The 55,790-nt window shown below is 70.4% G+C and carries 54 protein-coding genes (1 of these 54 running past the window's edge); 22 read left to right on the forward strand and 32 right to left on the reverse strand.

The window, feature by feature from the left end; genetic code table 11:
- Window positions 1-657: 657 nt before the first annotated feature.
- Entirely contained in the window at window positions 658-1,653 is a 996-nt protein-coding gene (trpS, locus tag ACI2LP_RS30085) for a tryptophan--tRNA ligase (RefSeq protein ID WP_404727687.1), read from the forward strand.
- Window positions 1,654-1,706: 53 nt separating this feature from the next.
- Here the strand turns inward: trpS and proC are convergent, their stop codons facing one another.
- Window positions 1,707-2,516 (reverse strand): pyrroline-5-carboxylate reductase, encoded by an 810-nt coding sequence (gene proC, locus ACI2LP_RS30090; RefSeq protein ID WP_404727688.1) that lies wholly within the window; start codon window positions 2,514-2,516, stop codon window positions 1,707-1,709.
- A gap of 157 nt (window positions 2,517-2,673) precedes the next feature.
- Window positions 2,674-3,609 carry a L,D-transpeptidase gene (locus tag ACI2LP_RS30095; protein ID WP_404727689.1) on the reverse strand — a complete coding sequence of 312 codons (936 nt, stop codon included), beginning with the start codon at window positions 3,607-3,609 and terminating at the stop codon, window positions 2,674-2,676.
- A gap of 139 nt (window positions 3,610-3,748) precedes the next feature.
- Between ACI2LP_RS30095 and ACI2LP_RS30100 the strand changes: the two genes are divergently transcribed.
- Window positions 3,749-4,255 (forward strand): SigE family RNA polymerase sigma factor, encoded by a 507-nt coding sequence (locus tag ACI2LP_RS30100; protein WP_404727690.1) that lies wholly within the window; start codon window positions 3,749-3,751, stop codon window positions 4,253-4,255.
- The gene (locus tag ACI2LP_RS30105; RefSeq protein WP_404727691.1) at window positions 4,248-4,880 is read left to right on the forward strand and encodes a hypothetical protein; all 633 of its coding nucleotides are present in this window, start codon (window positions 4,248-4,250) and stop codon (window positions 4,878-4,880) included. Before ACI2LP_RS30100 ends, ACI2LP_RS30105 begins: the two co-directional genes overlap by 8 nt.
- Window positions 4,881-4,885: 5 nt before the next feature.
- Here the strand turns inward: ACI2LP_RS30105 and ACI2LP_RS30110 are convergent, their stop codons facing one another.
- Together ACI2LP_RS30110 and ACI2LP_RS30115 are read right to left on the reverse strand one after the other, a co-directional pair.
- A complete protein-coding gene (locus tag ACI2LP_RS30110; RefSeq protein WP_404727692.1) occupies window positions 4,886-5,623 on the reverse strand; it encodes an ABC transporter permease in 738 nt (245 codons plus the stop codon).
- Window positions 5,620-6,420 carry an ABC transporter ATP-binding protein gene (locus ACI2LP_RS30115; RefSeq protein WP_404727693.1) on the reverse strand — a complete coding sequence of 267 codons (801 nt, stop codon included), beginning with the start codon at window positions 6,418-6,420 and terminating at the stop codon, window positions 5,620-5,622. The genes ACI2LP_RS30110 and ACI2LP_RS30115 overlap by 4 nt, the downstream gene beginning before the upstream one ends.
- Before the next feature lie 104 nt (window positions 6,421-6,524).
- Between ACI2LP_RS30115 and ACI2LP_RS30120 the strand changes: the two genes are divergently transcribed.
- Window positions 6,525-6,986 carry a hypothetical protein gene (locus ACI2LP_RS30120; RefSeq protein ID WP_404727694.1) on the forward strand — a complete coding sequence of 154 codons (462 nt, stop codon included), beginning with the start codon at window positions 6,525-6,527 and terminating at the stop codon, window positions 6,984-6,986.
- 172 nt (window positions 6,987-7,158) lie between these two features.
- On the opposite strand, the gene ACI2LP_RS30125 is transcribed toward ACI2LP_RS30120, so the two are convergent.
- The 3 genes from ACI2LP_RS30125 to ACI2LP_RS30135 are packed head-to-tail and all read right to left on the reverse strand — an operon-like array spanning window position 7,159 to window position 8,845.
- The gene (locus ACI2LP_RS30125) at window positions 7,159-7,920 is read right to left on the reverse strand and encodes a class I SAM-dependent methyltransferase (protein ID WP_404727695.1); all 762 of its coding nucleotides are present in this window, start codon (window positions 7,918-7,920) and stop codon (window positions 7,159-7,161) included.
- 25 nt (window positions 7,921-7,945) lie between these two features.
- The gene (locus ACI2LP_RS30130) at window positions 7,946-8,497 is read right to left on the reverse strand and encodes a hypothetical protein (protein WP_404727696.1); all 552 of its coding nucleotides are present in this window, start codon (window positions 8,495-8,497) and stop codon (window positions 7,946-7,948) included.
- Between the two features lie 36 nt (window positions 8,498-8,533).
- A complete protein-coding gene (locus tag ACI2LP_RS30135) occupies window positions 8,534-8,845 on the reverse strand; it encodes a peptidase (RefSeq protein ID WP_404727697.1) in 312 nt (103 codons plus the stop codon).
- Window positions 8,846-9,007: 162 nt separating this feature from the next.
- On the opposite strand from ACI2LP_RS30135, the gene ACI2LP_RS30140 reads away from it, so the two are divergent.
- Complete coding sequence (locus tag ACI2LP_RS30140) at window positions 9,008-11,137, forward strand: PQQ-binding-like beta-propeller repeat protein (RefSeq protein ID WP_404727698.1); 2,130 nt, start codon at window positions 9,008-9,010, stop codon at window positions 11,135-11,137.
- Window positions 11,138-11,218: 81 nt separating this feature from the next.
- Here the strand turns inward: ACI2LP_RS30140 and ilvD are convergent, their stop codons facing one another.
- The 4 genes from ilvD to ACI2LP_RS30160 all read right to left on the reverse strand — a co-directional run bounded on the left by ilvD (window position 11,219) and on the right by ACI2LP_RS30160 (window position 15,695).
- Window positions 11,219-13,069, reverse strand: coding sequence for a dihydroxy-acid dehydratase (ilvD, locus tag ACI2LP_RS30145; protein ID WP_404727699.1), 1,851 nt, complete (start codon window positions 13,067-13,069; stop codon window positions 11,219-11,221).
- A 234-nt stretch (window positions 13,070-13,303) separates the two neighbouring features.
- Window positions 13,304-13,915 (reverse strand): TetR family transcriptional regulator, encoded by a 612-nt coding sequence (locus ACI2LP_RS30150; protein ID WP_404727700.1) that lies wholly within the window; start codon window positions 13,913-13,915, stop codon window positions 13,304-13,306.
- Window positions 13,912-14,739, reverse strand: a complete 828-nt coding sequence (locus ACI2LP_RS30155; protein ID WP_404727701.1) for a sugar phosphate isomerase/epimerase family protein — start codon at window positions 14,737-14,739, stop codon at window positions 13,912-13,914. Before ACI2LP_RS30155 ends, ACI2LP_RS30150 begins: the two co-directional genes overlap by 4 nt.
- Window positions 14,740-14,762: 23 nt before the next feature.
- Entirely contained in the window at window positions 14,763-15,695 is a 933-nt protein-coding gene (locus ACI2LP_RS30160) for a Ppx/GppA family phosphatase (RefSeq protein WP_404727702.1), read from the reverse strand.
- A 40-nt stretch (window positions 15,696-15,735) separates the two neighbouring features.
- Between ACI2LP_RS30160 and ACI2LP_RS30165 the strand changes: the two genes are divergently transcribed.
- Window positions 15,736-16,575, forward strand: coding sequence for a hypothetical protein (locus tag ACI2LP_RS30165; protein ID WP_404727703.1), 840 nt, complete (start codon window positions 15,736-15,738; stop codon window positions 16,573-16,575).
- 51 nt (window positions 16,576-16,626) lie between these two features.
- On the opposite strand, the gene ACI2LP_RS30170 is transcribed toward ACI2LP_RS30165, so the two are convergent.
- Window positions 16,627-18,312 carry a hypothetical protein gene (locus ACI2LP_RS30170; RefSeq protein ID WP_404727704.1) on the reverse strand — a complete coding sequence of 562 codons (1,686 nt, stop codon included), beginning with the start codon at window positions 18,310-18,312 and terminating at the stop codon, window positions 16,627-16,629.
- A gap of 396 nt (window positions 18,313-18,708) precedes the next feature.
- On the opposite strand from ACI2LP_RS30170, the gene radA reads away from it, so the two are divergent.
- Window positions 18,709-20,163 (forward strand): DNA repair protein RadA, encoded by a 1,455-nt coding sequence (radA, locus tag ACI2LP_RS30175; protein ID WP_404727705.1) that lies wholly within the window; start codon window positions 18,709-18,711, stop codon window positions 20,161-20,163.
- Window positions 20,164-20,207: 44 nt separating this feature from the next.
- A complete protein-coding gene (disA, locus tag ACI2LP_RS30180; protein ID WP_404727706.1) occupies window positions 20,208-21,332 on the forward strand; it encodes a DNA integrity scanning diadenylate cyclase DisA in 1,125 nt (374 codons plus the stop codon).
- Between the two features lie 73 nt (window positions 21,333-21,405).
- Here the strand turns inward: disA and ACI2LP_RS30185 are convergent, their stop codons facing one another.
- Entirely contained in the window at window positions 21,406-22,212 is an 807-nt protein-coding gene (locus tag ACI2LP_RS30185; protein WP_404727707.1) for a hypothetical protein, read from the reverse strand.
- 347 nt (window positions 22,213-22,559) lie between these two features.
- On the opposite strand from ACI2LP_RS30185, the gene ACI2LP_RS30190 reads away from it, so the two are divergent.
- The 5 genes from ACI2LP_RS30190 (at window position 22,560) to cseC (ending at window position 26,986) form a co-directional block, all read left to right on the forward strand.
- A complete protein-coding gene (locus ACI2LP_RS30190; RefSeq protein ID WP_404727708.1) occupies window positions 22,560-23,486 on the forward strand; it encodes an A/G-specific adenine glycosylase in 927 nt (308 codons plus the stop codon).
- 207 nt (window positions 23,487-23,693) lie between these two features.
- A complete protein-coding gene (locus tag ACI2LP_RS30195) occupies window positions 23,694-24,299 on the forward strand; it encodes a SigE family RNA polymerase sigma factor (protein WP_360871407.1) in 606 nt (201 codons plus the stop codon).
- Window positions 24,287-24,955 (forward strand): hypothetical protein, encoded by a 669-nt coding sequence (locus tag ACI2LP_RS30200; protein ID WP_404727709.1) that lies wholly within the window; start codon window positions 24,287-24,289, stop codon window positions 24,953-24,955. Before ACI2LP_RS30195 ends, ACI2LP_RS30200 begins: the two co-directional genes overlap by 13 nt.
- Window positions 24,956-24,965: 10 nt before the next feature.
- Window positions 24,966-25,670, forward strand: a complete 705-nt coding sequence (gene cseB / locus ACI2LP_RS30205) for a two-component system response regulator CseB (RefSeq protein ID WP_404727710.1) — start codon at window positions 24,966-24,968, stop codon at window positions 25,668-25,670.
- On the forward strand, window positions 25,667-26,986 hold the full coding sequence (cseC, locus tag ACI2LP_RS30210; protein ID WP_404727711.1) for a two-component system sensor histidine kinase CseC: 1,320 nt from the start codon (window positions 25,667-25,669) through the stop codon (window positions 26,984-26,986). The genes cseB and cseC overlap by 4 nt, the downstream gene beginning before the upstream one ends.
- Before the next feature lie 60 nt (window positions 26,987-27,046).
- Here cseC and ACI2LP_RS30215 read toward each other — a convergent pair whose 3' ends face one another.
- Entirely contained in the window at window positions 27,047-28,639 is a 1,593-nt protein-coding gene (locus ACI2LP_RS30215) for an MDR family MFS transporter (RefSeq protein WP_404727712.1), read from the reverse strand.
- 106 nt (window positions 28,640-28,745) lie between these two features.
- Here ACI2LP_RS30215 and ACI2LP_RS30220 point away from each other — a divergent pair, with 106 nt between their 5' ends.
- Window positions 28,746-29,306: a TetR/AcrR family transcriptional regulator gene (locus tag ACI2LP_RS30220; protein WP_404727713.1), complete on the forward strand. Its 561-nt coding sequence runs from the start codon at window positions 28,746-28,748 to the stop codon at window positions 29,304-29,306.
- Window positions 29,307-29,360: 54 nt separating this feature from the next.
- On the opposite strand, the gene ACI2LP_RS30225 is transcribed toward ACI2LP_RS30220, so the two are convergent.
- Window positions 29,361-30,134 carry a M23 family metallopeptidase gene (locus ACI2LP_RS30225; RefSeq protein ID WP_404727714.1) on the reverse strand — a complete coding sequence of 258 codons (774 nt, stop codon included), beginning with the start codon at window positions 30,132-30,134 and terminating at the stop codon, window positions 29,361-29,363.
- 522 nt (window positions 30,135-30,656) lie between these two features.
- Here ACI2LP_RS30225 and dacB point away from each other — a divergent pair.
- From dacB to ACI2LP_RS30240, 3 genes are read left to right on the forward strand one after another with little or no spacing between them, the layout of a single operon-like run.
- Window positions 30,657-32,255 carry a D-alanyl-D-alanine carboxypeptidase/D-alanyl-D-alanine-endopeptidase gene (gene dacB, locus ACI2LP_RS30230; protein WP_404727715.1) on the forward strand — a complete coding sequence of 533 codons (1,599 nt, stop codon included), beginning with the start codon at window positions 30,657-30,659 and terminating at the stop codon, window positions 32,253-32,255.
- Window positions 32,256-32,296: 41 nt separating this feature from the next.
- Window positions 32,297-32,626, forward strand: a complete 330-nt coding sequence (locus tag ACI2LP_RS30235) for a trypco2 family protein (protein ID WP_404727716.1) — start codon at window positions 32,297-32,299, stop codon at window positions 32,624-32,626.
- Window positions 32,626-35,583, forward strand: a complete 2,958-nt coding sequence (locus ACI2LP_RS30240) for an NACHT domain-containing protein (RefSeq protein WP_404727717.1) — start codon at window positions 32,626-32,628, stop codon at window positions 35,581-35,583. Before ACI2LP_RS30235 ends, ACI2LP_RS30240 begins: the two co-directional genes overlap by 1 nt.
- 69 nt (window positions 35,584-35,652) lie before the next feature.
- On the opposite strand, the gene ACI2LP_RS30245 is transcribed toward ACI2LP_RS30240, so the two are convergent.
- On the reverse strand, window positions 35,653-38,178 hold the full coding sequence (locus tag ACI2LP_RS30245; RefSeq protein ID WP_266479644.1) for an ATP-dependent Clp protease ATP-binding subunit: 2,526 nt from the start codon (window positions 38,176-38,178) through the stop codon (window positions 35,653-35,655).
- A gap of 432 nt (window positions 38,179-38,610) precedes the next feature.
- Between ACI2LP_RS30245 and ACI2LP_RS30250 the strand changes: the two genes are divergently transcribed.
- On the forward strand, window positions 38,611-39,198 hold the full coding sequence (locus ACI2LP_RS30250) for an SCO3374 family protein (RefSeq protein ID WP_404727718.1): 588 nt from the start codon (window positions 38,611-38,613) through the stop codon (window positions 39,196-39,198).
- On the opposite strand, the gene ACI2LP_RS30255 is transcribed toward ACI2LP_RS30250, so the two are convergent.
- The 11 genes from ACI2LP_RS30255 to ACI2LP_RS30305 form a co-directional block, all read right to left on the reverse strand.
- Entirely contained in the window at window positions 39,177-39,512 is a 336-nt protein-coding gene (locus ACI2LP_RS30255) for an Lsr2 family protein (protein ID WP_404727719.1), read from the reverse strand. The genes ACI2LP_RS30250 and ACI2LP_RS30255 overlap by 22 nt on opposite strands.
- Before the next feature lie 143 nt (window positions 39,513-39,655).
- Complete coding sequence (locus tag ACI2LP_RS30260) at window positions 39,656-40,177, reverse strand: amino-acid N-acetyltransferase (RefSeq protein WP_404727720.1); 522 nt, start codon at window positions 40,175-40,177, stop codon at window positions 39,656-39,658.
- 9 nt (window positions 40,178-40,186) lie between these two features.
- Window positions 40,187-40,582, reverse strand: coding sequence for a BlaI/MecI/CopY family transcriptional regulator (locus ACI2LP_RS30265; RefSeq protein ID WP_404727721.1), 396 nt, complete (start codon window positions 40,580-40,582; stop codon window positions 40,187-40,189).
- Between the two features lie 120 nt (window positions 40,583-40,702).
- Window positions 40,703-40,876, reverse strand: coding sequence for a hypothetical protein (locus ACI2LP_RS30270; RefSeq protein ID WP_404727722.1), 174 nt, complete (start codon window positions 40,874-40,876; stop codon window positions 40,703-40,705).
- 13 nt (window positions 40,877-40,889) lie between these two features.
- The gene (locus ACI2LP_RS30275) at window positions 40,890-41,504 is read right to left on the reverse strand and encodes a hypothetical protein (RefSeq protein ID WP_404727797.1); all 615 of its coding nucleotides are present in this window, start codon (window positions 41,502-41,504) and stop codon (window positions 40,890-40,892) included.
- 323 nt (window positions 41,505-41,827) lie between these two features.
- Window positions 41,828-42,625, reverse strand: a complete 798-nt coding sequence (locus tag ACI2LP_RS30280; protein ID WP_404727723.1) for a type III pantothenate kinase — start codon at window positions 42,623-42,625, stop codon at window positions 41,828-41,830.
- Complete coding sequence (gene nadC / locus ACI2LP_RS30285; protein WP_404727724.1) at window positions 42,625-43,650, reverse strand: carboxylating nicotinate-nucleotide diphosphorylase; 1,026 nt, start codon at window positions 43,648-43,650, stop codon at window positions 42,625-42,627. Before nadC ends, ACI2LP_RS30280 begins: the two co-directional genes overlap by 1 nt.
- A 2-nt stretch (window positions 43,651-43,652) precedes the next feature.
- Window positions 43,653-45,416, reverse strand: a complete 1,764-nt coding sequence (locus ACI2LP_RS30290) for an L-aspartate oxidase (RefSeq protein WP_404727725.1) — start codon at window positions 45,414-45,416, stop codon at window positions 43,653-43,655.
- Window positions 45,413-46,426 carry a pantoate--beta-alanine ligase gene (panC, locus tag ACI2LP_RS30295; RefSeq protein WP_404727726.1) on the reverse strand — a complete coding sequence of 338 codons (1,014 nt, stop codon included), beginning with the start codon at window positions 46,424-46,426 and terminating at the stop codon, window positions 45,413-45,415. The genes ACI2LP_RS30290 and panC overlap by 4 nt, the downstream gene beginning before the upstream one ends.
- A complete protein-coding gene (locus tag ACI2LP_RS30300) occupies window positions 46,423-47,343 on the reverse strand; it encodes a Rossmann-like and DUF2520 domain-containing protein (protein WP_404727727.1) in 921 nt (306 codons plus the stop codon). Before ACI2LP_RS30300 ends, panC begins: the two co-directional genes overlap by 4 nt.
- Before the next feature lie 407 nt (window positions 47,344-47,750).
- Window positions 47,751-47,942 carry a hypothetical protein gene (locus ACI2LP_RS30305; RefSeq protein ID WP_404727728.1) on the reverse strand — a complete coding sequence of 64 codons (192 nt, stop codon included), beginning with the start codon at window positions 47,940-47,942 and terminating at the stop codon, window positions 47,751-47,753.
- Window positions 47,943-48,047: 105 nt separating this feature from the next.
- On the opposite strand from ACI2LP_RS30305, the gene ACI2LP_RS30310 reads away from it, so the two are divergent.
- Window positions 48,048-49,160, forward strand: a complete 1,113-nt coding sequence (locus tag ACI2LP_RS30310) for a DUF5937 family protein (protein WP_404727798.1) — start codon at window positions 48,048-48,050, stop codon at window positions 49,158-49,160.
- 7 nt (window positions 49,161-49,167) lie between these two features.
- On the opposite strand, the gene ACI2LP_RS30315 is transcribed toward ACI2LP_RS30310, so the two are convergent.
- A complete protein-coding gene (locus ACI2LP_RS30315; protein ID WP_404727729.1) occupies window positions 49,168-50,148 on the reverse strand; it encodes a zinc-binding alcohol dehydrogenase family protein in 981 nt (326 codons plus the stop codon).
- Window positions 50,149-50,251: 103 nt separating this feature from the next.
- On the opposite strand from ACI2LP_RS30315, the gene ACI2LP_RS30320 reads away from it, so the two are divergent.
- Window positions 50,252-50,578 carry an ArsR/SmtB family transcription factor gene (locus ACI2LP_RS30320; protein ID WP_404727730.1) on the forward strand — a complete coding sequence of 109 codons (327 nt, stop codon included), beginning with the start codon at window positions 50,252-50,254 and terminating at the stop codon, window positions 50,576-50,578.
- Between the two features lie 37 nt (window positions 50,579-50,615).
- On the opposite strand, the gene ACI2LP_RS30325 is transcribed toward ACI2LP_RS30320, so the two are convergent.
- Genes ACI2LP_RS30325 through ACI2LP_RS30335 form a run of 3 tightly spaced genes read right to left on the reverse strand, consistent with a single transcriptional unit; the run spans window position 50,616 to window position 53,142 of the window.
- A complete protein-coding gene (locus tag ACI2LP_RS30325; protein WP_404727731.1) occupies window positions 50,616-51,218 on the reverse strand; it encodes an AAA family ATPase in 603 nt (200 codons plus the stop codon).
- A 3-nt stretch (window positions 51,219-51,221) separates the two neighbouring features.
- Entirely contained in the window at window positions 51,222-51,896 is a 675-nt protein-coding gene (locus tag ACI2LP_RS30330) for a response regulator transcription factor (protein ID WP_360871338.1), read from the reverse strand.
- A 46-nt stretch (window positions 51,897-51,942) separates the two neighbouring features.
- The gene (locus ACI2LP_RS30335) at window positions 51,943-53,142 is read right to left on the reverse strand and encodes a sensor histidine kinase (protein WP_404727732.1); all 1,200 of its coding nucleotides are present in this window, start codon (window positions 53,140-53,142) and stop codon (window positions 51,943-51,945) included.
- 99 nt (window positions 53,143-53,241) lie between these two features.
- Between ACI2LP_RS30335 and ACI2LP_RS30340 the strand changes: the two genes are divergently transcribed.
- Complete coding sequence (locus ACI2LP_RS30340; RefSeq protein WP_404727799.1) at window positions 53,242-54,234, forward strand: SAM-dependent methyltransferase; 993 nt, start codon at window positions 53,242-53,244, stop codon at window positions 54,232-54,234.
- 82 nt (window positions 54,235-54,316) lie between these two features.
- Window positions 54,317-55,459, forward strand: a complete 1,143-nt coding sequence (locus ACI2LP_RS30345) for an NADH-quinone oxidoreductase subunit D (protein ID WP_404727733.1) — start codon at window positions 54,317-54,319, stop codon at window positions 55,457-55,459.
- A gap of 44 nt (window positions 55,460-55,503) precedes the next feature.
- Here the strand turns inward: ACI2LP_RS30345 and ACI2LP_RS30350 are convergent, their stop codons facing one another.
- On the reverse strand, window positions 55,504-55,790 hold the 3' end of the coding sequence (locus tag ACI2LP_RS30350) for a hypothetical protein (protein ID WP_404727734.1). Its footprint extends 721 nt past the window's final position; 287 of the gene's 1,008 nt are visible here — the last part of the coding sequence; its start codon lies off the right edge, out of view; it ends in the stop codon at window positions 55,504-55,506.

Genomic DNA, 55,790 nt, shown 5'->3' on the forward strand with positions numbered 1-55,790 from the left:
TTGAGTTCTCAAGGAACGGACGCTTCCTTTGTACTCACCCACAGAACACTTTCCGGGGCTTTCCTCCGGGCGCTTCCCTTCGGTCTTGCGTTTCCGACTCTATCAGACTCTTTCGTGTCCGATTCCCCGTCGGAAGGGGTTCGCTTTCCGGCCTTTCGGCTTTCCGGCGGTTCCGACTCTATCAGATCCTTTCGGGCCTGATTCCCGGTCGAACTCGGGTTGTCATTCCGGCCGTTGGGCCGTTCCGACGAGTGAGACTTTAGCGGAATCCTCGCCCCCGACGCTAATCGGGGCTGCGCTCCTTCGAACGCGGATTCCTCATTTCACAAAAGCGCACAGAAAGCTGAGCGACAGAGTGCCGCTTGCTTGTAGTGGATCTTGCGGAATGGCTGTCCGGGGACCGGCCGAAGTCGGTGCTCACGTCGGACAACTCGGAGAACACTACGGTTGCCGGTATCCGCTGTCAACCTGGTGCCAGGTCCCGTAGTCTCGTACGCATGACAACGCGTACGTGCTTCCTTCAGTGGTGGGCCGCCTGACGGCGGCCGGCACCTACGCATGCACTCAACGGCCGCCGCTTCGGCGGCCGTTCTCGTTTCTCCCTCCGGGAGTCCGGTCGCTGGACGCGGCGGCTCCTTTCAGGAGACGGAGAGCGGGATGACGCGGATCTTCAGCGGGATCAAGCCCACAGGGCATCTGACGCTGGGCAACTACCTCGGGGCGCTTCGCCGGTGGGTCGAGGTCGACCAGCATCAGGCGGATGCGCTGTTCAGCGTGGTCGATCTGCATGCGCTGACCGTGGAGCACGATCCGGCGCGGGTGCGCAGACTCAGCCGGCAGGCCGCCACGCTGATGCTGGCGGCGGGACTGGATCCGGAGCTGTGCACCGTATTCGTACAGAGTCATGTGGACGAGCACGCGCGGCTTTCGTATCTGCTGGAGTGCACCGCGACGGACGGCGAGCTGCGCCGCATGATCCAGTACAAGGAGAAGAGCGCGCAGGCCCGGGCGGGCGGGCAGAGTGTGCGGCTGTCGCTGCTGACGTACCCCGTGCTGATGGCCGCGGACATCCTGGCCTACGGGACTGATGAGGTTCCTGTGGGGGACGACCAGACCCAGCACGTGGAGCTGACCCGGGATCTGGCGGTTCGGTTCAACCAGCGGTACGGACACGTCTTCACCGTGCCGAAGGCGACGCATCCCCAGGTGGCGGCCCGGGTCATGGATCTGCAGGACCCGATGTCGAAGATGGGGAAGTCGCACGAGTCCGGGGCCGGGATCGTCTATCTGCTCGATGACGCGGACGTGGTGCGCAAGAAGATCATGCGGGCGCTCACGGACAGCGGGCGCGAGGTCGAGTACGACCGGGAGGGCAGGCCCGGGGTCGCGAATCTGCTCGAAGTGCTGGCGGCTTGTGAGAGTGGAAACCCGATCGAGCTGGCCGGTGCATATGAGTCGTACGGGGCCTTGAAGAGGGATACGGCCGAGGCGGTGGTGGAACTGCTGCGGCCGGTCAGGGAGCGGCACGCCGAGCTGGCGGCGGATCAGGACTATGTCGATGAGGTGCTGAGGAAGGGGGCCGAGCGGGCCAGGGGGATGGCCAGGCCGAGGGTGGATGCCGCCCATCGGGCGATCGGGCTGCTGCCCGGGTAGCGGAGGACGGCTCGCCCCACCGCTGTGGCGCCTCAGCGGTGGGGGGACGGGCGTCAGCTGTTGCCGGAGGCGAGTTCGCGGCTGCGGTCGCGGGCCGCTTCGAGGGCGGCGATCAGGGCGGCGCGTACACCGTGGTTCTCGAGTTCGCGGATGGCGCTGATGGTGGTGCCGGCGGGGGAGGTGACTGCTTCACGGAGCTTCACGGGGTGTTCGCCGCTGTCTCGGAGCATGACGGCAGCACCGATGGCGGCCTGAACGATGAGGTCGTGGGCCTGGGCGCGCGGGAGGCCCAGGAGGATGCCCGCGTCGGTCATGGCCTCGACGAGGAAGTAGAAGTACGCCGGACCCGAGCCGGACAGGGCGGTGGCCGCGTCCTGCTGGGACTCGGGGACGCGGAGGGTCTTGCCGACGCCGCCGAAGATCTCCTCGGCGTGGGCGAGGTGGTCGGCGGTCGCATGGCTGCCGGCCGAGATCACGGACATGCCCTCGTCGACGAGTACGGGGGTGTTGGGCATGACGCGGACGACGGGGGTGCCCGCAGCGAGGCGCTCTTCGATGAAGGAGGTGGGGATGCCGGCTGCGGCGCTGATGACAAGGCGGTCAGCGGTGATGTGCGGGGCGAGCTCGTCGAGGAGCTTGCCCATGTCCTGGGGCTTGACGGCCAGGATGAGGGTGTCGGCCCGCTTGGCGGCCTCGGCGTTGGTGACGGGCTCGACGCCGTAGCGGGTGCGGAGTTCTTCGGCGCGATCGGTGCGGCGGGTGGTGACCAGCAGGTCGGCGGGGCGCCAGCCGGCGCGGATCATGCCGCTGAGAAGGGCCTCGCCGATCTTGCCGGTACCGAGGACTGCGACTGTCTGGGTCATGGCTCTGTTCACCTCGCCGGTGGGGACACGTGCCGTCATCCTCGCACCGGGGGCGTGGCGGTGCCGGGGCGTCCGAGGGGCGGTACGGGTGAGTGCCCGCCCGCACCGTGGACGCCGTGACCGGCTCCGCCGCGATCCGTCGCGCCCTCCTCCCGGTCTAGAGGGCGCTGCGGGAGCGCCATTCGGACCAGGAGAGGTTCCAGTCGCCGTAGCCGTTGCCGGGGGCGACCCGGTCCTTGGAGTTGATCACGCGGATGACGTCGCCCGGGATGATCTGCTCGTAGAAGCGGCGGGCCGTGCCGTCGGAGGCGAGGCCGATGCAGCCGTGGGTGACGTTGTCGCGGCCGGCGTAGGTGTTGGCCCTGTCGTTCTGGTGGAGGTAGGTGCCGGAGGTGGTGAGGTGGACCGCGTAGCTGTACCAGCCCTGGTAGGCGTCGGCGATGTTGACGGTGCGGGAGTCCATATAGACGCGGCGCTGCTTGTCGGAGACCACCATCGTGCCGTTCCAGGTGTCGAGGCCGGGGCGGCCCGCGGTGATCGGGATGGTCTGCGTGGCCGCGCCGTCCTTGACCACGGTCATCTTGTGGGTGCGGACGTCGACCGTCGCGACGAGGGAGCGGGCCACGGTGAAGGAGCGGGCGATGGAGGGGCCGGCCGTCACGCTGACCTTGGTGCCCGGCCTCCAGTAGGTGCGGGGACGGAAGTCGACGCGCTGGCCGTCGTGGAGGTTGCGGTCCTTGATCCAGGCCCAGGCGCCGGTGACGCCGGGGTCGGCGGTGACCTTCAGTCGGCGTTCCACGTCGGCGCGCTCGGACGTGGGTATCGGGCGCTTGAAGGTCACGGAGATCGGCATGCCGACGCCGACGTGCCCGCCGTCGATGATGTTGATGGAGGCGTCGGCCAGGTGGCCGAGGGTGGCAGCTGAGGGCGGGGTGGTCGTGGGCCGGGGTGTTGCGGGAGAGGAGGCCGGACTGCCGGCGGCCGGTGGCTTGGTCGCTGCGGCGGCGTCGGATGTCAGGCCCGCGTCCGAGCAGCCGGTGAGCGACAGTGCGCAGATCAGGCCGAGCGTGGCCGCGCCGATGTGTCCTCGCATGGATTCCTCCCCCTGGGTCAGCTGATGGTTCAGCTGTGCTGGTTCGGCTTCTGTACGCACGGGAGGAGGGGGAGGGTTGCAGCGGTGACGAAGAGAGTTTCCGGGGAACCGGCGGGGCGCGGGCGCTGTCCTACCGCTCGTGACGGAGGAGGAGTTCGATGCCTTCTACGCGACCTCGTTCCCGCGGTTGGTGGGGCAGTTGTACGCGTTGACGGGCGATCACGGCGAGGCTCAGGACGTGGTTCAGGAGGCGTTCGTACGGGCCTGGGACCGCCGTGTCTCCTTCCTGGCGGAGGCAGCTCCGGAGGCGTGGATCCGTACGGTCGCGATGCGGCTCGCGGTGAGCCGCTGGCGGCGGGCGAAGCGGTGGGTGGAGCTGGTGCGCCACCAGGCGCCTGCGGACCGGGTGCCGGGCCCCGGTCCGGAGCACACGATGCTTGTGCAGGCGTTGCGGCAGCTGCCGGAGGCACAGCGGCACGCGGTGGTGCTGCATCATCTGTGCGATCTGAGTGTCGAGCAGATAGCGGCGGAGACGGGGTCCCCGACAGGGACCATCAAGGCCAGGCTGTCGCGTGGGCGTGCCGCTCTCGCCAAGCTGTTGTCCCCCGGGGAGCCCGCTGACGAGAGGGAGGGCAGCCGTGTCTGAGCACGAGCCGGACGGGCTGGATTCCGCGCTGCGGGTGCTGGCCGCCGACGCGGCGGCGCCGCCGACGCTGTCGGGCGGGCAGATCCGGCGGCGCGGTGAGGCGCGTGGGCGGCGCAGGCGGGTGGTGGCGGCGACGGCCGCGGTCGTGGTGCTGGGCGCGGGTGCCGTGGTCGGGGTGCCGTGGTTGATGGACGGGAACAAGGAGGTCCGGCGGCCGGTGGCGACCGATCCGCCGAACCCGTCGCTGTCGGCTCCCGCGCCTGCGTCCACCCGTGCGCGCGTCGACATCCGCACGAAGGTGCTGACGTTCGAGCCGGCCGGTGAGAAGGCCCGTTCCTTCCGTCTGACGATGAGGGACGACGTGACCGCGGGCAGCGCGAAGGTCAGGTACAAGGACCCGAGGCGGAAGATCCCCGCGTTGCTGTCGGACCCACCGGACAACTCGTACAACCTTGAGGCGAGCTGGGTGGTGGAGCTCTCGCTGCCGAGCGGTGAGGTGCTGTATCTGTTCGCGGACGACGCCTCGGGAAGCCCCATGAACCGGAGCGTGCTGCGGGTGCCGGCCGCCGACGCCGGGTGGGTCTACGACCGGCTGAATGTCGGCGACACCGTCACGCTGGAGTAGGAGCGTCAGGCCGTGCGGCGGCGCAGGGTCGCCGCGCCGAGGGCCAGGACGAGTACCGCGCAGGCGCCGACGATCAGCACGTCCCGCAGGAAGTCGCCGGTGGCGTCCGGGTGGCGCAGGACCTCGGTCATGGCGTCGACGGCGTACGACATGGGCAGGACGTTCGAGATCGCCTCCAGGACCGGCTGCATCTGGTCGCGCGCGGTGAACAGACCGCAGAGCAGCAGCTGCGGGAAGATCACGGCCGGCATGAACTGGACCGCCTGGAACTCGGAGGCCGCGAAGGCCGAGACGAAGAGGCCGAGTGCGGTGCCGAGCAGGGCGTCGAGGAGTGCGACGAGCAGCAGAAGCCAGGGCGAGCCGATGACGTCGACGCCCAGGGCCCAGAGCGCGAGGCCGGTGGCGAGGAGGGACTGGACGACGGCGACGAGGCCGAAGGCCAGGGCGTAGCCGGCGATGAGATCGCCCTTGCCCAGCGGCATGGCGAGGAGGCGTTCCAGGGTGCCTGAGGTGCGTTCGCGCAGGGTGGCGATGGACGCCACCAGGAACATCGTGATCAGCGGGAAGATGCCGAGCAGCGAGGCACCGATGGAGTCGAAGGTCCGGGGGCTGCCGTCGAACACGTACCGCAGCAGGAAGAGCATCACGCACGGCACGAGGACCATCAGGGCGATGGAGCGCGGGTCGTGGCGCAGCTGGCGCAGGACGCGGGCGGCGGTGGCGAGGGTGCGTGAGGTGCTCATCGGGCGTTCTCCTGAAGGGGCTTGGGCGCGGCAGCGACCGTCGTGTGCCCGGCGTTGGCCTCGTCGACCAGGTGGAGGAAGGCGGCTTCGACCGTTTCCGAGCGGGTGCGGAAGCGCAGATCGTCCGGGCTGTCCTCGGCGAGGATCTCGCCCTCCCGCATCAGCAGCAGGCGGTGGCAGCGTTCGGCCTCGTCCATGACGTGCGAGGAGACGAGGATCGTCGTGCCGCGTTCGTCGGCGATGCGGTGGAAGAGGTCCCACAGGTCGCGGCGCAGGACGGGGTCGAGGCCGACGGTCGGTTCGTCGAGTACGAGCAGTTCGGGTGTGCCGAGCAGGGCGACGGCGAGAGAGACGCGGCTGCGCTGCCCTCCGGAGAGACGGCCGGCCAGGTCGTCGGCGTGCGGGCCGAGGTCGACGTCGGTGATGGCGCGGGTGACGTGTTCGCGGCGGGCGTCGCGGCGGTTGCGGCCGGGCAGCAGGACGGCGGCGAAGTAGTCGAGGTTCTGGCGGACCGTCAGGTCGTCGTAGACGGACGGAGCCTGGGTGACGTAGCCGATGCGGGAGCGGAGTGCGCGGTCGCCCGCCGGTTTGCCGAGGATCTCGAGGGTTCCGGTGACCTGGGCCTGGGTGCCGACGATCGCGCGCATCAGGGTGGACTTGCCGCAGCCGGAGGGGCCGAGGAGGCCGGTGATACGGCCGGGCGGGACGGTGAAGTCGATGCCGCGGATGACGGTGCGGTCTCCTCGTACGACGGTGAGGCCGCGGGCCAGGACGGCAATCCCAGAAGAATTCATCATGTGATGAATACTGCGACCGGGGGCGGCGCGGCGTCAAGAGATGGGGGACGGGTCAGGGGCATCCCCCATGGCGTACCGGGGGAAGGGCGGCGGACTGTGGACATATGAGCCACAACAGTGAGATCTCGAAGGCCGAGCAGCGGCGTCTCGCCGTCGCATCGGCGACACTCGGGCCGTGGCGCGCCGCGGCGGCGGTCGGCGGTCTTGGCGGAGGTGTCGCGCTCGCGCTCGGGACCATCGGCGACGGCATCGGACTCGGCGTGCTCGCATGGGCTCTGTCGGTCGCGCTGATGCTGTTCTTCATGGTCGGCGGGGCGGGCGCGGTGCTCGGCGACAGGCCGGGCGCGGGAAGCGGCGACGACCGCCGGATACGACGCTGGGCCGCGGCCCACCCATGGCGGGTCGCGGCCGTGCCGGGCGCGCTGATGGTGGCGGCGGATGTGGTGGTGCGCCAGGCGCTCACGACGCAGGGGATCTTCGCCAGCGTGTGGGACGGGCTGTGGCGGGGCGTCATGGTGGTTGCCGTGGTGGGGCTGGTGGGACGGTTCTCCCGCGGGCGGGGGTGACGGGTGGCGCCCGGTCACACGCCGCGCGGCCCATCGCTCCCGTCCGCCCGACGAACGCAGTGGAGCCCGCCGAGGGCCTCAGCCCACGCCCGGGAGTCGACAGACGGCTGCGCTGCTTCTCGAATTCGTCCGGCTCGGCCATGTCTCGGCTCCTCTCCCGCTCTGTGCCCTGCTACATGGAGCTGTCGGGCGCGCTGAGTGTGACAGTCAGCTCCACGGCATACGCCTCCTCGACAACGCCGTCCGGGAAGAGAGCGAGCAGTTCGGCCCGCTCCCGGGCGAGAAAGTGGGTCGTGGCCTCCTCACCGAGCACCAGGAAGACCGAATGGCTGCCGAGGTTGGCGAGGTGGGTGTCGAGCGGGACCCGCCGGGTCCAGTGCACCCGGCGTTCGACGGACTCCAGCCCGTCCGGCAGCCGCCGGGCGCGACCCCCGGCGCCGTGTGCCCCGTAGGTCAGCTCGCGGCGGAGGCGTTCGTCCTGCGCGGCGATCCACGGCACAGCGGGGTCCGAGACGTTCCACCACAGGGCGAGCGCACCGCCGGGCCGCAGCACCCGCAGTGCCTCCGGGACGGAGCGCGCCGGGTCGGTCCAGTGCCAGGACTGGGCGTACGTGACGAGGTCGGCGCAGCCGTCGGCCAGCGGCAGCGCGTCACCGAAGCCCCGCACCAGCGGTATGTCCGGCAGGGTGCCGCGCAGTTGGGCGGCCATTTTGGCGCCCGGCTCCACGGCGGTGACCTGTGCGCCGCGCTCCCGCAGCAGGCGGGTCGCTATGCCGGTGCCCGCGCCGACGTCTATGACGCGCGAGCCGCTGAGCGGGCGGCCGGTCAGCTCCTCGACCGCGTCGAAGAGGGCGGGCGGGTAGCCGGGACGTGCCGCGTCGTACTGGGCGGCGGCCGCGTCGAAGGAAAGCGCGCGCAGCGCATGATCCGTCATGCACCCCATCCTCACCGGAATGCCGCTACTTACGCCGGGACTTGCCGCTCTTCGCCCCGCCACCGTTCGACCCGCCGCTCTTCGCCTTGCGGGCCGCGGGGTTGCCGGTGCGCGCGCCGCGGCGCTTCTCGTACTGCGTGCGGGCACTCTCGTACTCCTCACGGTGCAGCTTCTCGCCCGGCGCCTCGGTCAGCGAGCGGAAGAAGTACGCGAGGAGCAGGCCGACGAAGCCGATCACTTTGAGGCTGCGCAGCGAATCCTCGCCGACCGGGCCGGTGCCGCGGCGGGTGAAGCCCTCCCAGGTCTTGCGGAAGGCGACAGCGCTGCAGATCGCGAACATGACCACGACCAGCGTGTTGACGAAGCCGCCGACATCCGCCACCGCCAGGCCCTGGTAGGCGAAGCGCAGTACGAGGCAGCCCGCGACGGCTGCCGCGAGCGAGCCGACGGCAACACCGGCGCGGCGCAGCCCGTAGCCCCCGTCACGGCCGACCCAGGTCGTGCCGAAGAAACGGATGGGCTCGGGCTGCGGGCCGCCGCCGGCGTGCGTCTCGCTCTGCTCACTCTGCTCGCTCACGGGGTCGATTATCCCCGGGGCGAGACCGCCGCCCCCTCAGGAGCAGCGGATCGTCACATAGCCGTCGCTTCCGGTGTTCACATACGCGTCCGCGACGAACTGCCCGTTGGCGATGTTGTCCCAGATGTTGGACGTGCCGTACGGGCCGCTGACCCGCTCTCCCGGCTTCTGGCAGTTGATCGGCACCCGTGCCCCGATCGGCAGCACCTTGATCAGCCGGTAGTTGGTGCCGGGACCGCTGCGGACGTTCAGCGCCACACCCGGTGCGACCGGATAGCGCTTGGCCGTGGTCTCCTCGTAGGTCTCGCCGAAGCTCTCGGACTCGCTCTGCACTTCTTCAACAGCCATGGAACTTCTCCCCCGCCACTGTGACTTGTTTCCGTTACGGTGTCTTGATCCGTACGGTCCGTTCCGTACGCCGCGCAGGCTAGCAAGCCACACCTGCATCGCACGCATCATCGACTAGGCTCCGTGCGTCGCGCGTGCGCACGAACAACACGGGGGTGGAAGATGCCACCGCTGCGCAGCACCGGGCGGTTCCCGGAAGCGGAGCATCCGGAATATGCCGGGCAGTACCGCCTTGAGTCATGCCTGGGCACAGGCGGAATGGGTGTCGTCCATCTGGCCAGCTCCGCGTCGGGGTTGCGCCTCGCGGTCAAGGTCATCCATGCCGAGCATGCCTCAGATCCCGAGTTCAGAGCCCGATTCCGGCAGGAGGTCACGGCCGCCCGCAGGGTCAGCGGCGCCTTCACCGCGCCCGTCGTCGATGCCGACCCGGAGGCCGAACGGCCCTGGATGGCCACGCTGTTCATCGAGGGCCCGACGCTCGCCGAGCGGGTGAAGCGGAACGGGCCGCTGGGCGCGGACGAGCTGCGCAAGGCGGGCGCGGGACTGGCCGAGGCGCTGCGTGACATCCACCGCGCCGGCGTGGTGCACCGTGATCTCAAGCCCAGCAATGTGCTTCTCGCGCCCGACGGGCCCAAGGTCATCGACTTCGGCATCTCCCGCCCCGCGGACAGCGATCTGCGTACGGAGACGGGCAAGCTGATCGGTACGCCGCCGTTCATGGCACCCGAGCAGTTCCAGCGCCCGCGCGAAGTCGGGCCTGCCGCAGACGTGTTCGCGATGGGCGCCGTGCTGGTGCACGCGGCGACCGGGCGCGGCCCCTTCGACTCGGACAGCCCGTACATCGTGGCCTACCAAGTGGTGCACAACGAACCGGACTTGGCGGGCGTGCCGAAGGATCTCGTGCCGCTGTTCCGGCGCTGCCTGGCGAAGGATCCGGCGGAAAGACCGACGCCGTACGAGCTGATGGTCGCGCTGCGCAGCTCCTCGCCCTCGTCCTCGTACGACACCCAGGCATACATACCGGCGCAGCGGACACCGGACCCCCGCGAGAACGCGCTCCGCCGGCTCACCGCACGCCCCCGGCTCCGGCTGAGCCGCAAGCTGCGGTGGGTGGCGGCAGGCGTGGCGCTCGTCGTGCTGGTCACGGCCGGGATCGTCGTCGTACGGGCGGTGGCGGACGGCGACAGCACGGGCTCCGCGCCCAGCACGCCCCGTGCCGAACACGGCTTCAGCCCCTGGAGCGTGTCCCTGCGCGGCGGGGACGGGGAGAACAGGACACCGGTCTGCGCGGCGGGAGGTCACGGGCTGTACTGCGCGGCCCCGGGGATCAAGGCGGCCCGGCTGAACCCGGACAACGGCACGACCCTCTGGTCCACGCCGGCGGGCAACACCACGGCGCAGACCGACGAAGGTATGACGCCGGTGCTCGCCGGCGGACTGCTGCACGTGATCGCGCCCGGCGGACACCGTCTGGAAGCACTCGACCCGGAGTCGGGCAGGGTGCGCTGGGACCGCGACATCTCCCCGTACTCCTCGGTCCGGCACGCCGGCTCCCTGGTGCTGCTGGTGACCGAGAGCGGTCGAGTACGGGCCGTCGACGCGGCGACGGGCAAGGAACGCTGGACCCGGCAGCGCGGCGGACGCGGCGCCCAGTGGGTCTCGTCCCCGGGCGCCGACGGGCCTGCACTCGCCGCAACGCCTTCGCCGGACGGTACGTCGACGCTGATCAGCGCGGTCGATCCGGCGAGCGGCGACCTGCTGTGGCAGAAGCGGGTGAAGGGGTCGCTGAGTCCGGTACAGCGAGTGGGCGGGGTGCTGTATCTGCTCGCCGCCAACAGAGACGGCTTCACGGACGCCGTCGTACGACTCGACACCACCGGCCGCGCGCGTACCGTCCGCCGTATCGCGCTGCCCACACCGCTCGATCAGGCGCAGGCGACGGTGGCCGGGAACACCGTCTATCTCAGCGGTTCGGGCGGCGCGCTGCTCGCCCTCGGCACCGGCGGGTCCAAGCCCGCGCAGCTGTGGCGGCTCGAGACCTCGGTGACCCATCTCTCGCGCCCGGCCGCCGACGCGCACGCGGTGTACGTGACGGCCGGGGACGGGCGGCTGCTGGCGGTGGACGCCTTGCGCGGTGTTCTGATCGGCCAGACGAAACCGCGTATGGACGACGGGCGTTACACGTTCGCGTCCATGCTGCCCGCGCCGATCGCGACGGGGGGCGAGGTGTACGGGACGGCGCCGGACGGGTCGGTGTTCGCGCTCAACGCGGGGGATCCGGGGCGGTGGTGACGGGCACATCAAGCCCGTCCGGCGATTGAGGACATGCGGCCGAAGGCCGCATACCGGGGTCTGGGGCGGAGCCCCAGTCGGTCAGCCGAGCTGGGACACGTCCCGGACCGCGCCCTTGTCCGCGCTCGTCGCCATCGCGGCGTACGCCCGCAGCGCCGCCGAGACCTTCCGTTCGCGGTTCTTCGGCGCGTAGACGCCACCCAGCGCCGCCCGCCGGGCAGCCAAGTCCTCGTCGGACACCAGGAGTTCGATCATGCGGTTCGGGATGTCGATACGGATGCGGTCGCCGTCCTCGACCAGCGCGATGGTGCCGCCCGAGGCCGCCTCCGGCGAGGCGTGGCCGATCGACAGGCCCGAGGTGCCGCCGGAGAAGCGGCCGTCCGTGACCAGCGCGCAGGCCTTGCCGAGCCCGCGGCCCTTCAGGAAGGACGTCGGATACAGCATCTCCTGCATGCCGGGGCCGCCCTTGGGGCCCTCGTAGCGGATGACGACGACGTCGCCCTCCTTGATCTGCTTGCGCAGGATCTTGTCGACGGCCTCGTCCTGCGACTCGCAGACGACGGCCGGGCCCTCGAAGGTCCAGATCGACTCGTCGACGCCGGCGGTCTTCACCACACAGCCGTCCACGGCGAGATTGCCCTTGAGGACGGCGAGGCCGCCGTCCTTGGAGTACGCGTGCGCCGCGTCGCGGATGCAGCCGCCGGCCGCGTCGGTGTCCAGCGACTCCCAGCGCTCGGACTGCGAGAAGGCGGTCGCGGAGCGGACGCAGCCGGGGGCCGCGTGCCACATCTCGACGGCCTCGTCCGAGGGCGAGCCGCCACGCACGTCCCACGCCTCCAGCCATTCCTTGATGCCCGGCGAGTGGACCGTGTGGACGTCCTCGTCGAGGAGTCCGGCGCGGTAGAGCTCACCGAGGATGGCGGGGATGCCGCCGGCCCGGTGCACGTCCTCCATGTAGTACGTGCCGCCGGGGGCGACGTTCGGCGCGACCTTGGCCAGGCACGGCACCCGGCGCGAGACCGCGTCGATGTCCTTGAGGTCGTAGTCGAGCCCGGCCTCCTGCGCGGCGGCCAGCAGGTGCAGGATCGTGTTGGTCGAGCCGCCCATGGCGATGTCGAGGGCCATGGCGTTGTCGAAGGCCGCGCGGGTGGCGATATTGCGCGGCAGGACGGAATCGTCGTCCTGCTCGTAGTAGCGCCGGGTGATGTCGACGACCGTGCGGGCGGCGTTCTCGTACAGCGCCTTGCGGGCGGTGTGCGTGGCGAGGACGGAACCGTTGCCCGGCAGGGAGAGACCGATGGCCTCGGTCAGGCAGTTCATGGAGTTCGCGGTGAACATGCCGGAACAGGAGCCGCAGGTCGGGCAGGCGTTCTCCTCGATACGCAGGACGTCCTCGTCCGAGACGTTCTCGTTGACCGCGTCCACGATGGCGTTGATCAGGTCGAGCTTGCGGACCGTGCCGTCGACGAGGGTGGCCTGGCCGGCCTCCATCGGGCCGCCGGAGACGAAGACGACCGGGATGTTGAGGCGCAGCGCGGCCATCAGCATGCCCGGGGTGATCTTGTCGCAGTTGGAGATGCAGATCAGCGCGTCGGCGCAGTGCGCCTCGACCATGTACTCGACGGAGTCGGCGATCAGGTCGCGCGAGGGCAGGCTGTAGAGCATGCCGGCGTGGCCCATCGCGATGCCGTCGTCGACGGCGATGGTGTTGAACTCGCGGGGCACGGCGCCCGCCGCCAGGATCGCGTCGGACACGATCCGGCCGACCGGGGCGAGGTGGGTGTGCCCGGGCACGAACTCGGTGAAGGAGTTGGCGACGGCGATGATCGGCTTGCCGATATCCGCACTGGCTACGCCCGACGCCCGCATAAGGGCGCGGGCGCCCGCCATATTGCGGCCGTGGGTGACAGTGCGGGACCTCAGCTCGGGCATCGTCGCTCGCTCCTTCAGACGGATAGGACTCATTCGAGCGTACGCCGCGGCTCCAAGATCTGGACACCCTGTCCGTTATACGGGACGCCCGGCTCACGCTTCGGTCATTCGCGCTTCGGCCGTCACATGTCGGCCCACACACGTCGGCCGTCACATGTCGGCCCACACACGTCGGCCGTCACATGTCGGCCCACACACGTCGACCTTCACGCTCCGGCCCTCACACATCCGCCCTCACGCTTCGGTCAGATACCGCTGCAACGTAGGGGCCACCATCGCCACGATCGTCTCCGGGTCCGCCGAGGCCAGCGGCTCCACCTGGATCACATAGCGCAGGATCACAATGCCGATCATGTGCGAGGCCGCGAGCTCCGCCCGGAACTTCGGATCCGGCACATCGAGATCGCCCGCGATCCGCTCGAGGAGACGCCGCAGCACAAAGCTCCGCAGCACCTTCGCCGCCGCGTCGTGGGTGAGCGCCGAACGGATGATCGCCAGCATGGGCGCCCGGCTTACCGGGTTCTCCCACACCCCGATGAAGTAGCGGGCGAGCCGCTCGCCGATGCCCTCCGCGCCCTGTCCCAGGATCACCGGGATCACCAGGGCCGGCTCGAAGGAGACCTCGATCGCGGCCGCGAAGACCTCGTCCTTCGTACCGAAGTAGTGGTGCACGAGGGCCGGGTCGACGCCCGCGGCCCGGGCGATGCCGCGGACGGTGGTCTTGTCGTAGCCGCGCTCGGCGAACTCCGTACGGGCGGCGGCGAGGATGCGCTCGCGGGCGCCGGGGCCCGTGTCCGACTCCGTACGGGCCGGGCGGCCGCGGCGCTTCGGTGACGTGCCCGTCATGAGATGCGGGCTGCCGAGGCCAGGTGCAGCCGGGTGAAGGCGAGGGCCTCGGCGAGGTCGGCCTCGCGTTCGGCGGCCGACATCGCGCGCCGGGTGTTGACCTCGATCACGACATGGCCGTCGAAGCCGTTACGGGCGAGGTGCTCCAGCAGCTCGGCGCAGGGCTGGTTGCCGCGGCCCGGAACCAGGTGCTCGTCCTTGGCGGACCCCTTGCCGTCGGCGAGATGCACATGGCCGAGCCGGTCGCCCATCCGGTCGACCATCGCCAGGGTGTCGGTCCGGGAGGTCGCGGTGTGCGAGAGGTCGATCGTGAAGTGCCGGTAGTCCTCTTTGGTGACGTCCCAGTCGGGTGCGTACGCAAGCATCTCGCGGTCCCGATAGCGCCAGGGGTACATGTTCTCGACAGCGAAGCGGACGTCCGTCTCGTGCGCCATCCGCCAGATTCCGGTGACGAAGTCCCGGGCGTACTGCCGCTGCCAGCGGAAGGGAGGGTGCACGACGACCGTCGACGCCCCCAGCTTCTCGGCCGCCGCCTGCGCGCGCTGGAGCTTGACCCAGGGGTCGGTGGACCAGACCCGCTGGGTGATCAGCAGACAGGGCGCGTGGACGGCGTGTATCGGCACCTCGTGGTAGTCCGAGAGACGGCGCAGGGCCTCGATGTCCTGGCTGACGGGATCGGTCCAGACCATGACTTCGACGCCGTCGTACCCCAGGCGCGCGGCAATCTCGAAGGCCGTCGCCGTGGACTCCGGATAGACGGAAGCCGTCGACAGGACAACCTTCGCATCCGGGATGCGCACCACTGGTTCTGCCGGTTCTGCCACGGGAGACAGGGTACGGGGCCGCACTAGGAGGCCGGGAGGTGGTCCAGGCGCCGCAGAATGACGCCCTCGCGCAGCGCCCAGGGGCAGATTTCGGCTGCCTGGACCCCGAACAGATCCATCGCACCCTCCGCGACCAGGGCTCCCGCCAGCAGCTGGCGGGCACGGCCCTCGGACACGCCCGGGAGTCCTGTGCGCTGCTCGCCCGTCATGGCAGCGAGCTTCGGCACCCACTCCTGGAGTGATCTACGACTCAGTTCACGCTGCACGTACAACCCCTCGGTGGAGCGGGCTGCCCCCGCGATACGCGCCAACTGCCTGAAGGTCTTGGACGTCGCCACGACGTGGTCCGGCCGTCCGAGCCGGGTGAACTCACCGACCACACGGGCGATTTCCGCCCGCACATGGCGGCGCAGCGCCCTCACGTCCAGGGGGTCGGGCGGGTCTCCCGGCAGCATCGCGGCGGTCAGCCGGCCCGCGCCGAGCGGCAGCGACACGGCTTTGTCCGGCTCCTCGTCGATCCCGTACGCGATCTCCAGCGAGCCGCCGCCGATGTCCAGGACCAGCAGCTTGCCGGCCGACCAGCCGAACCAGCGGCGGGCCGCGAGGAACGTGAGCCGGGCCTCCTCGTCGCCGGTCAGGACCTGTAGATCGACCCCGGCCTCGGCCTTGACCTTGGCCAGCACCGTGTCGGCGTTGCTGGCCTCGCGGACGGCGGAGGTCGCGAACGGCAGCACCTGCTCGCAGCCCTGGTCCTCCGCGGCCTGCACCGCGCCCTCGATCGTCTCGACGAGCCGCTCGATACCGGCGGGACCGATCGCCCCGTCGTCGTCGAGCAGCTCGGCGAGCCGCAGCTCCGCCTTGTACGAATGGGCCGGCAGCGGGCGGGCTCCAGGGTGGGCGTCCACCACCAGCAGGTGCACCGTGTTCGAACCGACGTCGAGGACTCCGAGTCTCATGGAGCGAACGCTACTGCCGTTACGCGCATACGCTGGGCCTGTGCCAAAGACGAAAAAGGCGAAGCCGGGCAAAGCCAAGCCCTCGAAGCAGCGTGACGAGCCCAGGCGCGACGAGCGCGACGAGAAGGGGCTCGACTTCGCGCGCGCATGGGTCGAATTCCCGGACCCCGCCGACGACGAACAGGTCTTCCGCTGCGATCTGACCTGGCTGACCTCGCGCTGGAGCTGCATCTTCGGCAGCGGCTGCCAGGGCATCCAGGCGGGCCGGGCGGACGACGGGTGCTGCACGCTGGGCGCGCACTTCTCGGACGAGGACGACGAGCAGCGGGTCGCGGAGCATGTTGCGCGGCTCACTCCGGAGCTGTGGCAGTTCCACGACGAGGGGACGGAGGGTGGCTGGGTCCAGCTCGACGACGACGGCGAACGCCAGACGCGTCGGTGGGAGGGCTCGTGCATCTTCCAGAACCGTCCGGGCTTCCCGGCGGGCGCGGGCTGCTCGCTGCACATCCTCGCCCTGCGTGAGGGCCGCGAGCCGCTGGAGACCAAGCCGGACGTCTGCTGGCAGCTGCCCATCCGCCGGACGTACGACTGGATCGACCGGCCGGACGACACGCGCGTGCTCCAGGTGTCGATCGGCGAGTACGACCGGCGGGGCTGGGGACCGGGCGGCCACGACCTCCACTGGTGGTGCACGTCGGCGACGTCGGCGCACGGCGCAGGTGAGCCGGTGTACGTGACGTACCGCCCGGAGCTGACGGAACTGATGGGCAAGAAGGCCTACGACGTCCTTGCGGACCTGTGCAAGGCCCGCCTGTCGTCGCAGCTTCCACTGGTGGCGCCGCACCCGGCGGACCCGTCGAACCCCGCAGACCCGGCCTGAAGCTCCGGGGCTGAGCCGGAACCTCTCAGACCCGGCCTGAATCCCTGAGGCTCAGCCCGACCGGGAAGGCGGGGACGACGATCCGTCCTCCGGCGGGGTCGGGGGCGGGTCCGACGGAGAGGAGTCCGTCGGGGTCGGTGTGGGGTCGCTCGGAGTCGGGTCCGACGGGGTCGGCGTCGGCTCCGGAGACGGCTCCGTCGGCGTAGGCGTCGGGTCCGACGGGGTGGGTGCCGGGTCCGACGGGGTCGCGCCGAAGCCGTCGATCTCGACCACCGCTCCCGACGGGTCCACCCCCACCCGCGCGCTCCACGCCCCGGCCGGCTCCCGCGTACGGTCCACGGTCACGTAGATCGTCACCGACTCGCCGGGCCGCAGTGTCCCGGACGTGTGGCTCATGTACAGCCACGCCGCGTCCGTCCACGCCGACCACCTCACCGGCGCGCCACCGGACGCCGTCAGCGTGATCCGCGTCGTGTTGCCGGACGGCTGCGCCTCGACCGTGAGGCGGCCCGGGCCGCTCGCGCGGCCGGCGCGGGACGACGGTGTGGACGTGCCGACGCTGATGACCTCGACCGAGACATCCGGCGAACGCGAGCCGGCCGTGAACCGGGAGTCCGGTTCCGCCTGCGCATTGCCCGCGTTCTCGTAGTAGTCGTACGGCTCACCGTGCATTCCGCGCGGCCCGTCCGCCTCGCTGGCGATGACCGAGGCCCCGTCGTGCCCCTCCCCCGTCAGCGGTGCGCCCCGGTATGCCGCCCACAGCGCCAGCACCGGCGCCGCGACGACGGTGGCCACGACGGTGGTCGTCAGTGCGCGCGCCCTCAGCCGGCCCCGGCGGGCCGCGTGGTCCTTCGGATCCAGCGGAAAGCCGTTGCGGCCGAAGCGCGGCGCGCCCGCCCGCGCCCGGGGAACCTGCTGCATCGCCCCGTACACGGTGGCCCGCGGGGCTTCGACGAGCGGCAGCGCGGCCGGGGCGACGGCCGACCCCGGCCACGGGCCGCCCGCTCCCGCGCGCTCGGCGATGCGGCGGCAGCGCGGGCAGTCGTCGACGTGCCGGACGAGCTCCTGGCGCAGCGTGGCGGAGAGCAGCACCCGGTGGTCGCCGGTGAGCCGGGCGACGGCCGGGCAGTTGCCGCTTTCGACGACGGCGAGCGCGGACCGGGTGCGCTCGACCTCGCAGGCCGCCGTGGCCAGCAGCTCACGCGCGGCGAGCGGGTCGAGGCCGAGGACGGAGGCGACCTCGCCCGTCCCCAGCCCGTGCCGGACGGCGAGTTCGAGGGCCTCGCGCTGTTCGGGCGTGGTGCCCGCCGCCTCCGGCCAGGCCAGCAGCGCCAGTTCACCGCGGCGGCGCTCGACGACGCCCTCGGGGACGTGCGGGGCCTCGTCCGAGTCGGCGGGCCGCGCCGGGCGCCCGGTGTGCGCCCCCGGCGACCTGCGCCGCTGTTCGGTCAGCCGCCGCAGACAGGCCCACCGCGCGAGCGCATACAGCCAGGCCTTCCGCTCGGCCTCGCCCGACGGGCAACGCCCGTACTGGCGCTCGGCGATGGCGAGTACCTCACCGAGGAGCTCGGTCGCCGCGTCGTGGTCGCAGAGCACGGCGAGGCAGTAGGTGAACAGGCCGTCGAGGTACGGCTCGTAACGTGCGGGAGACAGCCCTGCGGACGGACGGGGCGCGCGCCGGTGTGTGCGGTGTGCGCCGGTGGTGTGCGTGGGTGGCTCAAGCCTGCTGCTCGTCACTCGGCGACCGTAGGCTGACAAGCACACCCCCTTCGTCCCCCTTGAACACTTTTAATCCTTACGGGTGAACAGTTCGCTCGAAGGGGGACAGGAATCGTTAATTCCGTCCCTACCGCCCAGTCGGCCGCCGATGAGTTACCCGGCCCGGGGAAGTCAACCTGTCATGAGCAACGTGACCTCAGGCACCGTGATCTCAGGCATGTCGATGTCTTTGGACGGCTTCATCACCGCCCCCGACGACACCCGCGAGAACCCGCTGGGGGTGGGCGGCACGCGCCTGCACCGGTGGGTCGGGGAGATGAACCGGACCGACGCCCAGGTCCTGGAGGCCCGCGGCGACGTGGTGAAGCAGCCCGCGGCGACCGCGTTGTCAGTGGCCCCCGCTACGGTTTGCGCATGGCTGCCCGTACGAAATCCGCGAAGGACCGGCCGTCCTACCGTTGCACCGAATGCGGCTGGACGACCGCCAAGTGGCTCGGCCGCTGCCCCGAATGCCAGGCCTGGGGCACGGTCGAGGAGTACGGCGCACCCGCGGTCCGCACCACGGCCGCCGGCCGCGTCTCCACCGCCGCCGTTCCCATCGGCCAGGTCGACGGACGGCAGGCCACCGCCCGCTCCACAGGCGTGGACGAGCTCGACCGGGTCCTCGGCGGCGGTCTGGTGCCCGGCGCCGTCGTGCTGCTCGCGGGCGAGCCGGGCGTCGGCAAGTCCACGCTGCTGCTCGACGTCGCGGCGAAGGCCGCAAGCGACGACCACCGCACGCTGTATGTGACCGGCGAGGAGTCCGCGAGCCAGGTCCGGCTGCGTGCCGACCGGATCCACGCCCTGCACGACCATCTCTATCTCGCCGCCGAGACCGATCTCTCCGCGGTCCTCGGCCACTTGGACGCGGTCAAGCCGTCCCTGCTGATCCTCGACTCCGTACAGACCGTCGCATCCCCCGAGATCGACGGCGCACCCGGCGGCATGGCGCAGGTCCGCGAGGTCGCCGGCGCGCTGATCCGCGCCTCCAAGGAACGCGGGATGTCCACGCTCCTGGTCGGCCATGTCACCAAGGACGGCGCGATCGCCGGACCGCGCCTCCTTGAGCATCTGGTGGACGTGGTGCTGTCCTTCGAGGGCGACCGGCATGCGCGCCTGCGTCTCGTACGAGGCGTCAAGAACCGCTACGGCGCGACGGACGAGGTCGGCTGCTTCGAGCTGCACGACGAGGGCATCACCGGGCTCGCCGACCCCTCGGGCCTCTTCCTCACCCGCCGGGACGCCCCGGTTCCGGGCACCTGTCTGACGGTCACCCTCGAAGGCCGCCGCCCCCTCGTCGCCGAGGTGCAGGCGCTGACCGTCGACTCGCAGATCCCCTCGCCCCGGCGCACAACCTCGGGTCTGGAGACCTCCCGGGTCTCAATGATGCTCGCCGTGCTGGAGCAGCGCGGCCGGATCACCGCGCTCGGAAAGCGCGACATCTACAGCGCGACGGTGGGTGGAGTGAAGCTCTCCGAGCCCGCCGCGGACCTGGCGATCGCGCTCGCGCTGGCCTCCGCCGCCAGCGACACCCCACTGCCCAAGAACCTGGTCGCGATCGGCGAGGTGGGACTTGCGGGCGAGGTCAGAAGGGTCACGGGCGTCCAGCGCAGACTCGCCGAGGCGCACCGTCTCGGCTTCACGCACGCCCTCGTGCCGTCCGATCCGGGCAAGATCCCAGCCGGCATGAAGGTGACAGAAGTGGCCGACATGGGGGATGCGCTGAGGGTGCTCCCGCGCGGGCGGCAGAGACCTTCCGACGGGGCCTCTGTAACGGCCCCGCGCAAAGAGCGTGCGGAGGCCACCCGGGACGACGACACGCGCCGGTAGACTTTGCCCTGGTCTCGCCCATCCGTACGAGCCGGAGGAGTGCAGTGGCAGCCAAGGACGGGGCATCAGCACCCGGAAAGTCCGGCGGAGGCTCCGGCAACGAAGCGCTGATCCGCGCCGCCCTGAGCGCGGTCGCTCCCGGCACCGCCCTGCGCGACGGCCTGGAGCGGATCCTCCGCGGCAACACCGGAGGCCTGCTCGTCCTCGGCATGGACAAAACGGTCGAATCCATGTGTACCGGCGGTTTTGTACTGGATGTGGAATTCACCGCGACCCGGCTGCGCGAGCTGTGCAAACTGGACGGCGCGCTCATCCTCGACAAGGACATCGGCAAGATCCACCGGGCCGGTGTGCAGCTGGTCCCGGACGCCTCCATCCCCACCGAGGAGACGGGCACCCGCCACCGCACGGCGGACCGGGTCTCCCGGCAGTGCGGCTTCCCGGTCGTCTCCGTGTCGCAGTCGATGCGCCTGATCGCGCTGTACGTGGACGGGGAGCGCCGGGTCCTCGAGGAGTCGGCCGCGATCCTCTCCCGCGCCAACCAGGCGCTCGCCACCCTGGAGCGCTACAAGCTCCGCCTCGACGAGGTCGCGGGCACGCTGTCCGCGCTGGAGATCGAGGACCTGGTGACGGTCCGGGACGTCACGGCCGTGGCGCAGCGTCTGGAGATGGTGCGCCGGATCGCCACGGAGATCGCCGAGTACGTGGTGGAGTTGGGCACCGACGGCCGCCTTCTGGCGCTTCAGCTGGACGAGTTGATCGCGGGCGTGGAACCGGAGCGCGAGCTGGTCGTACGCGACTATGTGCCGGAGCCGACCGCGAAGCGGTCCCGCACGGTCGACGAGGCGCTCACCGAGCTGAACGACCTCACGCACGCCGAGCTGCTCGAACTGCCCACAGTGGCAAGGGCTTTGGGGTACAGCGGTTCCCCGGAGACGCTGGACTCGGCGGTCTCGCCGCGGGGTTACCGGCTGCTGGCGAAGGTGCCGCGGCTGCCCGGCGCGATCATCGAGCGGCTTGTCGAGCACTTCGGCGGGCTGCAGAAGCTGCTCGCGGCGAGCGTGGACGATCTGCAGACGGTCGACGGGGTGGGCGAGGCGCGGGCGCGCAGCGTGCGCGAGGGCCTGTCGCGTCTCGCGGAGTCCTCGATCCTCGAACGCTACGTGTGATTCCGGTTGCCCGAGAAATCAAGCCCGTCCGGGGATTGAGGACAAAGCGGCCACTGCGCGGCCCCGGCTACCTCTAGTCCTTCTCCAGGCGGAACGACGCCGGAAGCACCGTCACCCCCGGAAACTCCGCCTCCACCAGATACGTGCCCGCCCCGGCCGGCCCGGCCGACGGCGTCGCGCACTGCGGAGCGCTCCGCTTGCGGTCCCACTCCACCGAGTGCGTGATCGTCGCTCCCGCCGGGACCCTCAGCAGCAGGCTGCCGGCCGCCCGCGGGCAGTCCTTCGACGACCACACCTTGTCGTCCTTGCCGTCCTTGACCGTCAGCACCGCCGCCCGGGGACCGAAGTCCGCCTTGCAGGTGGCCCCCGACGAGTTGGAGGCGACCAGTTGGAACGCGGGCTTCTCTCCCGGCGCATACGCGACCTTCGCACTGCGCAGGGTCAACTTCAGTGCGCCCGGGGCGCAGTCGGGAAGTTTCGAGGAGGCCGGGACCTGCTGCCCGCCCGCGCCGGCACTGCCCGCGCCGCCCGCTCCGTTGCCGCCGCCGGCGCCCGCTTCACCGCCCGCGCCGCCGTCGGATCCTGTGCCCGTACCGCCCTCGTCCGTGCCGCCGTCGCCGGTGCCGGAGTCCCCCGACTCGTCGCGCCCGCCCGGCTGTTCACTGATCGCGGGGCCGGACTGCGAGGGTCCGGGGGTGATGGAGGGCGCGGGAGTAGCACCGTTGGCGCTGTCGTCGCCCTTGCCACCGTTGCCGCCGCTGGTACTGAGCGCCCATGCGATCAGCATCGCGAGCAGCGCGATCAGTGACAGCGCGACTGCCCTCCGTCGCCAGTAGATGGAGGAGGGGAGCGGCCCGATCGGATTGCGCAGAGATCCCACGGCGCAAACTGTACGAGAGATCGGGGCCAACTCCTGTCCCACCCGCCGCCCGACTTGGCGAGTTCTGCGGATCATCATCACGGGCGCGGCCCGCGACCCCACTTTCGGCGGGTTTGTGCGTACAACTCCCGCCCGGGCTCCTGCTCTTCGCGGCGCTCCTCGGTGCCCTCCCCGGGGCGCTCCCCGGGGTCTCGCAGGGGCGCCTCGTCCGCGTCGCCCGGCGGCGGTCCACGGCCACGCTCGCCCCCGCCCGGCCGGGGACCACACTGCCGACCGTATCGACGGCGCGGCGGCCCCGGAGCGTATGCACCGTCCGCCCGCCCGGACATGCCAGGATCGTCAGTGCCATGACTGACATCTCCGCAGACCCTGCCACCGCCACCGTCCCGGCCCAGGCCGACGCGGCGTCCTTCCACGCCCCCGTCATCGCCTGGTTCGACGAGCACGCCCGCGATCTTCCCTGGCGCCGCCCCGAGGCCGGCGCCTGGGGTGTGATGGTCAGCGAGTTCATGCTGCAGCAGACCCCCGTCAGCCGGGTGCTCCCGGTGTACGAGCAGTGGCTGGCCCGCTGGCCGCGCCCCGCCGATCTGGCGGCGGACGCGCCCGGCGAGGCCGTCCGCGCCTGGGGCCGACTCGGCTATCCGCGGCGTGCGCTGCGGCTGCACGGGGCCGCGCAGGCGATAACGGAGCGGCACGGCGGCGATGTGCCCAGCGAGCACGCGCAGTTGCTCGCGCTGCCCGGCATCGGCGAGTACACGGCGGCCGCGGTGGCCTCGTTCGCGTACGGACAGCGGCACGCCGTCCTCGACACCAATGTCCGCCGGGTGTTCGCCCGCGCCGCGAGCGGCATCCAGTACCCGCCGACCGCCACGACCGCCGCCGAGCGCAAGCTGGCCCGCACGCTGCTGCCCGACGACCGGGCGACCGCGGCCCGCTGGGCGGCGGCCTCCATGGAGCTGGGCGCACTGGTGTGCACCGCGAAGAACGAGGACTGCGCGCGCTGCCCGATCTCGTCGCGGTGCGCGTGGCGGCTGGCGGGCAAGCCCGCATACGAAGGTCCCGCTCGCCGGGGCCAAACCTATGCGGGTACGGACCGCCAGGTGCGCGGCAAGCTCCTCGCCGTACTGCGCGAGGCCGTCGCGCCGGTCCCGCAGTCGGCACTGGACGCGGTCTGGCACGAGCCCGTACAGCGGGCGCGGGCACTGGACGGACTGGTCGCCGACGGCCTCGTGGAGCCACTGGAGAACGGCGTCTACCGCCTCCCGCACAGCTGATTGCGCACCGGCCCCGGGGAAGCCCGGGTGCCGTTTCCCACCCGAACCCGACCTGAAACATTCGCTGTTACACAACCGATGGATGGCCGTGCGCCCTCCGACGGCTGCTCCGCACAGGCCCGTGACAACACCTCCGTAGCTTCTTGCGACGTAAGGCAAACGGCATGTGCTTGTCACGGGGATTCAACGGGGACGGAGGCGGTTGGAATGGCGCACGGCGAGGTGCTCGAGTTCGAAGAGTACGTACGCAACCGGCAGGAGGCACTGCTGCGCAGCGCCCGCCGTCTCGTCCCTGACCCGATCGACGCGCAGGACCTGCTCCAGACCGCTCTGGTCCGCACCTACGGCCGCTGGGACGGCATTGCGGACAAGTCGCTGGCCGACGCCTACCTCCGCCGCGTGATGATCAACACGCGTACGGAGTGGTGGCGCGCCCGCAAGCTCGAAGAGGTGCCCACCGAGCAGCTGCCCGACGCGAGCGTCGAGGACGGCAGCGAACAACGCGCGGACCGCGCCCTGCTGATGGACGTACTCAAGGTGCTGGCGCCCAAGCAGCGCAGCGTCGTGGTGCTGCGGCACTGGGAGCAGATGAGTACCGAGGAGACCGCTGCCGCGCTGGGGATGTCTGCGGGTACGGTGAAGAGCACGCTGCACCGGGCGCTGGCCCGGCTCCGCCAGGAGCTGGAGAGCCGGGACCTGGACTTCCGCGCCCTGGAGCGCGGTGAGGTGCGGCAGGATCGTGAGCGCAGCGGGCACCTCCCGCGCCAGCAGGGCAACGGGGGAGAACGGGGGCAGGAGCGGTGCGCGGCCTGAGAGGCAGAGCGGGCAACAGCAGCCTGGCGGCGAGCGGTGCGGCGGTGGCCGGCCTCGCCGCCGTCGGCCTGTTCACCGTCGCCTGCTCCTCGGGCGGCACCGGGGTGAAGGACGAGGGCGCGGCGCACGCCGACGCCGTCGCCAAGGCCACCCCGTCGCCCGTGCCCTCCGCCGGCGGCGCGGCCCAGTTCGCCACGTCCGTCGACGCGGTGGAGCTGATCAAGAGCGACCCGAAGGTCAGCGAACGGGTCAAGGCCGACCTCAAGCCCTGCGGCCGGGACAGCTACCCGGTGGACACGTCGTACAGCAACCTCACCGGCGGGACCTCGCCCGATGTCGTCGTCAATGTGATGACGTGCGGCGACGCTGTTGGCATGGGCACGTATGTGTATCGCGCGAACGGCGAGAAGTACGAGAATGTCTACGCCGCCGAGGAGCCCACGGTGTACTCCGCGATCGACCGGGGAGACCTGGTGGTGACCAAACAGGTGTACGCGAAGGGCGCCCCGGTGGCCGAGCCGTTCGGCGAGGAAATCACCACGTACCACTGGTCGGGCGGGAAGTTTGTGCAGCTGCACTGGGTGCGCAATGAATTCAACAGAGCGGTCGGGGACGGCGAGGTAGTCGCCACGGATCCGCCCAAGAATGAGAACTGAGAGAAGCGGGATGGCTGACACTCATGTCCTGTTCGTCGAGGACGACGACGTCATCCGCGAGGCGACCCAACTGACGCTGGAGCGCGACGGCTTCGTGGTCACCGCCATGCCCGACGGGCTGCAGGGCCTGGAGGCCTTCCGCGCCAACCGGCCGGACATCGCGCTGCTCGATGTGATGGTGCCGGGCCTGGACGGGGTGAGCCTGTGCCGCCGCATCCGGGACGAGTCGACCGTGCCGGTGATCATGCTGTCGGCCCGCGCCGACTCGATCGACGTGGTGCTCGGCCTGGAGGCCGGCGCCGACGACTACGTCACCAAGCCCTTCGACAGCGCGGTGCTGGTCGCCCGTATCCGCGCGGTGCTGCGCCGCTTCGGCCACGCGGGCGGCGCGGCGGGCGGCGAGTCCGCGGCGGGCGAGGACGCGCAGGGCGCGCTGCTTTCCTTCGGCGATCTGGAGGTCGACACGGAGGGCATGGAGGTGCGCAAGGCGGGCGAGCCGGTGGCGCTGACACCGACCGAGATGCGGCTGCTGCTGGAGTTCTCGTCCGCGCCGGGCACGGTGCTCTCCCGCGACAAACTGCTTGAGCGGGTGTGGGACTACGGCTGGGGCGGCGACACCCGGGTCGTGGACGTCCATGTCCAGCGCCTGCGCACCAAGATCGGACAGGACCGGATCGAAACGGTCCGCGGATTCGGTTACAAGCTCAAGGCATGAAGCGCTTCGTACTGCGCACCGGAGTCCGCTGGAAGATCAGCATCGCGATCGCGTTGGTCGGCGCGCTCATCGCGATGGCGCTGAGCCTTGTCGTACACAACGCCGCCCGCGTCTCGATGCTGGACAACGCCCGCGATGTCCAGATGGACCGGGTGCTGCTCGCCCAGCGCTGGTACGAGACGTCCAAGAACAAGGACCCGCGCTTCAACACCAAGCTCAATGACCGCACGCTCCCCAGGCCGCTGCAGAAACTGATGCACGAGAAGCGGCGCGGCAGCTATGTGCAGGACGGCCACCACGGCCCGCCCGAGATCTGGGCCGCCGTCCCGCTCTCCAACGGCGACGTGCTCTCCCTGCACACCCAGTTCGCCGGGCGCAGCGCCACCGTCATGAAGGACCTCGACCGGGCTCTGATCATCGGCTCGGTCTCGGTGGTGTTCGGCGGCTGCGCGCTCGGCGTGCTGATCGGCGGACAGCTCTCACGCCGACTGCGCAAGGCGGCCGCGGCCGCCGGCAATGTCGCGCAGGGCAATACGGAGGTACGGGTTCGGGAAGCCATCGGCGGTGTCGTACGCGACGAGACCGACGAACTGGCCCGCGCCGTCGACGCGCTGACCGACGCGCTGAACGAACGCATCGAGGCCGAGCGCCGCGTCACCGCCGACATCGCGCACGAGCTGCGCACCCCCGTCACGGGCCTGCTCACGGCCGCCGAGCTGCTGCCGCCGGGCCGCCCCAGCGAGCTGGTACGGGACCGGGCCCAGGCCCTGCGAACGCTGGTCGAGGACGTGCTGGAAGTGGCCAGGCTCGACAGCGCGTCGGAGCGGGCCGAGCTCCAGGAGATCGCGCTCGGTGAGTTCGTCAGCCGCCGCATCTCGGCCCTGAACCCCGATGTCCATATCCGGGTCGTACACGAGTCGTGGGTCAGCACCGATCCACGGCGGCTGGAGCGCATCCTGCTCAATCTGCTCACCAACGCCGCCAAGTACGGCAAGGCGCCGTTCGAGGTCGCGGTCGAGGGCCGGGTGGTGCGGGTGCGCGACCACGGCCCCGGCTTCCCCGTGGCGCTGCTGCGCGAGGGCCCGAGCCGCTTCCGTACGGGCGCGAGCGACCGCGCGGGCACGGGCCACGGCCTGGGCCTGACGATCGCGGCCGGCCAGGCGCGGGTCCTCGGTGCCCGGCTCACCTTCCGCAACGCGGCACCGGAGGGCACGACGCCACTGGGCGAGTCCGGCGGCGCGATCGCGGTGCTGTGGCTGCCCGAGCACGCGCCGACCAACACCGGCAGCTTCCCGATGATGCCGCTCTCCGGCTAGCGGGAGCCCTGGTGGAGGTCTGACAGGCCCAGTCCTTGTCCGCCGTGGCTTTTGCCGAGGTCAGACGGCCTCGGCCACCTTGTCCAGGGGCTGGCCCGCAGACTGGCCGTCGGCCTCCGCCTGCTTCGGTCCTGCTCCCCGCAGCGGCACCTCTTTGACGAAGAACGCCGCCACGAAGCCGATCACCGCGACCGCCGCCCCCAGCAGGAAGGCCGCGTGCGTCCCGGACGCCACCGCGAACTCGTACGCCTCACGGACCGGGTCCGGCAGCTTCGCCAGGCTCGCGGCGTCCAGCTGCGCAGAGCGCTGGGTGATCCCCGCGCCGCCCCTCGCGGCCATCTCGTCCTGCACCCGGCCGGTGAACAGCGCGCCCATGATCGCGACGCCGAAGGAACTGCCGAGCGTACGGAAGAGGGTGGCCCCGGAGGAGGCGACACCCATGTCCTTCAGCTCGACGCTGTTCTGCGCGACCAGCATGGTGATCTGCATCAGGAAGCCCATGCCCGCGCCGAGCACCGCCATATAGAGGCCTGAGGTCAGCCGGGAGGTCTCGGTGTCCATCGTCGAGAGCAGGAACAGGCCGGCCGTCATCAGTGCGGCGCCGATGATCGGGAAGAGCCGGTACTTGCCGGTGCTGGTGGTGACCCGGCCCGCGAACATCGAGACGACGAGCATCGACAGCAGCATGGGCAGCAGAAGCAGACCGGAGTTGGTCGCCGAAGCGCCCTGGACGGACTGCTGGAACAGCGGCAGGAAGAGCACCGCGCCGAACATCACGAAGCCGGCCAGGAAGCCGATCACCGACATCAGCGTGAAGTTGCGGCTGCGGAAGATGTGCAGCGGCATGATCGGTTCGGCGGCCTTGGTCTCGACGAAGAAGAAGCCGGTGAGCGCGGCCACGCCGATCGCGATCAGCTCCATGATCACAGCGGAGTCCCAGGCGTACTCGGTACCGCCCCAGGTGGTCACCAGCACGATCGACGTGATGCCCACGGTCAGCAGCGCCGCACCCAGATAGTCGATGCGCGCCTTCGTACGCTCCTTCTTCGGCAGGTGGAGCACCGCGGTGACCATGGCGAGCGCGACGGCGCCCAGCGGCAGGTTGATGTAGAAGCTCCAGCGCCAGCCGAGGTGGTCGGTGATGGTGCCGCCGGCCAGCGGTCCGCCGATCATCGCGACGGCCATGACCGCGGCCATCATCCCCTGGTACTTGCCGCGCTCCCGGGGCGGGACCAGATCGCCGATGATCGCCATCACGCCGACCATCAGGCCGCCGGCGCCCAGTCCCTGGATGGCACGGAAGCCGATCAGCTGCCCCATGTCCTGGGCCATGCCGCTCAGGACCGAGCCGATCAGGAAGATCACGATCGAGGTGAGGAAGGTGCCCTTGCGGCCGTACATGTCGCCGAGCTTGCCCCAGATCGGGGTGGAGGCCGCGGTGGCCAGGGTGTACGCGGTGACCACCCACGACAGATGCTCCAGACCGCCCAGCTCGCCGACGATGGTCGGCATCGCGGTGCCGACGATCATGTTGTCGAGCATGGCGAGCAGCATGGCGATCATGAGCGCGAGGATCACGACCCGCACACTGCGAGGCTGCGGCGGCTCGTCCACCGCCGTCGCCTCTTTCTGGTCTTTCGCTATACCGGCCATCGTTTCCCACTCCCCGACACTTACTTGCCGCCCGGCTAGTTGACTACACTGGGGAAGGTAGCCCGCCACTAGCCGGGCGTCAAGTAAGTTTTCTCAGGAGCGCCCCATGGCCAGAGGCAACACCCGTCAGCGCATTCAGGACGTCGCCCTGGAACTGTTCGCCGAGCAGGGTTACGAGAAGACCTCGCTGCGCGAGATCGCCGAGCGGCTGGACGTCACCAAGGCCGCGCTGTACTACCACTTCAAGACCAAGGAAGACATCCTGATCAGCCTCTTCCAGGACCTGACCAGGCCGATCGACGAACTGATCGAGTGGGGGAAGACGCAGCCGCGCACCCTGGAGACGAAGCAGGAGATCCTGCGCCGCTACAGCGAGGCGCTCACGGTCTCGGCCCCGCTCTTCCGCTTCATGCAGGAGAACCAGGCCACCGTGCGCGACCTCAGCATCGGCGAGACCTTCAGGGACCGGATGCTGGTGATGCTCGACCTCGTCAAGGAGCCGGAGGCAGCCCTGGAGGACCAGGTCCGCTGCGTCAGCGCGCTCTTCACGATGCACGCCGGAATGTTCGTACTCAAGGACGTCGAGGCCGACCCGGAGGAAAAGCGCAAGGCCGTCCTGGAAGTGGCGATGGGCCTGGTCACCCAGGCCCACCACGTCACGCCCTGAAGGCGCCTTTCAGCGTCTGACGTCCGACCCGTCTGACGTCCGACCCGTCTGAGCTCAGACCGTGACGCCCACGGAGCGCAGGAAGGCGACGGGGTCGACGGCGGAGCCGTAGTTCGGGGTCGTACGGATCTCGAAGTGCACGTGCGGACCACTGGAGTTACCGGTGTTGCCGGAGAGGGCGATCTTCTGTCCGGTCTTCACCGTCTGGCCTATGTGCACGTCGATGCGCGAAAGGTGCGCGTACTGCGAGTACTTGCCGTTGGCGTGCTTGACCACGATGGCGTTGCCGTACGCGGGGCCGTCACCGCCGCCGTTCGGGCCGGCCTTCACAATGGTGCCGCCGTGCGCGGCGACGACCTTGGTGCCGATCGGCACCGCGAAGTCCTGGCCGGAGTGGGCGTGCGACCACATGTTGCCCGCCTTGCCGAAGGTGGCGCTCAGCGTGTACTTGGCGACCGGCTGGGACCAGCCGACGGCCTTCTTCGCGGCGGCCTTCTTGACCGCGGCAGCCGCGGCCTTCTTCGCCGCGGCCTGCTTGGCGGCTGCCTGCTTGACCGCAGCTGCGTGCGCGACGGCGGCAGCGTGCTTGACGGCAGCGGCGTGCTGGGCAGCGGCGGCGGCCTTGGCCTGCGCCACGGCCTGCGCGGCGACGGCACCGGAGGTGTTCACCGGGGCGGCAACCGCGGCAGTGGTCGTGGTGGTGGTCCCAGCGGCGAACGCGGCCCCGGCTCCGAGCACCATGGACGCCCCCAGACCGGCAGCCAGCACGGCGGCACGGGTACGGAGAGCGGACCGGCGGGGATGGTGGGACGTAGCGCGCTGCGTCATCGGGAAACCTCCGGGCATAAGGGGACCCGGCACGTCTGCGCCGGGCTGGCCATCCCTTGGTAACCCGAGTCCCCGCGCTGTCTCAAACCGCCCATCTACGACCATAGGCCGTAGACAGCACGCCAGGAATTCGACTCTTGACTCCCTTCCAGCCCCTTCCTTAAATCGGACAAAACGGTTGAGAATCGACCGAAGCGAAGAGGTTTAGCCCCACATCCGAACCGAGCGAATGGGACATCCGGCATGGATCCCCAGCCATCGGACACGGGAGGGCGGAAGATCCCCCCCGCCGGCGACCCGGAGGTCCCGGATCGGGGCGAATCGCCGCGACTATTCCGGGTAGTAGGTCCGAATTGTCCTGTGCGGCTTGTCACTGGCCCAAGGGGCAGCGAACTGCCCGCGGCGCTCCTGACGGCCTCCTCCCGAGGGCGGCTGAAGGCCACCACCCGCCACGGCTGAGGCGCCGCACAGCCCCCGACGCGTTCTTCCCGCACGCACCCTCGTCCGGGATGCTCCTGTGCCATGAGTAGACCCGTGATTCGCTCGAAGCGCCGTGTGAAGCGCCACGGCTGGATCTGGCCCGTCGCCATCGGGCTCGCCTGCACACTCACCTGGAGCGCGCCCGCCGGGGCCGGACCCTCCGACACCGGCCTCAAGGGCGCCATCGACAAGATCCTCGCCGACGCCCGGCTGGACGGCGGAGCGGCGAGCGTCGTGATCGCCGACGCCACCACCGGGGAACGGCTTTACCAGCACGACGGCACCGACCGGCTGATGCCCGCCTCCAACACCAAACTCGCCACCTCCACCGCCGCGATGGCGTTACTCGGGCCCGACTACCGCTACCGCACCGACGTCCTGACCGACGGCCGCCGCCATGGCTCCACCCTCCGCGGCGACCTGTATCTGCGCGGCGGCGGCGACCCGACCACCCTCGCCAAGGACTACGACCGGCTGGCCGCCGATCTCGCCGCCTCGGGCGTCAAGCGCGTCACCGGCCGCCTCATCGCCGACGACACCCGCTTCGACACCCAGCGCCTCGGCCGCTCCTGGGCCGCGGACGACGAGTCCTCGTACTACTCCGCGCAGATCTCACCGCTGACCGTCGCGCCCGACACCGACTACGACTCCGGCACGGTCATCGTCGAGGCGCTCCCCGGCGCCGCCCCCGGCGACAAACCGCAGGTGAAGCTCACCCCGCCCACCGGCTACGTACGCATCGACAACCGCGGCACCACGGTCGACAAGGGCCTGCCCGACACCCTCTCCATTGAGCGGCAGCACGGCACCAACACGATCACCGTCAGCGGAAACATCCCGGTCGGCGCGAGCGCCACCAAGGAGTGGGTGACCGTGTGGGAGCCCACCGGCTACGCCGCCGCGGTCTTCTCCGACGCCCTCGCCCAGCACGGCATACGCATCACCGGCCACCCCCGCCTCGGCCGCCCCACCCCGCCCGACGCGAAACTCCTCGCGTCGCACAGCTCCATGCCGCTGCGGGAGTTGATGTTCCCGTTCATGAAGCTGTCCAACAACATGCACGCCGAGGCACTCACCAAGACAATCGGTTACGAGAAGGCCGGCCGCGGTACCTGGGACGCCGGCCTGACGGCGATCAGCGGCTATCTGAAACAGGAAGGCGTGCAGACCTCCACGATCCGCCAGCTCGACGGCTCGGGCCTGACCCGGATGAACCTCTTCCCGGCCCAGCAGCTCGCCACCCTGCTCCTTTCGGTACGGGACGCCCCCTGGTACGCCGACTGGTACGCGTCCCTCCCGGTGGCCTGCAACCCGGACCGCGCCATCGGCGGCACGCTCCGCTCCCGTATGTGCGCGACGCCTGCCGCGCTCAACGCCCGCGGCAAGACGGGCTCCTTGACGGGCGCGTCGGCGCTTTCCGGATACGTGAAGGATGCGGGCGGCCGTGAGCTCGTCTACAGCGTCGTGCTCAACAACTACCTCGCCTCCTCGGTGAAGAGCATCGAGGACGCGATCGTGGTCACGCTGGCGGGGTCGGACACGGGGGCGGGCACGATCGCCGCCGTTCCGCCGAAGACGGCGCGCACCCATGAGCTTCCGTCCGACCTCGAATGCTCCTGGCAGAAGCCGAAGTTCTGCTGAAACGACATGGCCCGGACCGTACGGAAGATACGGTCCGGGCCATGACGGACATTGAGCTCGCCGACGCGATCCAGTCGGTACGGGACCAGTTACTCGACGCAGCCACACGGGCCACCGGACAGCCCGTGGTCTTCGAAGTGGGCGACATCCAGATGGAGTTCACGATCGAGCTCCGCAAGGAGTTCAAGGGCGGCACGAAGGTCAAGGCATGGGTGGTGGAGGCGGGCGCGGACGCCGGCCGGACAACGGGCCACACCCACAAGATCGCCTTCGCGCTCAAGCCGCGGAACGCGACCACGGGCCGGCCCTGGAAGGTGGGCAGCGAAGACCTCGGCAGCACCGAAGACTTCGGCGCCGGGCCCGCTGACTGATGGCCCGCTCGTCATCCCAGGCACCGCTCCGGAGTGTCGTTGCGGTCCTGTCCCACCACCAGGGCAGCGGCGTACTGATCGGCCGCAGCACAGTGCTCACGTGCGCGCATGTCGTCGGCGCCGCCGACACCGCCCGTGTGGCTGTCCCCGGCATCGGGGGCGAACTGCTCTGCCGTCTGGTCTGGTCCGACGAGGGCCTCGACGCCGCGTTGCTGCACATCACGCGAAAGCCGGAAGCACTCACCCAGCTGCCCCGCATGAGCACCCTGGCCACCGACCGGCCACTGACGGATTGCGAGATCATCGGCTTCCCCCGCATCCAGCGGTACGGCGGCGGCCGGAAGCTGGACCTCGATCAGTACACCGGTACGATCCTCCCCATGGCCGGGCTCATCCGGCGCACGATGGTGTTCGAGTTCGACCGGCCTCCCGCGAGCGAGCCCGCTGACGGTACGTCGCCGCTCGCGGGGCTGTCCGGTGCGCCGGTCTTCGCCGACGACGGGCTGCTCGGCATCGTCCAGGAGCTCCCTCGTGGCCGTGGCCACCGGCGAGTCGAGTGCCTTCCCCTGCAGACGCTCGCGATGAACCAAGGCTTCCTCGAAGCGTACGGTGCATCGACCGGTCACCCGCCGCCGCGCCTGACGGAGCTCAGCAGCCCGGCGATCCGGGACCTCCGCTTTGAGCGGGAGTACGCGGAGGCCGTGGGCGCCGCCTACCGCAGAACGAGGATCTTCGGCCTTGACGAGCTGCGCAAACGGGACTCCGAATGGGACCTCGACACGGCCTATGTGAGCCTGGAGGCCCGGCCCCGGCAGAGCGGGGGTCACGACGGGCGCGGTGCCCCGCCCCAAGTCCCCGTAGTGCCCGAAGGCCCCGAAGCGGGCGGTGCCGTGGCCTCCGTACCGAAGAGGATCGACGAACTGCTGGCCGACCGCCCGCGCGTCCTGCTGCGCGGTGAGGCGGGCGCCGGCAAGACGACACTCATGTGGTGGCTGGCCGCGCACGCCTCGGCGGGGACGCTCGGTCCACGGCTCGATCAGCTGAACGGCCTGGTGCCGTTCGTCGTCCCCCTGCGTACCCTCCGTGCCCGCGGCGGCACCTTCCCCACCCCTTCCCAGCTCCACTCAGTGGCCCAGCTGATGGCTGATGATCCGCCCGAAGGCTGGGCGGGGCGGGTCCTCAAGGCCGGTCGCGCCCTGCTGCTGCTCGACGGTCTTGACGAGATGCCGAAGAACGACCGGGAAGAGGCCCACGAGTGGCTGTCCGGGCTGCTCGCCCGCTTCCCCGGCACCCGGTGTGTGGTGACCGTACGGCCGCTCGCGGTCGAGCCGGACTGGCTGAAGTCGGAGGGCTTCGAGGAGCTCAGCCTGCTGCCCATGACGGGCTCGGACATCCATGCTTTCGTCGCCGCATGGCACCGGGCAGCCCGCCTGGACGGCGACGACGGCGAGAACCTGGACGACCTGGAACGGGAGCTGGCCCAGCAGTTCGAGCAGAACCGCGCACTCAGCGATCTCGCCCGTACACCGCTGCTCTGCGCGGTCATCTGCGCGCTGCACCGGCTGCGCCAGGGGTTCCTGCCGGAGACCCGGTGGGCGCTCTACCAGTCCGCGCTCCAGATGCTCCTCGGCAACCGCGACAAGTTCCGCAAGATCGACGCGCCCGAAGGCATCTCGATGACGGTGGAGGAGCATCTGCAGCTGCTGCAGCGGATCGCGGTATGGCTGGTGCGGGGCGGCCAGGCCGAATTCACCCGGGAACAGGCCCTGCACCAGCTGAAACGCACCCTGCCGGGGATGCCACGGGTAGGGGAGCAGGGCACACCCGAGGTCGTACTGAACCATCTGCTCAACCGCAGTGGTCTCCTCCAGGAACGCGGCGACGACGACTTCCAGTTCGCCCACCGGACCTTCCAGGACTTCCTGGCGGCCAAGGAGTTCGTCGAGGGCGACCACATCCAGGAGGCGCTGAAGCACGCCTATGAGCAGCAATGGCAGGATGTCCTGCTGCTGGCCGCAGGCCATTGTTCCCGCCGGGAACTGACCGTGCTGGTCAATGGGTTGATGACCGCCGGTTCCTCACTGGGGACGCAGGAAGGCAGGCGGCGCACCGAACTGTACGTACTGGCCGCGCTGTGCGCGCAACACGCGGCGTGGCTGGACTCGGCCACCCTTGAGCGCGTACGGACGGGGATCAGGTCTGTCGTCGAGCCCCGCAACAACCTGGAGCTGCACCTGCTGGCCCGGCTGGGTCCCTACGTGCTGCCGCTGCTGCCGAGCCCTGCCCCGCGGCCCATGACGCACGAGAGGCCGGTGGTCGAGCTGATCAACGAGATCGGTGGCGCAGACGCCATCCCCTACGCCCGGCGCTTCGCGGAAAAGGCCGACGGCTCCAGCAATTTCGCCTCCTCGCTGGCCGGCAACTGGGCCAACTATCCGGCCGGCGAGTACGCCCGCGAAGTCCTCACTCGCCTCGACCTGACTGCCGTACCGCTGTTCATCACCAACCGCGAACAGCTGGCACAGCTCCCCGTGTTGTCACACGCTCGGCACCTCGACATCACCGGTGACATCAGCGCCGCCGAACTCGAGGCCCACCTCGACGGCCACAGCATCGAGACCATCGGTATCGCGGACAACAAGCTCCTCACCGACCTCACATTCCTGCGCTGCTGCGGTTCAGAGCTCAAGCAGGTGGCCATCAGGCGCTGCCCCGGCGTGGAGAGCCTCGCCTTCCTCCCCGAGCTCGACGCGCTGGAGGTGGTCGACCTGGATGCCGTGCGGGTTTCCGCCGTCGATGTGGGGGCCATGGCCCGGATATCCCGGCTGCGCTCCGTCTTCATCTCGTACCCCTCGATGGAGGAGGAAGAGCTGAATCTGACGCCGCTGCGGGCCGTGGCCGGGTTGAAGCTCAACGTCTCAGGGCTTCCCAAGCGACGGATCATCGGCTACCGCTGAGGACGGCGAAAGGGGCTGCGCCGGAACCATCACTGGTTCCGGCGCAGCCCCTTCGGACACTCAGAACGCTTACGCGTCCTTCGACAGGTTCGGCCCGGCTCCGCCGGCCGCCTGCTCGATCGGAGGAACGTCCGGCAGCGCCGACTTCTCCTCGCCGCGGAAGGTGAACTTCTTCTCCTCACCCTCGCCCTCGGTGTCCACGACCACGATGTGACCGGGGCGCAGCTCGCCGAAGAGGATCTTCTCCGACAGGATGTCCTCGATCTCGCGCTGGATCGTCCGGCGCAGCGGCCGGGCGCCCAGGACCGGGTCGTAGCCCTTCTTGGCGAGCAGCGACTTGGCCGTGGGGCTGAGCTCCAGGCCCATGTCGCGGTCCTTCAGGCGCTCGTCCACCTTGGCGATCATGAGGTCGACGATCTGGATGATGTCTTCCTCGGTCAGCTGGTGGAAGACCACCGTGTCGTCGACACGGTTGAGGAACTCGGGCCGGAAGTGCTGCTTGAGCTCTTCGTTGACCTTGACCTTCATCCGGTCGTAGTTCGACTTGACGTCGCCCTGCGCCGCGAAGCCCAGGTTGAAGCCCTTCGAGATGTCCCGGGTCCCGAGGTTGGTCGTCATGATGATGACCGTGTTCTTGAAGTCCACGACGCGGCCCTGGGAGTCGGTCAGGCGACCGTCCTCCAGGATCTGCAGAAGGGAATTGAAGATATCGGGGTGGGCCTTCTCGACCTCGTCGAAGAGGACGACGGAGAACGGCTTCCGGCGCACCTTCTCGGTGAGCTGGCCGCCCTCTTCGTAACCCACGTATCCGGGCGGGGAACCGAAGAGACGGGAAACCGTGTGCTTCTCGCTGAACTCCGACATGTCGAGGGAGATCAGCGCATCCTCGTCGCCGAAGAGGAATTCGGCGAGCGTCTTGGAGAGCTCGGTCTTACCGACACCGGACGGGCCGGCGAAGATGAACGAGCCACCAGGGCGCTTCGGGTCCTTCAGGCCGGCGCGGGTACGCCGGATCGCCTGGGAAAGGGCCTTGATGGCGTCCTTCTGGCCGATGACGCGCTTGTGGAGCTCGTCCTCCATGCGCAGCAGACGCGAGGACTCCTCCTCGGTCAGCTTGAAGACCGGAATGCCGGTGGCCGTGGCGAGAACTTCGGCGATCAGCTCGCCGTCGACCTCGGCGACGACGTCCATGTCGCCGGCCTTCCATTCCTTCTCGCGCTTGGTCTTCGCGGCGAGCAGCTGCTTCTCCTTGTCGCGGAGAGAGGCCGCCTTCTCGAAGTCCTGGGAGTCGATCGCCGACTCCTTGTCGCGACGGACGCCCGCGATCTTCTCGTCGAACTCGCGGAGGTCCGGCGGCGCGGTCATCCGGCGGATACGCATCCGGGAACCGGCCTCGTCGATCAGGTCGATCGCCTTGTCCGGCAGGAAGCGGTCCGAGATGTACCTGTCGGCCAGCGTCGCGGCCTGGACCAGCGCCTCGTCCGTGATGGAGACGCGGTGGTGGGCCTCGTAACGGTCCCGCAGGCCCTTGAGGATCTCGATGGTGTGCGGCAGCGACGGCTCCGCGACCTGGATGGGCTGGAAGCGGCGCTCCAGGGCCGCGTCCTTCTCCAGGTGCTTGCGGTACTCGTCGAGCGTGGTGGCGCCGATGGTCTGCAGCTCACCGCGCGCGAGCATCGGCTTCAGGATCGAAGCCGCGTCGATCGCGCCCTCGGCGGCGCCCGCACCCACCAGGGTGTGGAGCTCGTCGATGAACAGGATGATGTCGCCGCGGGTGCGGATCTCCTTGAGGACCTTCTTCAGGCGCTCCTCGAAGTCACCGCGGTAGCGGGAGCCGGCAACCAGCGCGCCGAGGTCCAGGGTGTAGAGGTGCTTGTCCTTGAGGGTCTCGGGCACCTCGCCCTTGACGATGGCCTGCGCCAGGCCCTCGACGACCGCCGTCTTGCCGACGCCGGGCTCGCCGATGAGGACCGGGTTGTTCTTGGTACGGCGGGACAGCACCTGCATGACCCGCTCGATCTCCTTCTCGCGCCCGATGACCGGGTCGAGCTTGGACTCACGAGCGGCCTGGGTGAGATTCCGGCCGAACTGGTCCAGGACGAGCGACGTCGAGGGCGTGCCCTCGGCCGGGCCGCCTGCCGTGGCGGCTTCCTTGCCCTGGTAACCGGAGAGCAGCTGGATGACCTGCTGCCGCACCCGGTTGAGATCGGCGCCCAGCTTCACGAGGACCTGGGCGGCGACGCCCTCGCCCTCGCGGATCAGGCCGAGCAGGATGTGCTCGGTGCCGATGTAGTTGTGGCCCAGCTGAAGAGCCTCGCGGAGCGACAGCTCCAGGACCTTCTTGGCACGAGGGGTGAAGGGAATGTGCCCGGACGGGGCCTGCTGGCCCTGGCCGATGATCTCCTCCACCTGCTGGCGGACCGCCTCGAGCGAAATCCCGAGGCTCTCCAGGGCCTTAGCGGCGACACCCTCACCCTCATGGATAAGGCCCAGGAGGATGTGCTCGGTGCCGATGTAGTTGTGGTTGAGCATCCGGGCTTCTTCCTGAGCCAGGACGACAACCCGCCGCGCGCGGTCGGTGAACCTCTCGAACATCGTTAATCGCTCCTCAGAGCGGTCAGGCAGTAAAGGGGTCGGTCCCCTCCCTGTCCTTCCGCAGCTTAGTCCCGCAAGCGGGGACCGCTCATTCCAACTGCCGACACCCGTCTGTGGCCTCCTGACCGCTGAACGCCGACAACTGCTCCAACCCGATGGTGCGAGACGATGTTCCCGCAGGCCAGGCAGATACCCTCACCACCGCTACGCCGATGGCGAACGTGAGACGGCCAGGCAGGCGTGTCGCCCCTTGCCACTAGGAATGTCTTACCCGTAAGCACTGACACTCCATGCGGCGCGCACCGGTTCCCTCAGCTACGGGCGAACAACCTTGCGCACTCGAATGCCCCCGTACGCCCCCAACTCGGGCACCGTGTGCAATCAGTCACACACTCTGCGTAACTTGGGGGACCACTCGGCAGTTCCCCAATTATGGCTCTCACCGTCCCGCTCCGCCGTACGTCCTTCGACGGCGGCATTGCGCAGTGGTACGAGGACGAGCTCGGCTGGGCCACCGCGGGCGGGTCCCCGGTGCGGCTGCTGACCGGGCTGCGTTTCGATGTGCTGGAGCTGCCTGCGGACGCAGGAGCGGCCGTGCTGCGCCGTACGGACTCGGCAGGGACAGCCGGGCCGGTAGCCCTCATGGGGCACAGAATGCGGCTCCTGGTGGCCGCTGGGAGCGCCGACGAGCTGCCTGGGCTGCTCGACTGGCTGCAGTGGGGCGGGATCGCCCTCGATCTGACCACCATCGGCGCGGGCGGGCTGATGACGGCCCCGCCGCCGCCCGGGTGGTTCGGCTCGCGGGGGGCCGCCGTGTGGCTGCGACCCCCCGTGCCGGGGCGCGAGATGGAGGCGACTCTGCCGGCCCTGAACTCTTTGGGGCGCAGTGCCGGAACCGATGGGGGTATCAGCCCCGATCTCGTACGACTCGTGGACACCGTGGCAACCGAGTGCCACCGGGCCCGATTGCTGCGTACGAATACGCCGCGTGCGAATACTCAGCCGTTGGCCTTCTCGTAAGCCTCACGGACATGGGCCGGGACGCGGCCGCGGTCGTTGACCTCGAAGCCGTTCGCCTTGGCCCAGGCGCGGATTTCAGCGGTGTCCTTGTTGCCGCCCCCGGCCGCACGGCCCTTGCCACGGCTGGTCGAGCTGCGACCGCCCGTACGACGGCCGGCCTTCACGAACTCCGCGAGCGACTGACGGAGCTTGTCCGCGTTGGCGGCGGTGAGGTCGATCTCGTACGTCTTGCCATCCAGAGCGAACGTCACCGTCTCGTCCGCCTCGCCGCCGACGAGGTCATCGACAAGAAGGACCTGAACCTTCTGTGCCACCGGATTTCCTTTCATCGAAAATGCAGTACGCGGAAAGGAAACCGCTTTTCCTTGGAAAACACAAACCCTTGGGAGAGGTTCAGAACCCCGAGAACGCGGGAAACGTGCGCGATTCGGACATAGGGTTCCGGTTCTTGTGGTGATCACAGGTGCAGAAGCATCCGGCTGTTGCCCAAGGTGTTCGGCTTCACTCGTTCGAGCCCGAGGAACTCGGCGACACCCTCGTCATAGGAACGCAGCAGCTCGCTGTAGACATCTCCGTCGACCGGTGTCTCACCGATCTCCACGAAGCCGTGCTTGCTGAAGAAGTCCACTTCGAAGGTGAGACAGAAAACCCGGCGCACTCCGAGCCAGCGTGCCGTGTCCAGCAGCTTGTCCAGCACCTGATGTCCGATGCCGCTGCCCTTGAAGACCGGATCGACGGCAAGAGTGCGGACTTCGGCGAGGTCTTCCCACATGACATGCAGAGCGCCGCAGCCGACCACGCGGGCATCGTCGTCGCGTTCCGCGACCCAGAACTCCTGGATGGCTTCGTAAAGGGTGACCGTCGCTTTGTCGAGCAGGATGCCTTCACTCACGTACGGATCGACGAGTCGGCGGACCGAGGGCACATCGCTGGTCCTGGCTCGCCGGACGGTGATGGCATTTGCTGCGACATAAGACATGGCCCGACGCTATCGCCCCGCCGGCGTACCGCCCTCGGCGCCCTCGTCGCCCTGAACGATGTGGACAGCGGCTTGGAGGGCTTCACGCTGCTCGGACGACATCATGCCGAAGAAGGCGACCAGTGCGGCGGCGGGGTTGTCACTCTTGGACCAGGCTTCGTTCATCAGTGCGGCGGAGTACGCGGCGCGGGTGGAGACCGCTGTATATCGATAGGCGCGGCCGTCGACTTCCCTGCGCACCCAGCCCTTCTGATGGAGATTGTCCATTACGGTCATGACGGTGGTGTAGGCGATGGATCGTTCCTGCTGAAGGTCTTCCAGGACTTCCCGGACCGTGACCGGCCGGTTCCATTGCCAGACGCGTGTCATGACGGCGTCTTCGAGCTCTCCCAATTGGCGGGGCACAGCGCCACCATAGTGCGAGATGCCGGGAATGACCGGTTATTGACGTAACAAAAAGGACGTACGGCCCCGGAAATCTGCCGTACGTCCTTGAAGCGCGAGAGCGCGGTGCGTCGTGTGGCCTCAGGCGTCCCGGCCGGCCTGGTGGGTGGATTCCGCGCGGGCGATCACGGCGTCCGCGATCGCGTCCTCCTTGGCCTTGTTCGGGCCACCCTGGCTCTTGACGATCGTCACGACCAGGACAGTGAAGAAGGCGGCCATCACCACGGGGGGCAGGAGCGCGGATACGTAGTCCATGGCTCCAGAGTAGCTATCCGGCGGCGCGCTCTTCCGGTGGGGGCACGGGCTTGCGGCGGGGCGGGAAGACCTCGGACGGCTTCGGCATCGGGCGGTCGGGGGGTGTGGGCCCCTTGGGCTGCGGTTTCTCCTGCGGCTCCTGCCGGGGTTTGTGCTGGGGCCTGGGCTGCGGCTTCGAGTCGTCGGACGCACGGCCGCCGGGGAGCGCGAGGAGACGGGTGCGGGGAGCGGGCGCGGCGGCTCCGGGCCCTCTTGCGCGGCCGGCCAGCCGGGCGCGCAGCGACTGCTCGGCCAGCGCCTGGCAGCGCTGCAGTACGGCGGCGCCGACCGGGTTGGCGCGCAGGGTGCGCAGCGCGGACAGGTCTTCCGGGCGAGGGTCGTAGCCGGTGGCCAGGGCGTCCTGGAGGAGCTCCAGATAGCCGGTGGCGGAACCGGGAAGCGCGTCGCGGTAGCGGACGAGGTCGGCGAGAAGGAACGTACGCAGCCGGCCGGCCTCGCGTACCGCCTCGTCCAGGGAACCGGCCAGTCGCAGACAGTCCTGGACGTCCGAGTCGGTGAGAGGGACGGGATGGAGGGCGCTGGCGAGAGCGCGTCGGAGCACACGCAGCTCGTCTGCGCTGAAGGCCATGCCGCCGCGGGATCCGTATGGCGTGGGCATGAGCCGACGATACGTCCGACTTGGACAAAATCGGGTTAATTCGCCGCCCCGGGCGCGGCGGGCCTGTTCCCCTGCCCGCTCCTTCCCGAACTGGGGCTCCGCCCCAGCCCCTCCCCCTACGCCCCTGCGGGCGTGGGGGGACCCCCAACGCCTCAATCGCCGGCGGGGCTTGATTTTCCAGCTCGTCCGGGGGTCCCGCCCCCGGTTACGGGATGGGGGGACCTCCCACGGCCGCCAGGCCGTAGAGGGAGGGCGGGCAGGGGAACAACCCCGGGGCACCCCCAAGCGCGGGCCTACATCCGCGACACATTCCGCTCGTACACCAACCGCAGCCCGATCAGCGTCAGCCAAGGCTCGTGTTCGTCGATTTCCGAGGCTTCGCCCATCACCATCGGGGCCAGACCGCCCGTCGCGATCACCGTGACCTCGTCCGGGTCCTCCGCGAGTTCGCCCTTCATGCGCTTGACCACGCCGTCGACCTGGCCCGCGAAGCCGTACACGATGCCCGCCTGCATCGCCTCGACCGTGTTCTTGCCGATCACACTGCGCGGGCGGGCCAGTTCGATCTTGCGAAGCTGGGCGCCCTTGACGCCGAGTGCCTCGACGGAGATCTCGATGCCCGGGGCGATCACGCCGCCCGCGTACTCGCCGCGCGCACTGACCGCGTCGAAGGTCGTCGCCGTGCCGAAGTCGACGACGATCGCCGGACCGCCGTACAGATCGACCGCGGCGACCGCGTTGATGATGCGGTCCGCGCCGACCTCCTTGGGGTTGTCCATCAGGATCGGCACGCCGGTCTTGATGCCGGGCTCGACGAGGACGGACGGAACGTCGCCGTAGTAGCGGCGGGTCACCTCGCGCAGCTCGTGCAGAACCGAGGGAACGGTGGAGCAGATGGCGATGCCCTCGATACCGTCGCCCAGCTCCTCGCCGAGCAGCGGGTGCATGCCCATCAGACCCTGCAGCAGGACGGCCAGTTCGTCGGCGGTGCGGCGGGCGTCCGTGGAGATGCGCCAGTGTTCGACGATCTCCTCACCGTCGAACAGGCCGAGGACGGTCTGGGTGTTGCCGACGTCGATCGTGAGCAGCATCAGACGCCTGCCTCACGCAGGTCGAGGCCGATGTCGAGGATCCGGGAGGAGTGCGTCAGCGCGCCCACCGCGAGGTAGTCGACGCCCGTCTCGGCGTACGCGCGGGCGTTGTCCAGGGTGAGCCTCCCCGAGGACTCGAGGGCGGCACGGTGCGCGACGATCGCGACGGCCTCCTCGGTCTCGGCCGGGGTGAAGTTGTCGAGCAGGATCAGGTCCGCGCCCGCGTCCAGGACTTCGCGGACCTGGTGCAGGGTGTCCACCTCGACCTCGATCGGGAGGTCCGGGAAGGTGTCCCGTACGGCCTTGAACGCCTCCGCCACGCCGCCCGCGGCAACCACGTGGTTGTCCTTGACGAGCGCGGCGTCCGAGAGCGACATCCGGTGGTTGACGCCGCCGCCGCAGCGCACCGCGTACTTCTCGAGGGCGCGCAGTCCCGGCGTGGTCTTGCGGGTGTCGCGGACCCGGGCTCCGGTGCCTTCGAGTACGTCCGCCCACGCGCGCGTGGCGGTCGCGATGCCGGAGAGACGGCACAGGATGTTCAGTGCGCTGCGCTCGCCGGTGAGCAGGTCACGGGTGTTGGTGGTGACGGACAGCAGCTTCTGGCCGGCCTCGACGCGGTCGCCGTCCTCGACGTGCCGCTCCACCTCGAACTCGTCGGTGCACACGATCGACAGGACCGCCTCGGCGACCCGCAGGCCGGCGACCGTACCGGCCTCACGAGCCGTGAAGTCGCCGGTGGCGACGGCGTCCTCGGGAACGGTCGCCACCGTCGTCACATCCACGCCGCCGTCGAGGTCCTCGGAGATCGCGAGGTGGGCGATGTCCTCGACCTGGACGGGATCGAGGCCGGCGTCGGCGAGCAGCTGCGCGAGCGTGGGGTCCAGGCCGCACTCCAGCTCGTCGTACTCCTCCCCCTCGCCGGAGCAGCCGCAGCCGTCCCCGCAGCCGCCCTGGGACGGGGCGGGGGCGCCGATCTGGATCAGCGGTACGTCCACGGGGCGCGGACGTTCTTCGGGCGTGCTCACGGTTACGGCTCCCTGGGGGCGTCGGGGACGGTGTCGAGGACGGTCGGGGCGAATGCGGTGCTCTCGGTGCGGCTGACGACGAGAGGGGGAGGTGTGACGCGAAGAGTCTGGTTGGAAGGGTTGCGGGAGACGGGCGGCGCGTCGGGCGCGAGGCGTACGACGAGATGGCGGCGCCAGTCGGCATCGTCCCGCTCGGGCCGGTCGTCGCGCCAGTGGCAGCCGCGGGTCTCCTCGCGTTCCAGGGCCGCGGTGGTCAGCACGCGGGCCACGCACAGGAGGTTCGACGTCTCCCAGGACTCGACGCCGGGCTCGGCCGTCTTGCCCGAACCCTCGTGGTCGTGCACGGCGTTGCGGTGTACGGAGTGCAGCGCGGCGGCCGCGGCCGCGAGGCTCTCGGCCGAGCGGAGCACGCCCGCGCCGTGGGACATGATGCGCTGGATCTCGGCCCGCGCCTCGGGGGCGATGAGCGGCAGTACGGACGGGCTCGCCGGGTTCGCGGGGGCACCGGCCGCGAGCGGGGCCCGGGATGCGATGTCGACGGCGATGCGCTCCGCGAAGACCAGTCCCTCCAGAAGGGAGTTGGAGGCCAGCCGGTTCGCGCCGTGCACTCCCGTACAGGCCACTTCGCCGCATGCGTACAGGCCCGGGACCGTGGTGCGGCCGTGCAGGTCCGTGCGCACCCCGCCGGAGGCGTAGTGCGCGGCGGGGGCGACCGGGATGGGCTCGGTGACCGGGTCGATGCCGTGGGCGCGGCAGGCGGCCAGGATCGTCGGGAAGCGCTGCTCCCACATCTCGGCGCCGAAGTGGCGGGCGTCCAGGTACATATGGGCGGTGCCCTGTTCCTGCATCCGGCGCATGATGCCCTTGGCGACGATGTCGCGGGGCGCGAGTTCGGCCAGTTCGTGCTGTCCGAGCATGAAGCGGGTGCCGGACGCGTCGACGAGATGGGCGCCCTCTCCCCGTACCGCCTCGGAGACCAGCGGCTGCTGACCCTCGGAGTCCGGGCCGAGGAAGAGCACGGTCGGGTGGAACTGCACGAATTCGAGGTCGGAGACCTCCGCACCGGCGCGCAGCGCGAGCGCGACGCCGTCGCCCGTGGAGACCGCGGGGTTGGTGGTGGCGGAGAAGACCTGGCCCATGCCGCCGGTGGCCAGGACGACGGTAGGGCTGTGGACCGCGCCGACGCCGTCGTGCTGGCCCTCGCCCATGACATGCAGGGTGATGCCTGCCGTACGGCCTTCGGCGTCCGTCAACAGGTCCAGGACCAGGGCGTTCTCGATCGTACGGATGCCCGCTTCGCGCACCGCCTCGACCAGCGCGCGGGAGATCTCGGCACCCGTCGCGTCGCCACCCGCGTGCGCGATACGGCGGCGGTGGTGCCCGCCCTCGCGCGTCAGCTCTATCTCGCCGGAGCCCGGGTCGGTGTCGAAGTGCGCGCCGGTGGCGATCAGTCGGCGTACCGCGCCGGGGCCCTCGGTGACCAGGGTGCGTACCGCCTCCTCGTCGCACAGGCCGGCGCCCGCGACCAGGGTGTCGTCCAGATGCTGCCCGGGTGTGTCACCGTCGCCGAGCGCCGCGGCGATGCCGCCCTGCGCCCAGCGCGTGGAGCCGTCGTCCAGACGGGCCTTGGTGACCACGACCGTGCTCAGCCCTGCCGCGGCGCAGCGCAGCGCGGCGGTCAGACCGGCGACCCCGGAGCCGACCACGACGACCTCGGCGTCGATGGACCAGCCGGGGGCGGGGGCGTGCAGCCGTATTCCTGTCACTTGGGCGCTCCGAAGGTCAGGGGGATGTTGTCGATCAGCCGCGTGGTGCCCACCCGGGCCGCGACGGCGATGATCGCCTCGCCGGTGTGGTCGTCGGGGACCTCGGTGAAGTCGGCCGGATCGACGAGGGCCAGATAGTCGAGTACGAGAGCGGGGTTCGCCTTGGCCGCCTCGTCGAGGACGACACGGGCCGCGGCACGTACGGCGTCGGCGCCGCCGGGTCCCGCCTGCGCCACCGCGTGCGCGTCGGCGGCGGCCCGGGCCTCGCCCAGCTTGGACAGCGCGGCGGCCCGGGACTGCGAGGCGGGCAGCGACTCGGCACGCGCGCGCAGCGCCTGCTGGGCGGCGAGCCGGTCGTGGGCCGCGAACAGCGCTCCGGACAGCGCGAGGGCGGTGCGGCGCTCGTCGGCCGAGAGATAGCGGTTGCGGCTGGAGAGCGCGAGGCCGTCCGGCTCCCGCACGGTCGGTACGCCCACGATCTCGACCGGGAAGTTCAGATCGGCGGCCATCCGGCGGATCAGGGCGAGCTGCTGCGCGTCCTTCTGGCCGAACAGGGCGACGTCGGGGCGGGTGAGATGCAGGAGCTTGGCGACGACGGTGAGCATGCCGTCGAAGTGGCCGGGGCGGCTCTCGCCCTCGAGGCGCTCGCCCATGGGGCCCGCGGTGATCCTGACCTGCGGCTCGCCGCCCGGGTAGACCTCCTCGACCGAGGGGGCGAACACGACGTCCGCGCCCGCCTCTTCGGCCGTCTTGAGGTCGGCGTCGAGCGTACGGGGATAACGGTCGAGGTCCTCGCCCGCGCCGAACTGGAGCGGGTTGACGAAGACCGTGACGATGACGAAGCCCTCGCTGCCGACGTGCTCGCGCGCGGCGCGGATCAGGGTGGCGTGGCCCTCGTGCAGGGCGCCCATGGTCATGACGACGGCGGTGCGGCCGGGGGCGCCGTGGTGGTCGATGGCGTACTGCAGATCGTCCCTGGTCGGTACCGGCTCGACGGTGCGCCTGCTCATCGCTGGTCCCCCTCGGCGAGAACACCCAGCAGATCCTCCGCCAGCTCGGGCTTGAGCAGGCCGTGCGCGAGCGCGCGGTCGGCGGTGGTGCGGGCCATCGCCAGATAGCCGGCCACCGTGCCGGGCGCGTGCTTGCGCAGCTCGGCGACATGGGCGGCGACGGTGCCGGCGTCGCCACGGGCGACGGGTCCGGTCAGGGCCGCGTCGCCGGAGCGCAGGGCGTTGTCGAGGGCCGCGCCGAGGAGCGGGCCGAGCATCCGGTCGGGGGCGGCGACCCCCGCCGTACGCAGGAGCTCCATCGACTGGGCGACCAGCGTGACCAGATGGTTCGCGCCGAGGGCGAGGGCCGCGTGGTAGAGCGGGCGGGCCTCCTCCTCGATCCACTCGGGCTCGCCGCCCATCTCGATGACCAGCGCCTCGGCTGCGAGCCGCAGCTCGTCGGGGGCGGTCACACCGAACGAGCAGCCGGCAAGACGCTGCACGTCGACACTCGTTCCAGTGAAGGTCATGGCGGGGTGCAGTGCGAGCGGGAGCGCACCGGCACGCGTGGCGGGGTCCAGCACCTTGGCGCCGTACCGCCCGGAGGTGTGCACGAGCAGCTGCCCGGGGCGTACGGCGCCGGTCTCGACGAGGCCGTCGACCAGCGCAGGCAGTGTGTCGTCGGGGACGGTCAGCAGCACGAGCTCGGCGCGGGCCAGGACCTCGGCGGGAGGCACGATCGGTACGTCGGGGAGCAGTGCGGCCGCTCGTCGCACGGATGCGTCGGAGACTCCGGAGACCGCGACCGGTCGGTGTCCCGCGAGCTGCAGCGATGCCGCGAGGGCGGGTCCGACGCGCCCGGCTCCGACGACGCCGACGCGCAGCCTGGCGGGGCGGTCCCGCGGGTCGAGCGGTTCCTGTGGTGCTGTGGCATTCACGCGGCGGGGGCCTTCCGTTCCAGTCCGCGGGGGGTACCGGACGATTTCTCGTCATGCTACGCCAGCGCGTAAGGCCCTCTTGCAATTGTCCACAGGCTGTGGGCGGGTTGAGTGCGCCGTGGGCGACGATCGGGCCATGCCGCCGAAGGCACGGCGCGGGGCGCCCCTTCCCGAGCGGGGCTCCGCCCCGGATCCTCCCCCTACGCCCTTCTCAAGCCCCGCCGGCGATTGAGACGCGGGGGTGCGGGGGCGGAGCCCCCGAAAGACGGGGTCCGGGGCGGAGCCTCGGTTACGGGATGGGGGTACTCCCCCTGGCTGCGCCGGGGGCACCCCCACCCAGGCGAAGCTCTGGGGGAGGGCGGGGAGGGGAAAGGGCACCCCGCGCCCCCAGGCGGGCCGCCGCGCCCTCAACCGGAGTGGAACAGGCGGGCCAGCGCGGAGCGGACGCGGCCCCGGGGGTGGCGGGCGCGGCGGGCAGCCCCGTGGGTGGTGAGTTCGCGCGCGGCCTGCCAGTCGTGGAGGCCCGGCTGGGGAGGGGCCTTGGTGCCGTGCTGGGACGCGCGGTAACTGTCCAGCATGTACTGATGCATCGCATTCATGACCTCACGCTGCGCCCACCCACCCGCGCCCGTCCCGCCAATTGACGAGCCCCGTCAAATGACGCCGCCATCGCCCGGCGCACCCCGCACCATGGAGCCGTGAGCGTGAGCATCGACATCGCGGGCCTGGCCCCGGAGCGCATCGTCTTCGAGATTTCCCCACTCGCCGAGCTCGGCGTGGCGCTGCACGCGCTCGCCGAGCCCGCGCACCATCCCGGGCTGCACGGCTGGGCCACCGCCACCGCCGCCGGGCTCAAGCCCGATCTCGCCGACCGGCTGCACGAGGCCGACTTCCTGTGGCGGACCACCTTCTCGGACGTCTTCATGCCGTTCGCGGGTCTCAACAGGTCCGACGCCCGCACCGGCACGACCCTCGCCGAAGAGCTGGACATGCTCGACCGGCTGGACGAGGAGCGCTTCGTCTCCGCCGCCCTGGAGTTCACCTGCGCCAGTACGTACGGAGTCGGCGGCCCCTCCCCCCTCACCGACCCCGTCCGCCGCGAGCGCGCCCTCGAGCTCGCCGCCACCCGCGGCCCCAAGCAGCTCGACTTCACCCGGCGGCTGCTGGACGACCCTGCTTCGGTACGCGCCTGGGTACGCCGTCTGTTCGAGGACTGCGACCAGGCCTTCTTCGCCGACACCTGGCGTCGCGTCGCCACCCAGCTCGCCGCGGACGCCCGCCACAAGACGGATCTGCTGCGCCGCAAGGGACTGGCCGAGGCGCTGCACGCCGTCTCGCCCGCGCTCGCGGTGGACGAGGACCACGCCCGTATCAGCGCCGACAAGCTCGCGGACGGGCGCACGACCTCCCTCGACCCCGCCGTCGGCGCCGGGCTCTCCCTGGTGCCGTCCAGCTTCGGCTGGCCGCATCTGATGGTGCTGCACGCGCCCGGCTGGCGGCCGGTGATCCACTACCCGGTCGGCTCACCGTCACTGCCCGGCCCCGCCCCCGTCGAGCTGCTGAAGCTCCGGATGGAGGCGCTTGCCCACCCGATGCGGATGCGGTTGTGCCGCCACCTCGCCCGCTCGCCGTACACGACGAGCGAGCTGGCGGACGCGTACAACATCACCGCGCCCGAGGTCTCCCGCCATCTCGCCGTGCTGAAGAAGGCAGGGCTCGTCTCGACCCGGCGGCGCGGCCGTTACGTACTGCACCAGCTGGACGTCACCGCCGTCGCACGGCTGGGCAGCGACTTCCTGGAGACCGTGCTCCGCTGATCCATTGCTAATCCAGGGCGACGCGGAGCAGCAACTTGCCCGTCGTCGTGCGGCTCTCCATCAGCCGGTGCGCCTCCGCCGCCTCGGCGAGCGACAGTTCGGCGGTGACCGGCAGCTCCACATCCCCGTCCGCGACCAGCCGGAACGCCCGCTCCGACAGCTCCCGCAGCGCCTTGGGCTCCGTCACCGCCAGGGTCAGGATCGAGAAGAACGCCACCGACCGTGCACCGGGAGCGAGTTCGGCCGCGCCGAACTGCCACGGCGCCTCGTCGCTCGTGTTGCCGAAGTTCACCACCCGGCCGAACGGCGCCAGTGAGTCAAGACTGCGGCGCAGCTGCTCACCACCGATCGGGTCGAGCAGCAGGTCGACGCCGCGCCCGTCGGTCGCACCGGCCAGCTGCGACTCCCAGTCGTCGCCGACGAAGACCTGGTCGTAGCCGTGCTTCAGCGCGAAATCCGCCTTCGCGGTGGACGAGACGACGCCGTAGACAGCACCGTCGCCGACGCGCTTCGCCAACTGGCCCGCCACCGTGCCGACTCCGCCCGCCGCTCCCTGCACCAGCACGCTCTCGCCCGCCCGCAGCCGCCCCAGCTCGTGCACCAGAGCGTGCGCGGTGGGCAGCACGGTCGGCAGCGTGGCCGCCGTACGCAGCGAAAGACCGGCCGGGACGGGGAAGACCTGGGCGGCGGGAGCGACGGCAACCTCCGCATAGCCGCCGTGCGAGATGAAGGCGGCGACCTCCTGGCCGACGTCCAGGTCCGTGACGCCGTCGCCGAGCGCCCGCACCCGGCCCGAGACCTCAAGTCCGGGCCGGAAGGGGAGACTTGGCACCCGGTAGCCGGTGCGCCTGGCCCTGATCTCCGCGAAGTTCACGCCGGCGTACGCGACATCGACGGCGACCTCGCCCGGACCGGGCTCCGGCACCTCCGCCTCGACCGGCCGCAGCACCTCGGGGCCGCCGTACTCCGTCACCTGAATCGCGCGCATAGCGAACTCCTCGCCCAGAGTGTTCAATGGGAAGCGAACACTTGGAGTGTATGACCGTCGTCGAACACTCTGCAAGGAAGGACGAGGAGGACACGACAGAGACATGAGCAGTCACCGGCCCGCACCCGAGCACACCCACCCCGCCGATGTCCCGCTGCTGAACGCGCTCGACGCGCTGGCCGATCCCGTACGCATCCAGCTCGTCCGCGAACTCGCCGGCTCCGAGGACTGGACCCGCACCTGCGGATCCTTCGACGTGCCCGTACGGAAGGCGGCGATCAGCCATCACTTCTCGGTGCTGCGCGCCGCCGGGCTCGTCGAGCAGCGCGACATGGGACCGAAGCGAGTGAACCGACTGCGGCGCCCGGAGTTCGACGCGCGCTTCCCCGGCCTGCTGGACCTCGTCCTGCGTGCGGACCGTGAGGACTGAGAGCCGGTCGACGTCAGCCGAGGCGGATGCGTGGACCTCAGCCGACGCGGATGTGCTTCAGGCCCGTCCACGCCTTGCGCAGCCGGTGCCGCAGCGGCCCGTCCGTGTTCGGCTCAAGGCTCAGCCCCGCCGAAGCCGCGATCTTGTCCGCCACCTGCGGCACACCGACCCGGTCGGTACGGATGTGCTCGGCGAACAGCGGCCGGTTCAGCCGCTCCAGACACAGGTCCAGCTGCCGCACCGCGAAACTCTCGCGCTTGAGCCCGCGGCCGAGCCCCCGCTCCGTCAGCCGCCGCAGCACCGTCTCGCGCTCCGCGAGCAGCGCGAAGTGGTGCACCTCGTGCCCGGCCGTCCGCAGCCGGCCCACCGTCTCCTCGAAGTACGCCGGTTCGACCACCGTCATGGGCGCGATCACCACGCCCTCGTACGTCCGCAGCGTCAGGTCCAGCACCTCGTGCACACCCTGCCGCCAGGCGGCCAGATCCTGGAAGTCCGAGCGCAGTTCAGGCGGAAGCATCCGGTGCAGGCCGAAGCCGACATGCTCGGGATCGCAGACCACGCTGCCGGGCAGCCGCCGCCGCAGTTCGTACGCGGTCTGGGTCTTGCCGCCCCCGAAGGGGCCGTTGATCCAGAGCAGCATGCGTCAGGCCGCCCCGCCGCCCGCCCGCACCAGGCCCGTCTCGTACGCCAGCACCACCACCTGCACCCGGTCCCGCAGATTCAGCTTGGTGAGGATGCGGCCCACATGCGTCTTGACCGTGGCCTCCGACAGCACCAGACGGGCCGCGATCTCGCCGTTCGACAGGCCCTGGGCGACAAGCAGCATCACCTCGCGCTCCCGGTCGGTAAGCCTCTCCAGCTCCTTGTTCTGCGGCTCGTGGGAGCTGCTGGGCAGCATCGGCGAGAAGCGGTCGAGCAGCCGCCGCGTGGTGGACGGCGCGACCACCGCGTCGCCGCTGTGCACCGAGCGGATCGCGCCGAGCAGTTCGCCGGGCGGCACGTCCTTGAGCATGAAGCCGCTGGCGCCCGCCTTCAGCCCGGAGAAGGCGTACTCGTCCAGGTCGAAGGTGGTCAGGATCAGCACCTTCGGCGCGTCCGGCTCGGCACAGATCCGGCGGGTCGCCTCGACGCCGTCCAGCCTCGGCATGCGTACGTCCATCAGCACCACGTCCACGGCCGTGGACCGGAGGTTCTCGATGGCCTCCGCGCCGTCGCCCGCCTCCGCGACGACCTCCATGTCCGGCTGGGCGGCGAGCACCATCCGGAACCCCGTGCGCAGCAGCACCTGATCGTCGACGAGCATCACACGGATGGACATGTCAGTTGAGTCCTCGTTCTCTAGTGGCGGGCTCTGGTGGCGGGCTCTAGTGGGCGGGCTTGAGGGGAAGCAGTGCACTGATCCGGAAGCCGCCGCCGGGCCGTGGCCCCGCGTCCAGCGTGCCGCCGACCATACCGACGCGCTCGCGCATGCCGATGAGCCCGTGGCCCTGGCCGTCGGCGCCCCCGTCCTCGTACAGCTCGTGCGCCGAGCCACGGCCGTCGTCCTCCACCAGCAGCCCGAGGCCGTCGTCGAAGTAGACGAGACGCACGCTGGCTCCGACGTCCGGGCCGCCGTGCTTGCGGGTGTTGGTCAGCGCCTCCTGGACGATGCGGTACGCGGTGAGCTCGACGCCGCTCGGCAGCGGCCGCGGCGTTCCTTCGATCTTGAAGTCCACGGTCAGACCTGCCCGGCGCACCTGCTCGACCAGGTCCTCGATCTGCTGCACATCGGGCTGCGGGACGTACTCGCCGCTCTCCGGGGCGTCGCCGGTGCGCAGTACGCCGAGCAGCCTGCGCATCTCCGCGAGCGCCTGGCGGCCGGTGGTCGAGATGGTCTCCAGCGCCTGCTTGGCCTGGTCGGGCGCGGCGTCCAGGACATACGCGGCGCCGTCGGCCTGCACCACCATCACCGAGACGTTGTGCGCGACAACGTCGTGCAGTTCGCGGGCGATCCGGGCGCGCTCGGCCGCGACGGCGACCTTCGCCTGCGCCTCTCGCTCCTTCTCCAGCCGGGTCGCGCGCTCCTCGAGCTGGGCGAAGTAGGCGCGCCGAGTGCGTATCGAGTCGCCGAGCACCCAGGCGAGTGCGAAGGGCACGCTCATGACGATCGTGAAGAAGATCTTGCCGCCGAGGCCGGTGTTCTCCGCGGGCCAGCGGATCTGCGAGAGCGTGGCCGCGGAGAGCCCGCCGGCGAGCGCGAGACGGGACGCCCAGCGGGGTCCGTCGTGGGCGGCCACGGTGTAGATGATCACCAGCATCGCGAAGTCGGCCGGGTTGACGTCGACGTCCGCCACGAGCTGGGCCACGCCCAGCGCGGCGGCGAGGACCAGCATCTTCTCCGGCATACGGCGGCGCAGCGCCACCACCACACACAGCAGGAGAACGATGAACGCGGCCGACCAGCGGGCCTCGACCCCGACCGGCACCTGGATCACCCACAGCATGGAGAACCCGAAGAGCATGACAGCCCAGAAGGTGTCGACGCCCATCGGGTGTCTGCGGATGAAGTCATAGAGGCGCTGCACGTAACCCAGAGTAGGGAAAGCAGATAGGTGCAGGGGTCAACCGGAGGAGCGATCCGGGCGGCGGAGGCGTACTCCGCAAGGTGGAGACTTGTGCCCGTGATGGATGACGTGGCGGCTGAGACGTGTCAGTGGCGGGGTTGGCGGGAAGCGACTCAGGCTGCGCTGTACGGACCCGGCGGCTTCTATCTGCGGCCCGAGGGACCGGCCGGCCACTTCCGTACCTCGGTGCACGCCTCGCCCCTGTTCGCCGCGGCCGTCGCGCGACTGCTTCTGGCGACGGCGGACGAGCTGGACGAAGTGGAGGAAGTGGCGTTCGTCGATGTCGGTGCGGGGCGCGGCGAACTCCTCACGGGCGTGCTGGCCGCGCTCCCCTCCGGCTTCCCGGTACAGGCGTACGCCGTCGAACAGGCCCCCCGGCCCGCCGGCCTGGACCCGCGGATCGAGTGGTGCGCCGAGCCGCCCGCCGGGGTGAGCGGACTCCTCTTCGCCAACGAGTGGCTGGACAACGTCCCGGTGGACGTCGCCGAGGCGGATCAGGACGGGGTGGCGCGCTACGTCCTCGTCCGCCCGGACGGCACGCAGCGCCTCGGCTCCCCCGTCACCGGCCCGGGCGCGCAGTGGCTGGCCCGCTGGTGGCCGCTGACGGAGCCGGGCATGCGCGCGGAGATCGGCCGCCCGCGCGACGAGGCATGGGCGTCGGCGGTCGGCACGCTCCGGGCGGGGCTTGCGGTCGCGGTGGACTATGCGCATGTACGGGACGCCCGGCCGCCCTTCGGAACGCTGACCGGGTTCCGGGCCGGCCGGGAGGTCCAGCCCGTCCCGGACGGCAGCTGCGACATCACGGCGCATGTGGCCCTGGACGCGTGCGCGCTCCCGGGCGCAACCCTGACCACCCAACGCGAGGCCCTCGCCGACCTGGGCGTCTCGGCCACGCGGCCCCCGTTGTCGCTGGCGTCGACGGACCCGACGGCCTACGTCCGCGCGCTGGCCTCGGCGAGCGAGGCGGCGGAACTGACGGCGAGGCCCGGCCTCGGCGACTTCGGCTGGCTCCGCCAGCGGGTGGGCCGGCGATCAACCCCGCCCGGCGTTTGAGGACCGCGGTTCACCATCAAGCCCTCCCGGGGTTTGAGGACCGGATTCGGGGCGGAGCCCCGACAGAGGGATACTGTCGCCCATGACGGAGACGACGGTCGGCATCGGCGGCGCGGCAGAAAGCACCGACATGGTGCTCAACATCGGCCCCCAGCACCCTTCCACCCACGGCGTCCTCCGCCTCCGTCTCGTACTCGACGGCGAGCGCATCCAGCACGCCGAGCCCGTCATCGGCTATATGCACCGCGGCGCCGAGAAGCTCTTCGAGGCGCGCGACTACCGCCAGATCATCATGCTGGCCAACCGCCACGACTGGCTCTCCGCCTTCTCCAACGAGCTCGGCGTCGTCATCGCCGTCGAGCGCATGCTCGGCATGGAGGTCCCCGAGCGCGCGGTCTGGACCCGTACGCTCCTCGCCGAGCTCAACCGGGTCCTGAACCACCTGATGTTCCTCGGCTCGTACCCCCTCGAACTGGGCGGAATCACCCCGATCTTCCACGCCTTCCGGGAACGCGAAGACCTCCAGCACGTCATGGAGGAGGTCTCCGGCGGCCGGATGCACTACATGTTCAACCGGGTCGGCGGCCTCAAGGAGGACCTTCCGGCCGGCTGGTTCGGCCGGGCCCGGCAGGCGGTGGCGGAGCTCCGTTCCCGGATGGATGTGTACGACCGGCTGGTCCTCGGCAACGAGATCTTCCGCGGCCGTACGCGCGGCGTGGGCGTGCTGTCGGCAGAGGCCGTGCACGCGTACGGAGTCAGCGGCCCCATCGCCCGCGCGTCCGGCGTCGACTTCGACCTGCGGCGCGACGAGCCCTATCTGGCGTACGGGGAGCTGCAGGACACCCTCAAGGTCGTCACGCGGGCGGAGGGCGACTGCCTGGCCCGCTTCGAGGTGCTGCTCGATCAGACGCACAACGCGCTGGAGCTGGCGGATGCCTGCCTGGACCGGATCGCAGACCTCCCACCGGGACCGATCAACCAGCGGCTGCCGAAGGTGCTGAAGGCGCCCGAGGGCCACACCTACGCATGGACCGAGAACCCGCTCGGCATCAACGGCTACTACCTGGTCTCCAAGGGCGAGAAGACCCCTTACCGGCTGAAGCTGCGCTCGGCGTCGTACAACAACATCCAGGCGCTGGCGGTGCTCCTGCCGGGGACGCTCGTCGCCGACATGGTGGCGATCCTGGGCTCGCTGTTCTTCGTCGTCGGCGACATCGACAAGTGATCCACCGGCGAGTGATCACTCGCCGGCAATCAGCGGGCCAGTGATCAGCTGACCGCGTCGCGCAGGGCGACCACGTCGAGGTGTTCCGTTTCGTCGTGCGCGGTCAGGTCGATGACCTTGCCGACCGGGCGGGCGTCCGCCGACTCCTGCTCGGCCAGCGCCTCCTCGCCCACCACATCGGCGAGATCCTCGTTGTGCGCGGCCTCTATCGCCTTCTGCGCACCCGCGCCCGCCGCCGCGGCGGCAGCGGCAGCGGTGGTGCCGAAGAAGTCGAAGCCGCCCTCGGGGCGCTTGGCCGGGCGGCGCTGGGGTCCGTAGGGAACGATCGCAG

The organism is Streptomyces sp. NPDC019890 (assembly GCF_044903445.1).
Taxonomy (GTDB): Bacteria; Actinomycetota; Actinomycetes; order Streptomycetales; family Streptomycetaceae; genus Streptomyces.

Bases quoted from the DNA above. Each gene is read 5' to 3' on its own strand.
- trpS (WP_404727687.1), top strand. From the start codon at position 658: ATGACGCGGATCTTCAGCGGGATCAAGCCCACAGGGCATCTGACGCTG.
- proC (WP_404727688.1), bottom strand. From the start codon at position 2,516: ATGACCCAGACAGTCGCAGTCCTCGGTACCGGCAAGATCGGCGAGGCC.
- ACI2LP_RS30095 (WP_404727689.1), bottom strand. From the start codon at position 3,609: ATGCGAGGACACATCGGCGCGGCCACGCTCGGCCTGATCTGCGCACTG.
- ACI2LP_RS30110 (WP_404727692.1), bottom strand. From the start codon at position 5,623: ATGAGCACCTCACGCACCCTCGCCACCGCCGCCCGCGTCCTGCGCCAG.
- ACI2LP_RS30115 (WP_404727693.1), bottom strand. From the start codon at position 6,420: ATGATGAATTCTTCTGGGATTGCCGTCCTGGCCCGCGGCCTCACCGTC.
- ACI2LP_RS30120 (WP_404727694.1), top strand. From the start codon at position 6,525: ATGAGCCACAACAGTGAGATCTCGAAGGCCGAGCAGCGGCGTCTCGCC.
- ACI2LP_RS30125 (WP_404727695.1), bottom strand. From the start codon at position 7,920: ATGACGGATCATGCGCTGCGCGCGCTTTCCTTCGACGCGGCCGCCGCC.
- ACI2LP_RS30135 (WP_404727697.1), bottom strand. From the start codon at position 8,845: ATGGCTGTTGAAGAAGTGCAGAGCGAGTCCGAGAGCTTCGGCGAGACC.
- ACI2LP_RS30140 (WP_404727698.1), top strand. From the start codon at position 9,008: ATGCCACCGCTGCGCAGCACCGGGCGGTTCCCGGAAGCGGAGCATCCG.
- ilvD (WP_404727699.1), bottom strand. From the start codon at position 13,069: ATGCCCGAGCTGAGGTCCCGCACTGTCACCCACGGCCGCAATATGGCG.
- ACI2LP_RS30150 (WP_404727700.1), bottom strand. From the start codon at position 13,915: ATGACGGGCACGTCACCGAAGCGCCGCGGCCGCCCGGCCCGTACGGAG.
- ACI2LP_RS30160 (WP_404727702.1), bottom strand. From the start codon at position 15,695: ATGAGACTCGGAGTCCTCGACGTCGGTTCGAACACGGTGCACCTGCTG.
- radA (WP_404727705.1), top strand. From the start codon at position 18,709: ATGGCTGCCCGTACGAAATCCGCGAAGGACCGGCCGTCCTACCGTTGC.
- ACI2LP_RS30190 (WP_404727708.1), top strand. From the start codon at position 22,560: ATGACTGACATCTCCGCAGACCCTGCCACCGCCACCGTCCCGGCCCAG.
- ACI2LP_RS30195 (WP_360871407.1), top strand. From the start codon at position 23,694: ATGGCGCACGGCGAGGTGCTCGAGTTCGAAGAGTACGTACGCAACCGG.
- cseB (WP_404727710.1), top strand. From the start codon at position 24,966: ATGGCTGACACTCATGTCCTGTTCGTCGAGGACGACGACGTCATCCGC.
- cseC (WP_404727711.1), top strand. From the start codon at position 25,667: ATGAAGCGCTTCGTACTGCGCACCGGAGTCCGCTGGAAGATCAGCATC.
- ACI2LP_RS30215 (WP_404727712.1), bottom strand. From the start codon at position 28,639: ATGGCCGGTATAGCGAAAGACCAGAAAGAGGCGACGGCGGTGGACGAG.
- ACI2LP_RS30220 (WP_404727713.1), top strand. From the start codon at position 28,746: ATGGCCAGAGGCAACACCCGTCAGCGCATTCAGGACGTCGCCCTGGAA.
- ACI2LP_RS30225 (WP_404727714.1), bottom strand. From the start codon at position 30,134: ATGACGCAGCGCGCTACGTCCCACCATCCCCGCCGGTCCGCTCTCCGT.
- dacB (WP_404727715.1), top strand. From the start codon at position 30,657: ATGAGTAGACCCGTGATTCGCTCGAAGCGCCGTGTGAAGCGCCACGGC.
- ACI2LP_RS30235 (WP_404727716.1), top strand. From the start codon at position 32,297: ATGACGGACATTGAGCTCGCCGACGCGATCCAGTCGGTACGGGACCAG.
- ACI2LP_RS30240 (WP_404727717.1), top strand. From the start codon at position 32,626: ATGGCCCGCTCGTCATCCCAGGCACCGCTCCGGAGTGTCGTTGCGGTC.
- ACI2LP_RS30245 (WP_266479644.1), bottom strand. From the start codon at position 38,178: ATGTTCGAGAGGTTCACCGACCGCGCGCGGCGGGTTGTCGTCCTGGCT.
- ACI2LP_RS30250 (WP_404727718.1), top strand. From the start codon at position 38,611: ATGGCTCTCACCGTCCCGCTCCGCCGTACGTCCTTCGACGGCGGCATT.
- ACI2LP_RS30260 (WP_404727720.1), bottom strand. From the start codon at position 40,177: ATGTCTTATGTCGCAGCAAATGCCATCACCGTCCGGCGAGCCAGGACC.
- ACI2LP_RS30270 (WP_404727722.1), bottom strand. From the start codon at position 40,876: ATGGACTACGTATCCGCGCTCCTGCCCCCCGTGGTGATGGCCGCCTTC.
- ACI2LP_RS30275 (WP_404727797.1), bottom strand. From the start codon at position 41,504: ATGGCCTTCAGCGCAGACGAGCTGCGTGTGCTCCGACGCGCTCTCGCC.
- ACI2LP_RS30280 (WP_404727723.1), bottom strand. From the start codon at position 42,625: ATGCTGCTCACGATCGACGTCGGCAACACCCAGACCGTCCTCGGCCTG.
- panC (WP_404727726.1), bottom strand. From the start codon at position 46,426: ATGAGCAGGCGCACCGTCGAGCCGGTACCGACCAGGGACGATCTGCAG.
- ACI2LP_RS30305 (WP_404727728.1), bottom strand. From the start codon at position 47,942: ATGAATGCGATGCATCAGTACATGCTGGACAGTTACCGCGCGTCCCAG.
- ACI2LP_RS30315 (WP_404727729.1), bottom strand. From the start codon at position 50,148: ATGCGCGCGATTCAGGTGACGGAGTACGGCGGCCCCGAGGTGCTGCGG.
- ACI2LP_RS30320 (WP_404727730.1), top strand. From the start codon at position 50,252: ATGAGCAGTCACCGGCCCGCACCCGAGCACACCCACCCCGCCGATGTC.
- ACI2LP_RS30325 (WP_404727731.1), bottom strand. From the start codon at position 51,218: ATGCTGCTCTGGATCAACGGCCCCTTCGGGGGCGGCAAGACCCAGACC.
- ACI2LP_RS30330 (WP_360871338.1), bottom strand. From the start codon at position 51,896: ATGTCCATCCGTGTGATGCTCGTCGACGATCAGGTGCTGCTGCGCACG.
- ACI2LP_RS30340 (WP_404727799.1), top strand. From the start codon at position 53,242: ATGGATGACGTGGCGGCTGAGACGTGTCAGTGGCGGGGTTGGCGGGAA.
- ACI2LP_RS30345 (WP_404727733.1), top strand. From the start codon at position 54,317: ATGACGGAGACGACGGTCGGCATCGGCGGCGCGGCAGAAAGCACCGAC.